A 56545-nucleotide genomic window follows, 5' to 3' on the forward strand; every position below is an offset into this window, starting at 1 on the left:
GCAGAATTTGCTGCCGGCCTTGGCCGCCCGGCGCGGACGCAGCGTCGTTCGCGCTCTGGTAAGCGGAGGACTCCTTGAGCCGAAGCCGCAAGTACAAGGCGACCAGGCCAAAAGGCAAGCCCAGCAACAGGGGAATCCGCCAGCCGTAGGTCAGCATGTCGTCGTCCGGCAGCCAGGTCTGCAATCCCGTTACCAGCAGCCCGGCAAGGACGAATCCGACCAGGTTGCCCATCGGCAAAAACCCGACCATCATGCCGCGTTTGTGGTCTGGGGCCTGCTCGACGAGATAGGTCATCGCGCCGACGTACTCGCCTCCGGTCGACAGGCCTTGAAAAATCCGTGCGACGACGAGCAGGATCGGCGCCCAGATGCCGATGGTGCTGTAGGTGGGCAGCAGGCCGGTCATGGTGGTGCTCACGGTCATCATGAGGATGGTGACCACCAGCACCCGGTGACGTCCGATCCGGTCGCCCAGCGGGCCGAAAATGAATCCGCCGAGCGGGCGCACTACGAATGCCGCCGCCAGCGTGCCGAAGGTCGCGATGAGGTGAACGCCGCTGACGCTCTTGCCGGGATAAAACACCTGGGCGATCGTGGTGGCGATATAGCCGTAGACACCGAAGTCGTACCACTCCATGAAGTTGCCGATTGCGGTGCCCATGATGGTTTGGCGCATCTGGGGATCGGCGACCCTGATGTCTTTACGTGCCCATTTCCTCCGGCGGCGTCGAGTACCCATCGACTGATGGCTTACCCGAAACATTCCCGGGACCAACCAGCGGGGTGGGGTAATCACGCGTATCGACGGGTCGACCGCGGGCCGCCGCGATGATGCGGCACGGCCGTGTGCGGATGTGGTTGCATCCGGAAAATGCCAGCCAGGCGCCCGTCGCTGGCGCCGCCGACGACGGCGGCACGCCGCCGCCCGAGCCGGATTGGTTATCCGCGTCGGTCAGCTCGTTCGCGGGCGTGGCTCATTGGCCTTTCAGACTCCCGATGCGCAGCGAAAAATCGGCGGGTTTGGCCTGCGTCGGCTCCTCGACCTGGTCGACATAGCGCCGCGGGTCACGATCCGTGATCGACAGCCCTTCGGTGGTGGGGTGCTCGGCCATGAACTCGCTGTATTGACGCCCCAGGGCTTCTCGAAGGCCGACAGGCGCGTTGCGGCGAAAGTCCGACAGCCCTTCGCGCTCCTCCTCGCCCATGTGATCGTCGTTTGCCACCCGGGTGCGCCCGACGGCTGCCCACCACTGTTCACTGCCGGGTGGGGCGGCGTCGGCGTCGCGCACGCCGTCGCGGATGTCATTGTGATCGCCGATCGCGTCGAGGGTCTCGCCTTCGGCGTTGTCACCCCCACGTTTGAGCAGCTGAGGGTAGAAGATCTTTTCTTCGATGTAGGCGTGCACGTCCAGCTTGTCGGCGAGCGGACGCCATACTCGTTCGAGCGCGGCCTGGTCCTCGGGGCGCTGCGCCTGCAGATCGTCCAGTCGCGCGAACTGTTCCCGAAACCACTCATGGTCGGCAAGGATCAACATGGTGATGTCTGCCATCGGACAGTCCCGCCTCCCTGAATGCCGGCCAGCCGGCCTTACCCGGTTTACCAGCTGAGGTAACAACTCGGCGCGCGATCCGTCAACCGGGCGCGCCCCCTCGCTTACTGCCGTTGCTCGCATTGTTCTGCGCCGCAGACGATTTACCGGTTTGACGCTCACGTAAGTCGTCTGGTGGCGGTGCGGTGTCAACCGCACCGTCGGCTCCGCGTTCGTCGGCACTGTGGCCCTGAACAGGAACTCGCGGGGAGGGCGCCGTTAGCCGGGCGGATACACTGGGGCATCAGTCAGGCGATCAGCTTCGATCGCACCGAATCAAATAAGAATCAGTCAGAGGTTGTGCCTTGTCCGAAAAACCCGGCGATGCCGTCAGCTTGGAACCGCATTTCGAGGACGTACAAGCGCACTACGACCTGTCCGATGAGTTCTTCGCGCTCTTCCTAGACCCGACGCGGACCTATAGCTGCGCCTATTTCGAGCGCGAGGACATGTCCCTGGAAGAGGCGCAATACGCCAAGGTCGACCTTTCACTCGGCAAGCTCGGCCTGCAGCCCGGCATGACTCTGCTCGACATCGGGTGTGGCTGGGGCACCACCATCGTCCGCGGCCTGGAGAACTACGACGTCAACGTCGTCGGCCTCACGCTCAGCCGCAACCAGCACGCACACGTGCAGCGCCGTCTTGACAGCCATCCTTCGACGCGGTCCAAGCGGGTGCTGCTGCAGGGCTGGGAGCAGTTCGACGAGAAGGTCGACCGGATCGTGTCCATCGGCGCCTTCGAGCACTTCGGCCGCGACCGGTACGACGAATTCTTCAAGAGGGCCTATGAGGCGCTACCGGCCGACGGCGTGATGATGTTGCACACCATCATCAGGCCCAGCGACGAGGAGTTCGCCGAGCGTAGGCTGCCCATCACCATGAGCAAGCTGCGCTTCATGAAGTTCATCATGGACGAGATCTTCCCGGGCGGAGACCTGCCGCAGGCCAAGGGCGTCGTGGCGCCTGCCGAGCGCGCGGGGTTCGGTGTGAAGCTGATCCAGCCGCTGCGCCCGCACTACGCTCGCACCCTCGACACCTGGTCGGCCACGCTCGAGGCGCGCCGGGACGAGGCCATCGCAATTCAGTCCGAAGAGGTCTACGACCGGTACATGAAGTACCTGACGGGATGCGCCGATCTGTTCCGTGAGGGCTACACCGACGTCGCGCAGTTCACCCTGACCAAGGGCTGACGGCGACTCCACGCCCCGGCCGATCGGGCTTTCCGATTGGCCGCAGTGCGGTTTGCGGGTCCACTTCCGCGGGTAATTTCACGGCAACAACCTGATCGGTGGGCGCCGGTGTTCTTTCGGTGTACCGCCGCTGGAAGGACTGACCGTGAACGCCAAACACCGCATGCCCCACTCACTGAAGCACAGACCTACGGCGACCCCCCATGGTCATCGGCCTGGGCTGTCCGGAGCTGCGAAGGTATGCGACATCGTCTCCGCTTCGCTGTTGTGTGCCGCCTGCTTGACGGCGCTGGTGCTCAACGGAGCCCAGCCCGAGAAGCGCGCTGTTGCCGCCAATCTCGAGCCGCCGGCGATCTCGCAGCCGGTGAGTCAGGAAGGGACCGTGGTGGCCGCCTCGGCAGACTCGGTGACCATGCGCGGCGCCGACGGGCATATCCAGACCTACCGCTTCACTCCGAACACCACCGTTGTCACCCGTGATGCGCGTCAACCCATCACCGCCGCACCGCATTTCACGGTCAATGACAAGGTCGTCGTGGTCGGGACGATTGAGGGTGGAACGGCGCTGGCTACGGCGGTGGCCTACCGCGGTGCAGGGCATGGCGAGGCTCCACCGATGGATTACCTTGGCGGCCAAGCAGTTCCGTCAGGCGCCGCCTGAGTTCAACCTCGGAATTCGCGTTTCGTCGCGGTCATTTGTGTCAACCGGACGTGCTCGCCTGCCGCGATGTTGTCGCGGCCTAGTCTGGTAGCGATCCGGACGTAGGAGGCGCCATGAGCGAGCACGAAGCGAAGATGATCATCTTGTCGACCGACGACCTGGATGAGTCGATCCGGTTCTACAGCGAGACCTTAAGCATGCCACTGAAGTTTCGCGATGGCGCGCACTTCGCGGCCCTCGATGCGGGCCCGGTCACGCTGGCGCTGGCGACTGCGGTCGACCATCCCATCCCCGGGCAGGTCGTGGTTGGCATCAAGACCAGCGACGTCGATGCCGCGGCGAGGGCTGTCGAGGCCAGCGGCGGCGGAATCGTGAAGGCGCCTTATGACGACGCCCACGAAAGGCGCGCCGTGGTCTATGACAATAAGGGCAACGGCTTGGTGTTCTACAAGCCGTTGGTCCGATAGCAGCCCGCTTTCCGAGAGAGCCCGTGCGCGTTTACTTTCCGGTGCGCTCCCGGTGTTTGCAGCCCGGCCAGCAGCAAGGCCGGCGCTTGCCCTCTTCCAACTCCTCCTGGGTCCGGCGAATGCGGCGCTCTCGGGTCGCCTGCTGCTTGGCATCCTCGACCCAACAGATGAACTCGTTTCGGGCCAGCGGCGTGATGTCCTTCCAGGCGGCAAGCGCGGTGGCATTGCCGATGAGCGACCCGCGCAGATCCGCCGGCAACTTGTGCACGACGCCGCCGGGCACGCGCTGGTCGCTCATCGGCCCACCAAATGCGCGCTGTCATCGTGTAATTCGTCGCGGCGCAAAGTCATCGGGGTGAGAGCCGGAACATCGCCTCCCGCCACCACGGCGCGGGTGATCGGTGTGAGTGCCTGGAATAGCGTCTCCACCTCGTCGTCGGTGAGCGCGTCGAGCGCGGACAGGGCCAGCGTGTCGGTCGTCAATTCGATGTGGTCCTTCAATGCCCGTCCAGCCGCGGTCAGTGTTCCGTCGTCGTCGAGCAACCCCCGCTCGGCAAGCGTTTGTTCGTGTTGACGCCAGGATGTCTCGTCGTAGTCACGGGTGCGGGCGATGTAGTCGCGAGAGACGTTGCCCGTGGCGGCGTGTAAGACGTTGGATTCTCGGCCGGAGATGCCGGCCGCGGCCAGCACCGCCACGTGCGCGTCGCCACGCTGTTCGCGCAGCAGCGTGGTGGCGTGCCACAGGGCGGACAGCGGATCGTCCGGCCAGGGCAGCGCCAAATTCGCGGCGAACAGCGGACGTGCATCGAGCGGCGCGTGGCGGGCTGCCCTGCCCGCCAGTTCGGCTGCAACACGGATGTTTTCGTCTGAGCCCAGGCCATAGCGGCGTAGCGCCGCCACCGCGGACTCCTGCCGAGCCCGCAGCGCGGCCTGCGGACCCGCGATCTCCCATGCCGCCGGCAGTGCCTTGGCGACCCGTTCGGGTGCGAAGTTGTAGAAGACCGCGGTGACCATCTCCCGGGGCGCCGCACCCAACGGTGCCGAGCGCGCCGCGAAATAGCCCATCCAGAAACCCCGGTAGCCCAGTGCGTCCAACGCGGCCCGTGCCTCCGGTGCGAAATACGTCACCGCGTGCACCGGTTCGTAGCGATCGAAAAAACGTCGGGCAAGCACCGGTTGTCGTCGCATGTTCGCAGTTAACCACTGGCGCTAGCCACGACCAAGCACGGACCCGCGGCAGGAAAGCAGCGCCTCAGCTTAGGCTCGAGTAGTGACCATCCCCTATGACCAGCCATTGCGTGAGCGGATTCGGAACAATCTGGCGGGCCACAACCGCCGCGTGGTAACCGATCCGACGAAGCGGCACGCGGCTGTCGCGGTGGTGCTGGTCGATTCGGAGGTGGGGGAGGACCGGGTCGATCCGGTATCGGTGGACGAGTGGAATGCCGGACGTCCGATGCCCGCGGCCCATTTGGACGGCCGCATGGTCGACGTGTCCGGCGGCGCTGCATTTTTGCTGTGCCGCAGGGCATCTCGTCTCAGCTCGCACGCGGCACAGTGGGCACTACCGGGCGGCCGCCTCGATCCCGGCGAGACAGCTGTCGACGCGGCGCTGCGGGAACTGCGTGAGGAGGTCGGCATCGAGCTGTCCGATTCGACCGTGCTGGGTTTGCTCGACGACTACCCCACCCGATCCGGATACGTGATCACCCCGGTAGTGGTGTGGGGAGGAGGACGGCTGGAGCTTCGCCCCACGCCCGACGAGGTCGTGGCCGTTTACCGCGTGGGACTACACCAACTCCAACGTGACGACTCGCCACGGTTCATCACCATCCCGGAAAGCCCACGACCGGTCGTGCAGATCCCGCTGGGAAACGACCTCATCCACGCGCCGACCGGCGCCGTACTGCTGCAGCTGCGTTGGCTGTGTCTGGACGGGCGAGCCGACCCGGTCGACCAGTTGGAACAGCCGGTTTTTGCGTGGAAGTAGCTCGCGCACAACGCCTCCTGCCGGGGAAGCCCGTCGGGTTTCATCGCTGATCTCAGCTTCGACCCGGCGCACCGAACAGCACGTTCGCCAATTCGACCAGCGATGTGCCCGAGACGTCGAAGGCTCCGGTGGGTTCGAGATACGGTTCCCGGCCGGGTCCGTACTCCTGCGGGCGCGCGACGAAACCGGTGGCCAGGCCGCTATTCTGGGCCGCATCGAGGTCGGTGGGGTGTGCCGCCACCAGCATTACTTCACCGGGTTCCAGACCCAGCAGACGTGCGGGAGTATGGTACGCGCGCGGATCGGGCTTGTAAGCCTTGCCGACATCGGAACCGAGCACCACATCCCACGGGAGGCCGGCGTGCTTCGCCATATCGACCAGTAGTCCGGTATTGCCGTTGGACAGCGGCCCGACAATAACGTGCCGCTTCATGGCCGCGATGCCGTCGACGCTATCGGGCCACGGCGGCAGCCAGCGCCACGACCGGGCGAGTGCCTCCACCTCGTCGCTGGGCAGCACGTCGGCAGCGATACCGAACTTCTCGAACGATGCGGACAGGTTTTCTTTATGCAGAACGTCCAGCGACACGAATTCGCGACGGCCCGAAAGAACCTCGGACATCGACGGCAGGTACCGGCTGCGCCATTCCAGCGCGAACGCCCCGGGGTCGACGCTGAGGCGGTGGTGCTGCGCGAAATCACGCACCGAGGCGGCGATCCCGGAACGCCAGTCGACGACCGTTCCAAAGGTATCGAACAAAACGGCACGTACTGCCCGGCCGGTCGAGGGCGAGCGGTATTCGGTCATTCCTCAGGCTAACGTCGCGCTCGGCCTTCGATCGGCTGATGCGCACCACATTCTTCACCGCGGTCCGCGAATGTTGAACCGTTTCCGGCGCTCACCGGCGGGTAGCAGCCCCGCGTCGTGAACGCTCGGTGCGCGCAGCGCCGTCCGACAGCCGACGTTCGACGATGCTCAGCGCGCGTTCGGCCCATCGAATGTTCTCCTCTTCGAACGAGATTCCGCGCATCAACGTCAGGTAGGGGCCAACTCGTTCGGACTTGACCAGGTATTCGTCTTCGCTGCGCCCGTCCAGCATTCGCGTCCGCAGCCGTTCGTAGCGTTGCACTTTGGCGCTCGCCCAATCCAGTCGTTCTCGAATCAATCGGCGGACCGCCTCGATGTCTCCGGCGTCGGAGGCTTGGACCTTGACCAGCAATTCGTCGCGGATGACCGACGGCTTCGGCGCCTGTGCCGTGAATTGCCGGATCGCGTCACGGCCGGCCTCGGTCAGCGAGAACATGCGCTTGTTGGGCCGGCGTTCTTGCTGGACGATTCGGGCCTGGATGAGGCGTTGCTCAGCCAGCCGGTCGAGTTCGCGATACAGCTGCTGCGGGCTGGCCGGCCAGAAGTTGGCGACCGAGGCGTCGAAGTCCTTGGCCAGGTCGTATCCGGACGATTCGCCCTCGAGGAGAGCGGCCAAGACCGCGTCACGCAGCGACATCGGTCGATGCTACAACAATGCGATTATGCAATAAAGTGATCAGTCACACTCTAGACAACCGGCTGCAGGCGCCCTAGCGTCAAACCCACCTACTCAACTAGTTGACTACGTGAGGTCGCGATGCACCCGTTCCGTAAAGCCGTCGAAGAGCGCGACGACAAGGGCATCCAGGCGATGTTGGCCGACAGCGTGGTCTTCACCAGCCCGGTGGCGTTCAAGCCCTATGTCGGCAAGCCGATCACCGCCGCCATCCTGCGCGGTGTGTTGCGAATCTTCGAAGACTTCCGCTACATCCGCGAGATCCACGACCCCGGCGGTCGAGATCACGCCTTCGTGTTCGAGACCGGGATAGCCGGGGTGCCGGGGGTGAAGATCACCGGCTGCGACTTCCTGCACTTCGACGACGCGGGTCTCGTCGACGACTTCATGGTGATGGTGCGTCCCCTGTCCGGCGCGACGGCACTGTCCGAGGCGATGGGCGCCCAGTTCGATCGCATAAAACAGGAGGCGCTCGAATTGGCCAATCAATCCGGTACCGCGTAGAAGTAATGACCATGCGGATTGGACTGAGCATCAATTATGCGGGCGGCTTCAAGGACGTGGCCGCCGAGGTGGCCGACCTGGAACGCGCCGGGTTGGACATTGTCTTTGTCCCCGAGGCGTATTCGTTCGATGCGGTGAGCGCGCTGGGCTATCTGGCCGCGAGCACCGAACGAGTCGAGCTGGCCTCCGGCATTCTGCAGCTCTACACCCGAACGCCCACCCTGACCGCGATGACCGCGGCCGGCCTGGACTACGTCTCCGACGGCCGGTTCACCCTCGGCCTGGGCGCCTCCGGCCCACAGGTCATCGAGGGCTTCCATGGTGTTCCCTACGATGCCCCGATCGGCCGCACCCGCGAGGTCATCGACATCTGCCGCCAGGTGTGGCGGCGCGAGACCGTGCAACACCAGGGCAAGCACTACACGATCCCGCTACCCGCCGATCAGGGCACCGGCCTCGGTAAGCCGCTCAAGCTGATCAATACTCCTGTCCGCGAGCGCATTCCGATACTGGTGGCCGCGCTGGGGCCCAAGAATGTCGAACTGGCGGCGGAGATCGCCGAGGGCTGGCAACCGATCTTCTATCTGCCCGAAAAGGCGCACGACGTGTGGGGGGATGCACTGGCCGCGGGCCGGGCCAAGCGCGATCCCGACTTGGGTGAGCTCGACATATATGCCGGACCCGTGCTGGCCATCGGCGAAAACGTCGAGCCGCTAAGGGAATTCGTCAAGCCGCACCTGGCGCTCTACATCGGCGGGATGGGCGCCAAGGGTAAGAACTTCTACCACACCCTGGCCACCAAATACGGCTACGGCCCCCAGGCCGACCGGATTCAAGAGCTCTACCTTGCCGGTGACAAAGACGGCGCCGCCAAGGTCGTGCCCGACGATCTGGTGCGAGACGTCAACCTGATCGGTACCCGCGAGTTCGTCAAGGAACGTTTGGCGGCGTTCGGTGAGGCAGGGGTGACCACGCTCAACGTGGCACCCATCGCATCCACGACGGGTGAGCGGATCAAACTGATCGAGACGCTGCGCGAACTCGTTTGATCGCCAACGCGGCCCCGCACGAATCAATCTTGCCGGTGACTATCCCGTCGTAACCGCACCGCTCTGGTGACCGCGGCTGCTGAGGCCAGCACCGCCATTACAGAAAGAATCACCACTGAGGCCGCGGACCCGACGGTGGTCAGGACCAGCGGAAGCGCAAAGCCGACGTATGTGATGACATAGAACACTCCGGTCAGAGCGCCGCGCAGGTGCGGCGGCGCGGCGGCCTCCACGTCGATCAATCCTTCGCGCAGGCACAGGCCCGACGCGCAGCCGAGGACAACCAAGAGCGGTAAGCCCAACGCCGGCGTCAGCGTGGGCGGCGCGATCGCGGCTATCGCGTAGCCGAGCGCGGCCAGCACCGCACCGGCGGTACCGGCCTGCGGCCCCCACCGGAGCGCACGGGCCAGTACCTGAACGACGCCGCTGACACCGTTGACGATCAGGGTGGCCGTGCCCGCCGCCATCGGAGCCGCGAGCGCGGTGTGTAGCCGGGTGGGGATGGTGACGAATCCCAATGTCGCCGAGGCATATACCCACGGTGCAAGCGGCACGGCCCAGCTCAAGGCCCGGCTGAATCCCGGCGCCGCCGGTGCGGCCGGTGCCGCCTGTCCCGAGTCGTAGTCCGTCGCCGATTCGGTCACTTCGGTGTGTCGGGCCGCGCCGACGACGGCGAACGTTGCCAGCACGACAATGGCGGCGGCGACACCGAACGACACCCGGATGCCCGATCGTCCGGACCACACAATGAACCCCCCGACGAATGGGCCGAGGGCGAAACCCGCCGTCAGTACCACTCCGGCGGTCGCGGCACCGACGGGGCCCCTCAGGTCTGATGCCCATGCGGTGCACGAGCTGATGGCAAGGCCCACACCGATCCCGACGATCAGGCGACCCAGCAGCAGTGCGCCCGTGTGCTGGGACAGCAGCATCACGGCCGTACCCGCCAGTGCGGCCACCGAACCCGTCAGCGCCACTGGCCGGCGCCCGAGCGCGTCCGACGCGCGTCCGCCGACGAGCAACCCGGGCAGCAGCCCCAACGCGTAGATGCCGAAGATCCCGTCGAGCGTGGCCGTGCTGAGGTGCTCACTGTCACTGATCACCGGCATCAACCCGACGAAGTGATTAGCGACCCATCCCGTGGCCAGCAGCAGCGCCAACACGCTGACAAACAGCGCCCGGGTCCCCGCCGGCTCGCACCCCGACCGGGCCCTGCCGTCGTGGCCGGTGCGCACATTCGACGAGGTCACGGAGCTCCTCCCCTCCCAAATCCAAGGTGCGTGCGCGGCCGACAGACGATGGTAGAACGCGATGTCACCCGGGCAGTTATTCCCGCCGGGGGCGATCGCACCGCTGCGTCGCCGCGACATCATTGATTCGGCGCCCGCCTGCAAACACGGCAATCACCGGTTCGGAGCTTCTTCGGGGTTTGAAATCAGGCGATTTGGTGTACTGATACCACTACTCGCACCCAGGAAGGCAAATGATGAAGTACATTGCGGCAGCCACGATCGCGATCTCCGTCTTGCTGTCCAGCGCGTGTTCGGCCTCACAGGTCATCAACACCGGCGGCGACACGAAGTGCAAAGATTTCACCTCACAGGACGAGAAGAAGCAGAACGACGAAGTCAGCAAAATGCTCAAAGACAAGAGCGGAGCCGAGCCGAGCAATGTGGAGATCTCCGCAACGCGGCTCTCGGCGATGACGTACTGCCAGACACTCGGTAAGCCCGACACCAAGATCTCTGAGGCGCCGCACGGCTGACGGCGGCTGCCGGCGGCGCGCAGCCGGTTCCCGATCGGGACCGGCGGTACGCAATCACGAACTGCATAGCGGAATTTCACACCGGCGTAACGGTCGCCACTACGGCGCGACTGCGAGCGTGAATCGGCAGCCGGTCTGAGGTCATCCGAGCGAGCCAGGAGACCCGGATCATGCGGAGGCGCGGGTAGTGCGTGTCAGCAGACACGCGGCGGTCAGCAACTGCCAGGCGGTGATCGAGTACACGCTTCCGCGTTCCCATGCGCCGTCGGGCAGCAGGACCGTCTTCGCCGTCGCCGAATTGACCATCAGCATAGTAATGGATGAAAAACCAAGGGCTGCAACAACTGTGGAAATAAAGCGATACCAGCGCCAGTCGGCAAGTGCCCCGATGGCATCGGGTCCGGTCAAGATGGCGGCGTTGCCCCCGACAATCGCCAGCACAGCGCCGGCGACGTGCACCCTGCCGCTGTGCACCGTCCCGATCACGATGTTGCCGACCGCATTCCCCGCGACGATGCCCAAAAACACGCGGGCCCTTCGGTTGTCGGGCACACCCACAATCAGCGACGCTCCGAGCAGGAACAGGATGCCCTGCAGGTAGAACGCCGCATGCATCAAGTAGGCCCGTGGTGAGTAGACCGCCCGTCCGCGAACAAGCCTGCCGCTGGGTAGGCCGAGATCGCTGATGTAGTTGCGCGCATAGTTGTAAGCGGGCTCGAAGCCGGCGGCGGCGACCGCCTCGAGGACCAGGTAACTAATGGCCGCCACGCCCAAGAGGGCTGCTCCACGTGTGCTGGCCACGTTGGCCGCTCCTCCCTGGCGGGGCCGGAAGACGGACCGGTTGCTCCGTCTTTGCCGCCATGCTTCCACGTGGGGCCGGCTTACCCGCACAATAACGCGATGCGTGCAGTGCGGGAGATCCGGAAAATCGCGGCGTACCCGTCGCGCGCCGCTGCGGGCGTGCGTCGATGTCTGTTGACTGCCGCGCTGTTGGTCGCGCTCGCGGGATGCGGCGGAGCGGCGCACAACCGCGGCGCATCGTCGGCGGGCGGCGAGTTCGCGGGTCCGATCGACATCGGCAACGGCCGGCACCTGTATCTCGAATGCCACGGAAAGGGCGGTCCCACGGTCATTTTGGAGTCCGGCTATCACAACTCGTCGGATCCGTGGATTCAGGCCGACGCCACTGCGCCGGCAACGGGTCCGGCCGTGCTGCCGTCCCTCGCCGCAGACCAGCGCGTCTGCGCCTACGACCGGCCCGGCACCCTGCGCTATCCCGATCCACCCAGCATCACCGACCGCAGTTCGCCGGTGGCGATGCCACGGAGCGCGCAAGACGTTGTCCAGGATCTGCATGCGCTACTCACCGCCGCCCGGCTTCCGGGCCCGTACGTCCTGGTCGGGCACTCGCTGGGCGGACTGTTCATTCGGCTGTATGCCCAGACCTATCCCGATCAGGTGCGGGCGCTGGCGTTCGTCGATGCCTTCCCGGTCGAAATACCGGGCCTGATGGGATCGGCCTGGCCGACCTATCGCCAGGCGTTGGACCAGCCGTTGCCCCAGTTCGCGGATTCGCCGTCGTTTGAGGAAATCGACATCGACACGAGCGTCGCCCAGGTTGGCGCGGCGCCCGCTTTGCCGCCCATTCCCACCGTCGTGCTGACCAGGACCGAACCGTTTGCGGTCCCCGGCGCCGTCTCGCCCGAGCAGAGTGAAAAACTCGAGCAGGCGTGGCGAGAGGCCTCGGCGGATCTGATTGCGCTGCGACCGCAGACACCGCACCTGATCGCGACCGGCAGCGACCACTTCATTCAGATCCACCAGCCCGACTTGGTCGTGGCCGGCGTACGTCTTGCGATGCATAGGTCGGAACCGAACCGCTGACCCGCCGGTCACCGTCTCCGACGGACCGCGTGCCAGCTCCCTTTAGAAGAACGTCCCGGCATGCGGTGCTTCAGGCACCGCGAACAGTTCATCGGCCACGTCCAGCGCCGCCGGATCGTCAGCCCGGGCCAGCCGGGCCGCGGCAAGATTGCGCCAGCTGGTGCCGCCGAGCAGCGCGGCACCAAGCCCCTCGATCCCGACCAGGATTTCGGCGCGCCGGGTTGTCGGTTCGGCGCCGGCAGCGGTGATCGTGAAGCGCGCTGTATTCCTGGGCAGCAGTGGGTCATTCACTGCGATCGTGACGGCCCCGCCGCCAAGGTAGGTTCGCGCCGTCAGCGCACGCTCCGCATCGATGACCCGCAGCCACGTTTCGTCGTACACCGCGGTGACCTTCGCCGCCCGGCGATCGACGAACAGCCAGGGTAGCGCGTCGTCGATGGGTAACATCCAAAATATCACCCGGTGAACAAGATCCAGGCCGAGCAGGAAACGCAGCAGCCCAAGATAGGCGTCGGCGGTCGGGGCGAAGAAATCCTCGACCACGACGCTGCGCTGGTCGCTGACGAACCAATTCTCGGTGTCGATTGGCCGGTAGCGGGCGAAACCCGACTCGGCGCCCGGTTCGCCATGCGCGGCGACATACCAAGCTCCCGACGAAGATTCGGTACGACGCCGTGCGCTCTCCCACCACACCCCGGGGCGGCCGATCGTCCCGGGACGGGATGGGCGATTGACGTCATAGACGCGGGGCAAAATCTCCCAGACTTCGGCGGCGCCGAGCAACCGCACCGGACCACCCAAGCCGACCTCGGGGCGAAACGCCGCGCGCGCGCTCGTAATCTCCACGCTTTGGGCATAACTCGCCACCCCGTAGCCGTACCGCTCATAGATGGTCGCCTCCGACGCCCGCAGCGATGCGACCACCTCACCACGCGCCGCGATGTCGTGGAGCTGATGACGGATCAATTCGGTGGCGACGCCCCGTCGGGTGAACGACGGCAACACTCCGATATGGGTCACGGCGGCGTGGCTCACGGCGGCTCCGCCGGGGAGGGTCAGCGTGCTCGTCGCGGCATCCGCGGTGCCGACGAGCTGTCCGTCGATGAAAGCGCCGGCGGTGCGCCCCGGGTCGAGCAGCTTGGTGATCTGGCCGGGCGGCAGGTTCGGCATGGGCGGCAGGCCCACCATCGCGGTGCGAAACAATCGAGCCGCGGCGACGAGGTCGTCCTCGGTGTCGAGAGTCCGGATCTCAGTGGTCATTCGGCCATCATGTCCTGCTCGGCCACGGGGTAACCCGATGGGTGTGATCCCCGTGTTGGAGATGGTCCGCGATCGCCCCGGGCGCCCCCACGCAGCACCCAACAACGACGACTCCTAGTGCGGCGATGACCGCACGCAACACATCAGCCCCTGACCGTTGGTGTGCCGCAGCAGCTATCGCACTCAAATTGTTGCCTGCTAACGGATGGGCAAGCCGGTCACCGCCCGCGAAATCACCAACCGCTGGATCTCGCTGGTGCCCTCGAAGATGGTGAATATCTTTGCGTCGCGGTGCATGCGCTCGACCGGGTAGTCGCGGGTATAGCCGTTGCCGCCCAAGATCTGGATGGCCTCGTCGGTGACGTAGACCGCGGCCTCGCTCGCGACCAGCTTGGCCATCGAGCCCTCCGCCGAGTCGAAGTTCTGGTTGTTGCGCGCCATCCAGCCGGCCCGCCACACCAGCAGGCGGGCCGCGTCGATGCGGCTCTTCATGTCCGCCAGCTTGAATGCCACCGCCTGGAATTCGCCGATCTTGCGGCCGAATTGCTCACGCTGGCAGGCATAGTCGAGCGCGTACTCGTAAGCGGCCCGCGCCACGCCGACGGCCATCGCCCCGACCGTGGGCCGGGTGCGCTCGAAGGTCTTCATCGCCGCCTGCCCGCCCGTGGAGGCGCCGGACTTGACCCGCGCAATCCGCGCCTCGAACTTCTCCCGGCCGCCGAGGATGGCGTCCTCGGGCAGGCGGACGTTGTCGAGCACCACCTCGGCGGTGTGCGACGCACGGATCCCGTGCTTCTTGAACTTCTGGCCCTGCGCCAGACCATTGGTGTCCGGCCCGATGACGAAGCTGGCCTGGCCGCGGGTGCCGAGTTCGGGATGGACCGAGGCCACCACGATGTGCACGTTGGCGATGCCGCCGTTGGTGGCCCAGGTCTTGGTACCGTTGAGCACCCACTCGTTGGTCGCCTCGTCGTAACGCGCACGGGTGCGGATGCCGCCGACGTCAGAGCCCGCGTCGGGCTCCGACGAGCAGAAGGCGCCGAGCTTGGGTTCGTCTGCGGTGCCGAACATTTCGGGCAGCCAGCGCCCCAGTTGTTCGGGAGTCCCGTTGCCCGCCAATGCCGCTGCGGCCAGGCCGGTGCCCATGATGGACAGGGCGATGCCGGCGTCGCCCCAGAACATCTCCTCGAACGCGGTCAGCATCCCCAGCCCGGTCTCTTCGGCGGCCTGCTGTGCGAAGAAGTCGGGGGAGTACAAACCGATCTTTGCGGCCTCCTGGATCACCGGCCACGGGGTTTCCTCCCGTTCGTCCCATTCGGCCGCGGCCGGACGGATGACGTCGGCCGCGAACTTGTGCACCCAATCGCGCACCTCGATCACGTCGTCGCTGAGTTGCATAGAGAATGTCACAGCTGTGCTCCTGAAATAGATTGCTAATTAACGGTTTCTGTACTGAGCGAGGACGCTGACCGTTTGATTGACCCATGCCTCGAAGTACCGGTCTTCATCGGCGTTGCCGGGCAGGCGACCGGTCAGCGCTTGCAGCGTCGCCGCGTAGGACAGCGACCCGATCGCGACGGCCGCCGCCGCCTCGGGATCGGGAATGCTGGTGCGGCCGGACCGATTAGATGCCGCCAGTTCGTCGGCGAAGCGTTGGTAGGCGTTGTCGGTGATCACCTGCCAGGTCTTTTCGTCGAGATCACCGAGCTCGGCGGGTTCACGCAGCATGACTTTGAGCAGATCCTCGCTCTGTTTGAGGTTGCTCCAGATCAGCTGGCCGGCGATGCGCACCGCCCGCTCAACGCTGCCTGGTTGCCCCGCGTCGTATTCCTCTCGCGCGGCCACGATGCTGTCGATCCGGTGTGCAACCGCCGCCTCGAGAAGCTCGCGCTTGGAGCCGAAGTGCTTGTAGAGCGCGCCCGAGCCGGGCGCCAGGCCCGACTCCCGCTGGATGTCGGCCACCGACGTCGCCGCGTAGCCCTTGGCGGCAAAGAGCCGCAGCGCTGCCGACAGCAGCCGGTCACGTCCCGAGGCGAGCATGGTGAGAGAGTACTCACTCACCCTGGTCACGGCCAAATCGGTCCGGTTTCGGCACGTGACCGAGGAGAAGGCGCCGCGGCTAGCGTTAAATTCTTGCGAAACGCCACCGCGTTTGATCGCGCCGGACCGGTACTGCTGTGAGGGTTGTACTCAGGTTGGTTGACAAAAGGATTAGCGATCCACTGAAGGAGCCCGACATCCGCGTCCTACCTCGTGTACAGCTGCCGATGCGGGTGCTGTCGCTGCGCACCATCGTCATCGTCGCCGCCATATCGGTGATGACCCTCGTTGTCCTGCTGGGCACCTGGGTATGGGTGGGCGTGACCAACGATCAGTACAGCCAGCTCGATCGGCGGCTCGATTCGGTCAGCAGCCTCGGCGACATCAGCAGCCTGCTCAACAATGCGGAGCGAACGAGTCCGGACCGGCCCGCGCCGGATGGCAACCTGGTGCGCACCGCCCGCATCGGCGGGGTGACCGTGTCGGTGCCCAACAGCATCGTGTTGCCCCGACTTCCCGACGGCTATGCCAACACCACCATCAACGGGGTGCAGTACCGCGTTCGAACCTTCACTGCGGGCCCCGCATCCATCGCGCTGGCCGCTCCGCTGGCCGAAGCTCAGCATCGGATCAACGAATTGCACCTGCGGGTATTGCTGATCTGCGCCAGCGTGATCGGCGGCACCGTCGTCGTCGGCTGGGTGATCTCGTTGATCATGGTCAATCCGTTCCTGCTGCTGGCCCAACAGGCCCGGGCGATCAACGCCCAGTCAAGTCCCGACGAGGTCCAGGTTCGCGGCGTGCGCGAGGCCGTGGAGATCGCAGAAGCGGTCGAGGGAATGTTGGCCCGCATCGGCAAGGAGCAGCAGCGCACCAGGGCCGCGCTCGAGTCGGCCCGCGACTTTGCCGCGGTCGCCTCCCACGAGCTGCGCACGCCGTTGACCGCCATGCGCACCAACCTGGAGGTGCTGTCCACCCTGGATCTGCCGCTCGACCAGCGTCACGAGGTCATCGGCGACGTCATCCGCACCCAGAGTCGCATCGAGGGGACACTGACCGCTCTCGAGCGGCTGGCCCAGGGCGAGCTGACCACCGTCGACGACTTCGTCCCGTTCGACATCACGGAGCTGTTGGACCGTGCCGCCCACGACGCGCTGCGCATCTACCCCGAGGTGGACGTGTCGCTGGTGCCCTCGCCGACGGTGCTGATGATCGGATTGCCCACCGGGTTGCGGCTGGTGATCGACAACGCGATCGCCAATGCCGTCAAGCATGGCAATGCCCGCAAAATCCTGCTGGCGGTTGGCAGTTCCGGTGAGGGCGTAGAGATCGCGATCGACGACGACGGCACCGGGGTGCCGGAATCCGAACGCGCCGCCGTCTTCGAACGCTTCGCCCGAGGCTCGACGGCCTCACGGTCGGGCTCGGGGCTAGGCTTGGCGCTGGTGGCCCAACAGGCCGAATTACACTGCGGCACAGCAGCATTGCAGACCAGCCCGCTGGGTGGCACCCGGTTGTTGTTGCGGCTGGCCGGCGATGGGCGCGGTCCGGCGTAGCGGCGGATCGCTTGTGCCGCCGCCCGCCCGTGCGCACGGCGCTTTCGATATCGGACAATGAGGCATGCTCGGCCACCTTGGCATCAACGTGCCCGACTTGTCAGCCGCGAAGCGGTACTACGACGCGCTGATGCCCCTTGTCGGCTTTGAGCCGTTCTCTTATGCCGAGGACGAGTTTTCCTACCGGCCTGCCGAAAACAAACCGGGGACTTTCGTGTTCTTCTATCCGGCGGTTGAGCCGCATGAGTACTCGTCGAATCAAGTCGGGCTGCAACACGTGGCATTCATTGTGCGGCGCCGATCGTCGGTGCACGCCGTGCATGATCACGTCATTCGAATCGGCGGCACGGTCATTCACCCGCCCGGCCATTTCCCGCAATATCCCGGCCATTACTACGCGACGTTTTGGTATGACCCGTTCGGCATCAAACTCGAAGCTGTATGCCATCACGACCGCGACTAAATCAAAGGGCTATGACCCGATCGACACGAGTTGACTGAGGTGCTGTTGTGACTGCCGAGCCTTGAGTGGCAACTGAGGTGTATCAACGGCTCCTTTTGGTAATCCAGTACTTTCACGTTGGGGACCGGCGTTGCGTAACGAAATCCCGTGCCCTGAGTCCGGCTCAAACGGACTGAATACACGATCAACAAAATCCCATTACACTAAGCCCCCAAGCACGTCGATCCGGGTTGAGCGTTTCGGAGGGAAATCATGGGTCCTGTTACGTCGGTGCAGTCAGAGGCGGTTCTGGCGTCGGCGGGCGCCGAGTCGGCGATCAGCGCGGAGACCGAGGCAGCGGCTTCGGCGGCAGCGCCGGTTCTGCTGGGAGTGCTGCCGATGGGCGGCGACCCCGACTCGGCCATGTTCGCGGCGGCACTTAACGCCTGCGGCGGCAGCTACCTGGGCGTAGTGTCTGAGCACGCCGCCCAGCGCGGCTTGTTCGCCGGCACTCAAAGCATCGCCTCGAACACGTACGTCGTCACGGAGCTCATGCGCAGCTTGACGATGGCAATCGGGGCTTAGAACCCAGCGAGGTTAAAGGGGGGAAGTACGCATGGCCGATCCCGGATGGGCTGCGCGTACGCCTGAGGAAAACGACCTGCTACTCAAGGCGGGGGCCGGCGTCATCACTCACCTGGCGAACCAGGCCGCCTGGACCGTCTTGGCGGCCACCCATCACGGCTCCAGCATCGCGTCAACAATCAATACCGTCGCGACGTCGGCGAGCTGGACGGGCTCGGGTTCGTTGGCCTCGGCGGCGAACGCGACCGCGCTCAACGCGTCACTGCATGGGCTGGCCGGCTGGGTCGACGTCAAGCCGGCGGTTTTGTCGACCGCGGTCTCCGCGTACCAGATGGCGTACGGCTCGATGCGTCCCGCTCCCGAATGCATCGGGAACCGCACCGAAACCGCCGCCGATTACGGGATCAACCCGTTGGTGCTCGGCGCATTGACCCCCCGCATCACCTCGCTGGAGCTCGAGTACTTCGGGTCGATGTGGCCGACCAACTCCGCGGTCGGGGCCAGCTACGGAACGATCCTGACGGCTTTGTCGCAGAGTCTCACCATCCCTCCGCCGATCGCATCCATGGGTGCGTCACCGGCCGCGCCCGCGCAAGCAGCAGCGGCGATTGGCGAGTCGGCGGCGGAACAAGGGGCCGGCGACGGCATGCGCGCCGCCATGCAGGGCGCTCAGACGGGGACGCAGGGGGCCGGTCGCGCCGCCTCGGGTGGGCAGGACTTCATGAGTCAGGCCAGCACGTTGATGCAGCCGGCGCAGCAACTGATGGGAGCGGTCCCGCAGGTGATGCAGGCTCCGATGCAGATGATGCAGGCTCCGATGCAGATGATGCAGCCGCTGATGGGCATGTTCGCCAATCCCGGCGCCATGGGCATGGGCGGAGCGACGCCGGCCGTCTCGGCAGTCTCGGCCACCAGCGGACTCTCCGCGGCAGAGGGCGGGGCCGGCGGCGGTGCATCCCTGGGTGGCGCGGGGATGCCGGCGACCAGTTTCACCCGGCCGGTCAGCGCGTTCGAGCCCGCCACCAGTGGCCGGCCGGTAGGGCTGCGGTCGGCCGGGGCCTTAGGCGCCGAGGCCCTGCGACCGCAGACCACGACGATGGGTGGTGCCCCGATGGGCGGTATGCCCGTGGGGCACGGGGCGGGAGGCGACCGCGGCTCCCGTGACAAAGCGGACGAGCCCGCGACCGTACGGGTCGTCGACGCTCGCGTGTGAACCCACTGGTGAAAGGTGAATCGACAGGTCCAATCAGCCGCCATACACTTCGCTTCATGCCCTCACGGGGGGCGGCCCACCGGAGAAGGAGAATTTCGTGACAATCAAAGTAACACCGGAAATGCTTCGCGATGCGTCGAACGCTATTCAACAGAACATGGAGCACGCGATCCACATTGGTCAGGGGTACGTCGGAAACCACGAAAACGTGATGAACCCGTCCACCTGGTCTGGTTCGGCCGTGACCGCGTCGTACTCGACGGCCACCCAGGTGCAAGCCGACCTGAACAAAGTCTTGACCGGCGGGACGCGACTGGCCGAAGGCCTCGCGAAGGCGGCGGCATTGATGGAAGGCCACGAGGCGGATTCCTCGCACGCCTTCAGCGCGCTGTTCGGCGCCCAGAGCGCCTGATCGACCCACGCATTCGCAAATTCATTAACAGTCTTTGGAAAGGAAGTTCACAATGTCCAACCCGATCACCTATAACCCTGGAGCCGTAGCGGATTTCGCCACCGACGTCGCCTCTCGCGCGGGCCAATTGCAGTCGATTTTCGACGACACCTCCAATCGCACGCACACGCTGCAGGAATTCTTCGCCGGCCACGGTGCCGCCGGTTTCTTCGAGGCGCAGGCGCAGATGCTGTCCGGGCTACAGGGTCTCATCGACACCATCCGCCAGCACGGGGTGACGACCACCCACGTGCTGGACAATGCGCTCAGCACCGACCAGCACATCTCCGGTCTGTTCTGAGTTCGCTCAACCACACCAGGACCGCCGAGGGTGGGGCAGATGCGCCGAGCGCGTATGTGCCCCACCTTTGGTCTCCTGCCCACCGGTCGGCGGACTCACTCAGTGGGGGCGAGGCGGCATGCTGACAACGACGGTCGACGGCTTATGGGTGTTGCAGACGGTCACCGGGGTGGAGCAAACCTGCCCTGAATTGGGACTGCGGCCGATGTTGCCGCGCCTGGACACCCCGGAACGCGCGAGGAACCACCCGGCGGCCGCCGAGTTGGCAACCGCCGGGGCGCTCGATGAGGCCGGCAACGTCGACCCGATGATTCGTGAGTGGCTGACGGTTCTGTTGCGGCGAGACCTCGGGCTGCTGGTGATGATCGGGGTTCCGGGTCGCGAGCCGACACGTGCATCGATTTGCCGCTTCGCAACGTGGTGGGTGGTGTTGGAACGCCATGGTGACATGGTGCGTTTGTATCCCGCCGGCACGGCCGGCAATGAAGCGTCGGCCAGCGATCTCCTGGTTGGTCAGATCGAGAGGCTGTGCGGCGTGGCGGAGGCGGCACCGCTGAAGCCGGTCACACTCGATACGGAGCAGTTACTGAACTCGGTGCGCGACACCGCCAGCCTGCGATCGTTCCTGCTCGAACAGCGCCTCGACCCCGACCAGTTGCAGATGGTCCTGACGGCCGCCGATTCCGCACGGTCCGCACACGCGAATATCGTTGGGTTGCAGGCAGGTGTCGGGCCGGACGAATTGGCGCGAATAGCCGTCGGCAATTCGACGGTATCCATCGTCGACACCCCCGCGGGACGGATCTGCATCGAAAGCGTCACCTCGGGGCAGCGTCAATACCAGATCCTCTCGCCCGGCTCGCGCACGGACATCGGTGGCGCGATTCAACGGCTCATCCGCCGATTGCCCGCCGGCGACGAGTGGCACTCGTATCGGCGAGTGGTGTGACGCTGCGCTTTGCTATCGGAAGCCAAACGCAAGGGGCGCGCGGAAGCGAACTGATGAAAGTCACGTAGATAACCAAAGTCTTGGAATAACAATGTCTGTCGGACTTGGAAGGTTTCTGAACGGGGTAAACGCGGTATCGCCAAGCGTGTTAACATCGCGTCGTGACGAGCCCCTGGAATGACCCGAATATGTCGGACGAAGGAGCGCTCAGACGGGGGGATCCGTCAGGGGCCAGCAACTTCCCGGATTCGGTATCCGACACGATGCGTATTACCGATCTGGCCGCGCCGCGGAAAATTCCACCAGGGTCGGGCTGGCGGAAATTCATTTACTCCATATCTTTTCACAAAATAAATCCCGGTGAGTCACCCCGTGAACGGCACTACCGGGATTTGCAAAATCGCATCCGGCGGCATATTCGGCGGCAATACGTCATCACGGTCGTCTCCGGCAAGGGCGGCGTGGGCGTCACTACGCTCGTCGCCTGCCTCGGGGGTGTGTTCCGGGAATGCCGCCCGCAGAACGTGATTGCGATCGATGCCGTCCCCGGCTTCGGGACACTGGCCGACCGCATCGACGAGTCCCCGCCCGGGGACTACACCGCCATCATCAACGACACCGATGTCCAGGGTTACGCGGATATTCGAGAACATCTGGGGCAGAACGTCATTGGCCTTGACGTCCTGGCTGGCAACCGGACTTCCGACCAGCCCAGGCCGTTGGTGCCCGCGATGTTCTCCGGGGTGCTGTCGCGCCTGCGGCGCACCCACACGGTGATGATCGTCGACACCTCTCCGGACCTCGAACACGAGGTGATGAAGCCGGTATTGGAAAACACCGACACCCTCGTGTTCGTCTCCGGCATCACCGCGGACCGGTCACGTCCGGTGCTGCGCGCGGTGGATTACCTGCGTTCACAGGGTTACCACGAGTTGGTCTCGCGCAGCACCGTGATTGTGAACCACACCGACCAGATCACCGATAAGGATGCGTTGGCTTACTTGACCGAGCGGTTCACCAAGGTCGGGGCGACGGTCGAAGTGCTGCCGTTTGATCCCCACCTCGCCAAAGGCGGCATCATCGATACGGTTCACGAATTGAAAAAGAAGTCGCGATTGCGCCTCTTCGAAATCACCGCCGGGGTGGCGGACAAATATATTCCTGACGCCGAGCGGTCGGTGCCGTGACAGCGCCGCATAAGGTCGCTTTCCCAGCGCGTTGTGCGGTCAATATTTCCTACGAGAAGCATCTGTGTTCCCAGGTATTCCCCGCCGGAATCCCGATGGAGGGATTCTTCGAGGGAATGGTCGAGCTGTTCGATGCCGACCTGAAGCGCAAAGGATTCGACGGCATCGCGTTGCCCCCGGGCAGCTACGAACTCCACAAGATCAACGGGGTTCGTCTCGATATCAATAAAAGCCTCGACGAGCTGGGCGTCCAGGACGGCGACACCCTGGTGCTGGTGCCCCGCGTCGACGGTGAGTCGTTCGAACCGCAATACGAGTCTCTGTCAACGGGGTTGGCGGCCATGGGCAAATGGCTGGGCCGCGACGGTGGCGATCGAATGTTCGCGCCGGTGACGCCGCTGACGGCCGCGCACACCGCGGTCGCCGTGATCGCGATGGCCGTTGGGGTCGCGGTGGCCCTGACCCTTCGGGCACGGACGTTCACCGACGGCCCGGTCCCGGCCGCGGTGGTGGGCGCCGTCGGCGCCCTGCTGGTGGTCGCCACGCTGGTGGTGCGAAGCGGGTGGCGGGGGCGGCGGGACCTGTTCAGTGGATTCGCGTGGCTGGCGGTGTTGTCGCTTGCTACCGCCGGCGCATGCGCGCCACCGGGTGTGCTCGGCGCCGCCCACGGGCTGATTGGCGCCGTCGTGGTGATCCTGGGCGCCGTCGCCATCGGGGTGACCGCGCGAAACCGTTGGCAGACAGCGGTGGTCACCGCGGTGGTGACGGTTTGCGGGATCCTGGCTGCCGTCGCCGCCGTCCGCATGTTCCGGCCGGCCTCGGCCCAGGTGCTGGCGGTCTGCGTGTTGGTCGGATCGCTTGTCCTGGTTCGGATGGCCCCACTGATCGCGTTGTGGGTGGCACGGGTCCGACCGCCCCATTTCGGATCGATCACCGGTCGGGACTTGTTCGCGCGGCGCGAGGGGATGCCCGTCGACACGGTGGCTCCGGTCAGTGAGGACGAATCCGAGGACGAGGACAACGAATTGACCGACATCACGGCGCGCGGCGCCGCGATCGCCGCCTCGGCGCGGTTGGTCAATGCGGTCCAGGTGGGCCTGTGCGTGGGGGTGTCGATAGTGCTGCCCGCCGCGGTGTGGGGCGTGTTGACGCCGGGACGCCAATGGGCGTGGTTGGCGCTGGTGGTCGCCGGTCTGGTGGTGGGCATCTTCCTCACTCAGGGGCGCGGATTCGCCGCCAAATATCAGGCGATAGCGCTGGTGTGCGGGGCGTCGGCAGCGGTGTGCGCGGGGGTGGTCAAATACGCCGTCGCCGCGCCGAAAGATGCCATGACCGGGCTGATGTGGCCGGTGGTGACCGTGACGATCTTCGCCGCGTTGGGTTTGGCCGCAGCGCTTTTGGTGCCGACTATGAGGTTTCGACCGTTCATCCGGTTGACGGTGGAATGGGTGGAAGTGCTCGCGTTCATCGTCTTGCTACCTGCCGCGGCGGCCTTGGGAGGGCTCTTCACGTGGATTCGCCACTGAAAAGGGCCGCGGCGGTGACCGCCGCCTTCGCCCTGGTCGCGATGTCAGCCAATATCCCCGCCGCACTTGCCATTACACCGCCCTCGGTGGATCCGGGGATGGTCCCGCCGGACGGGCCGCCACGACCCGACCAGCCGATGCGCCGCGCCAACAGCTGCTCGACCCCGATCACGGTGAGAAACCCCGATGTGGCGCAAATGGCCCCGGGCTTTAACTTGCTGAACATCACGAAGGCTTGGCAATACAGCACCGGCAACGGTGTGCCCGTGGCGGTCATCGACACCGGGGTGTCGCCGAACGCGCGGCTACCGGTGGTACCCGGTGGCGACTACATCATGGGCGAGGACGGCCTGTCGGATTGCGACGCCCACGGCACGATCGTCAGCTCGATCATCGGGGCTGCGCCGCAAGGGATTCTGCCGATGCCGCGGCCGATGCCCGCCACTCCGGCATTCCCTCCGCCGGCCGGTCTGCCGCCGGTCGCCGGCGGACCGCCCCCACCGGTCGAGGTTCCACCCCCGGTGGCACCCCCGCCCCCGCCGCCGCCGGTGACGATCACCCAGGTCCTTCCGCCGCCCCCACCACCGCCGCCGCCCCCGCCGCCGGAGGGAGGCGGCGCTACCGCCGCGTCGAACGGCCCGGCCGATCCACAGACCGAGGACGAACCCGCGGTGCCGCCGCTGCCCCCGGGAGCGCCCGACGGGGTGGTGGGGGTGGCCCCGCACGCGACCATCATCTCGATCCGGCAATCGTCACGCGCCTTCGAACCGGTCAACCCGCCGCCGGGAGATCCCTACTCCGACGAGAAGGTCAAAGCCGGAACGCTGAATTCGGTTGCGCGCGCGGTGGTTCACGCCGCGAACATGGGGGCCAAGGTGATCAACGTGTCCGTCACCGCGTGCCTGCCCGCCGCCTCCCCCGCGGATCAGCGAGCGCTGGGTGCCGCGCTGTGGTACGCGTCCACCGCGAAGGACGCGGTGATCGTCGCGGCAGCAGGCAACGATGGGGAAGCCGGTTGCAACAACAACCCGACGTACGACCCGTTGGACCCGTCGGATCCCCGGGACTGGCATCAGGTCAAAATCGTCTCGGCGCCCTCGTGGTTTTCCGATTACGTCCTGTCGGTGGGTGCCGTCGACGCCACGGGCGCCCCGCTCGACAAGAGCATGTCGGGTCCCTGGGTCGGTGTGGCCGCGCCGGGAACCCACATCATGGGCCTCTCGCCACAAGGCGGCGGCCCGGTCAATGCCTACCCGCCGTCGCGGCCGGGCGAGAAGAACATGCCGTTCTGGGGGACCAGTTTCTCGGCGGCCTACGTCAGCGGCGTCGCGGCATTGGTGCGGGCGAAATTCCCGGACCTCAGCGCGCATCAGGTGATCAACCGAATCGTGCAGTCGGCGCACAATCCGCCTGCGGGCGTTGACAATAAGGTCGGGTACGGGTTGGTGGACCCGGTCGCCGCGTTGACCTTCAACATCCCGCCGGGCGAGCGGCTGGCGCCGGGCGCCCAAAGCCGGGTCATCACGCCGCCCCCGCCGCTCCCGCCGCCGGACCACCGGGCACGCAACATCGCCATCGGATTCCTGGGGATGGTGGCCGCCGGTGTGCTGGTGTTCGCGATCGCGGCGCGACTGCGGAGGGCTCGGTGAGGCCCGCCCTCACCGGGTTCACCCGGGGCAGCAACCGGCGGGTCGTCGGCGTGTGGGTGGTGTTCGTTCTCGCATTCGCGAGCTGGCTTGTGGGCGGTTACATCGGCGCGGCTGTCGCCGTGGTGGTGGGGATTGCACTGGTCTTCGTGCGCTGGTGGGGTCAGCCGGCGTGGGCGTGGGCCGTCTTGTGGCGGCGAGGCCGGCGTCCGATCGATTGGACTGTCCCGATCACCGTGGCCAACAACCGATCCGGTGGCGGTGTCCGCGTGCAAGACGGTGTCGCCGTGGTTGCGGTGCAGCTACTCGGCAGGGGTCACCGAGCGACCATGGTAACCGGCTCGGTGACAGTCGAGACCGAAAACGAGCTCGACATCGTCGAATTGGTACCGATGCTGCACCAGGCCTTGGGCCTGCAGCTCGAATCGATCAGCGTCGTCACCATCGGTTCTCGGCACGGCACCACCGGTGACTTTCCGCGGGTGTACGACTCGGAGATCGGAACGCCACCCTACGCGGGCCGCCGCGAGACGTGGCTGATCATGCGGCTGGCGGTGATCGACAACGCTCAAGCCCTCTTCTGGCGCACGACGGTTGGCGCGGCGGCCATTTCCGTCGCACAACGCATCGCGGGGTTGTTGCGCTGCCAAGGATTGCGGGCAAAGGTGGCCACCGCCACCGACCTTGTCGAGCTCGATCGCCGGCTCGGGCGGGACGCGGTGTCGGGAAACGTGCAGAGATGGAAAGCCATACGCGGAGAAGCGGGTTGGATGACCACCTACGCATACCCGGCCGAGGCGATCACGTCGCGCAACCTGTCGCAGGCGTGGACACTGCGCGCCGACGAGGTCATCCAGAACGTCACGCTGTTTCCGAACTCCGAATGCACCGCGACGATCACCGTGCGCACGCCGACGCCCGCACCTACGCCACCCAGCGTGATCCTGCGCCGGCTCAACGGCGAGCAGGCAGCTGCCGCGGCCGCGAACATGTGCGGTCCCCTTCCGCATCTGCGCGGCATTCGGCGCAGCCCGCTGCCTACACAACTGGTTACCGAGATCGGACCGTCGGGCGTTCTGATCGGCAAATTGAGCAACGGTGATCGGCTGCTGATGCCGGTTACCGACGCCGGTGAGTTGTCGCGTGTATTCGTCGCGGCGGACGACCCAATCGCCAAGCGGCTCGTGATCCGCACCGCCGGCGCCGGCGAGCGGGTCTGCGTGCACACCCGTGACATGTCGCGCTGGGTCAGCGTGCGCATGCCGGAGATCAGCGTCGTGAGCAGCTCGCGTCCCGCACCACGGACCACCGTGAGCGTGGTCGAGTACGCTGCGAAACGGGGTAACGGCTTCGGTGCGGCCGAAGGCGGAGGTATCGAGGCTGCGATCTCGCCCACTCCGCGACCGGCGACCGTGATCACCGTCGCACCCGCGGGGGCCAAGCTGTCCGAGGGACAACGGCACGGCTTCGAGCTGATCATCGAGCAGATTAGCCCGGCGGTGGTGAACGTCAGTGCAGCAGGACACGATTGGCTTGTCGAGATGGACATGTTCCGTGCCGAGAACCGCTACGTCAGTCTCGAGCCGGTAAGCATGTCGGTCGGCACATAGCGGGTCGGTAAGGCGAGTTTGAGGCACAGTGTGATGAGCGCACGTACCGGTTGCGGCGACAGCTCGAATAGGCGGAGGGTGGCTGCACGTAACCTCGACGACCATACCCACGGCGCTCGGGATGGGGGACGCGATGGGTGACTTACAAACAGCCCGAAGGCATTTCGACCGTGCCATGGCGATCAAGAGCCAACAGGGCCGAGCGGCGGCGTTACCCGAATTCGTCGCTGCCACCGACGCCGACAAGTCGATGGCCGATGCGTGGCTGGGACGCATCGCTTGCGGTGACAACGACTTGGCCTCGTTGCGACAGCTCTACGTCACCAGCGAATGGCTACACCGCGAGACCACGCGCATCGGCCAGACACTGGCCGCGGAGATTCAGCTGGGTCCCTACATCGGCATCACCGTCACCGACGCATCACAGGTCGGGCTGGCGTTGGCGTCCGCGTTGACGATCGCCGGGGAATACGCCGAGGCGGACAAGCTGTTGGCCAACCGTGACCTGCTGGACTCATGGACCAACTACCAGTGGCACCAGCTGGCCCGGACGTTTTTGATGTACCGCTCGCAACGCTGGCCGGACGTACTGCTTGCCGCCGCCGAGGAGCTGCCCGCGCATGCCATCGTGATGTCGGCTGTGACGGCGTCGATTTGCGCGCTGGCCGCTCACGCAGCCGCCCACCTCGGGCAGGGCCGGGTCGCCCTCGACTGGCTGGACCGCGTCGACGTGATCGGGCACACCCAGTCGTCGTCACGCTTCGACTCCGATGTGTTGACCGCCTCGATCGGCCCGGCCGACATACCGCTGCTCGTTGCCGATCTGGCCTATGTGCGGGGGATGGTGCACCGGCAGCTGCGCGAGGAGGACAAGGCCCAGATCTGGCTTTCCAAGGCCACCATCAACGGGGTCCTGACCGAAGCGGCCAAAGAAGCGCTGGCCGACCCGAACCTGCACCTGGTCGTGACCGACGAACAAACCATCGACCGCCGCACCGACCGATGGGACCCCTCGTCGGCGAAGAGCCGCGACGAACTCGACGACGACGCCGCCAACGATCGGCGCGCCGAGCTGTTGGCCGAGGGGCGCAAGCTGTTGGCCAAACAGGTGGGACTGGCCGCGGTCAAGGCAGCGGTCGCTGCGCTGGAAGACCAACTCGAAGTGCGAACAATGCGGCTCGAGCATGGCCTGCCGGTGGAGGGCCAGACCAACCACATGCTGCTGGTCGGCCCGCCCGGTACCGGTAAAACGACCACCGCCGAAGCCCTGGGCAAGATCTATGCCGGCATGGGAATCGTGCGGCACCCCGAGATCCGGGAGGTGCGCCGCTCGGATTTCTGCGGCCACTTCATCGGCGAGTCGGGGCCCAAGACCAACGAACTGATCGAAAAGTCGCTCGGGCGAATCATTTTCATGGATGAGTTCTATTCCCTGATCGAGCGCCATCAGGACGGCACACCCGACATGATCGGTATGGAGGCCGTCACCCAGCTCCTGGTTGCGTTGGAAGTACACCGATTCGACTTCTGTTTCATCGGCGCGGGTTACGAAGACCAGGTGGATGCGTTCCTAACCGTGAACCCGGGATTGGCCGGCCGGTTCAACCGCAAGCTGCGCTTCGAGTCGTACTCGCCGGCAGAGATCGTCGAGATCGCCCACCGCTACGCCACGCCGCGCGCCAGCCTGCTCGACAAGGGCGCACGCGAATCGTTCTTGGACGCGGCCACGACCATCCGCAGCTACACCACTCCCGGCGGGCGCCACGGCATCGACGCGATGCAGAACGGAAGGTTCGCCCGCAACGTCGTCGAACGTGCCGAGGGCTTTCGTGACACCCGAGTGGTCGCACAAAAGCGCGCGGGCCAGCCGGTGACGGTGGAGGATCTGCAAATCATTACCGCGGCCGACCTGCAGGCCGCGGTGCGCAGCGTATGTTCGGACAACCGCGACATGGCGGCCATCGTCTGGTGATGGTTAGGCCGGCTCGAAGCGGAAAACGGCGAGCCGGCCCGCCAGTGCTTCGAATTCGTCGGCCGTTCCGTCGCGCACCGTGCCCGACCGTTTCGCAAAGGCCACACCGACCGGAACTTCGGTGGGGAACGCCCGCAGCACCGGCCGGGCCTCGCTGGCGGACAGTTCGACGATCCGGACGGAGCGCGAGCGTCGGCCACGGCTGAGGGTGCCGATGCCCGCGGCGCGGGCATTCGCCGCCCAGTCGGCGCCGGGATAACCGGCCACCACGTAGAGGCCGCCCTGGAAATGGAACGGCGTCATCGGGGTGCTGCGTGGTTGACCCGACTTGCGCCCGGGCACGGTGAGCACCATTGCGGGCCCGGTCGGAATCCCGAGCCGTTGCACCGCCATCATGAACTTATTCATCGGCTTGAGGTAGCGCGGGGGACGTGGATCGGTCATCTCAGATTCCTACTTTCTCGTTGTCGAATACACCGCGGTGCTCGGACACCCAGTGCGCGAACGGAACTGGCGGGCGGCCGAGGATCTTCTCCACATCGTGGGTGACCAGGGCGGGCCGGCCGACCGTCTCGCCGAGCATGGCGATGTAGGCGTCGGCGAATCCGGCGCCGAACCCCAACCCGATAAACCCTTGGCGCACCGCGTCAGCGGGGATCTCGCGATACTGCAGCGCCCGGCCCAGGACACCGCCGATGACCTCGACCAGCTCCGAGTTGGTGAACGCCCTGGGACCAGTCAGCGGGATCCGCTGTCCGACAAGTTCGTCGGTGAGCAACGCGCGCGCCGCGACGCCCGAGATGTCCGTCTCGACGATCGGGGCGATCGATGCGGCGGCGTACGGCCCGGCGACCACGTCGCCGGCGCGGATCTGCGCAGACCACATGCCGGCGAAGTTCGTCGCGAACACCGTGGGCCGCAGGCTCACCCAGGCCAGGCCGGAGTCGACCGCCAGACGCTCGACCTCCCTGTTGCGGTCGCCGCGAAACCGGGACGGCTGCCGGGTGACGTCGTCGTCGGCATTGATCGCCGACAGCGCGACAAGCTTGGTGACTCCGGCCCGCCCGCATTGCGCCACCACGTCTTCCAACTGTCCGCCCAGCGCCCGCGAGTTCAGGAACACCGCGGAGGCACCCGCCAGCGCGTCGGCAGCCGAACCGAACACCTCCACGTTCGGGGGAAAGGCGGCCGGCGCCGGTTGTCGGGTGACCGCCCGAACTTGGGCTCCCGCGGCGAGCAGTTCGGTGACGAGTGGGCGTCCAACGTTGCCGGTCGCACCGGTGACGACGATGGTCATGAGAGGGCTCCTTTCCGTGAACTTCTTGCACTGCTGAAACGACGGGGCAGAAGGTGGGAAAGTTACATCGCAAACCCGTAACTTTTTGCCCCAGCAGATCGTCGAAGAGTCATGAACCAGTCGTCGTCAGCCAGCGACCAGGTCAGCGAGGCCTGGCGTCGCCACCGCCCGTATCTGGTCAACCTCGCCTACCAGATGCTCGGTGATATCGGCGAGGCGGAAGACATTGCGCAAGAGGCCTTTCTGCGGCTTTCGCGCGCCGACGTAAACGAGATCGAGGACGCCCGCGGCTGGCTGACCGTGGTGGCCAGCCGCCTCTGTCTCGACCAGGTGCGCTCGGCACGCGCCCGCTACGAGCGCCCCGGCGAAGTCGCGGAACAACCGGCGCCGCGCCGCTTCGACCCGGCCGACCGGGTCACCCTCGATGATGAGATCCGCACCGCGCTGCTCGAAGTATTGCGCAGGCTCAGTCCCGGTGAACGGGTCGCCTTCGTGCTGCACGACGTATTCGGTGTCCCCTTCGATTCGATCTCGCAAACCGTGGGCCGCCCGGTCGGCACCTGCCGGCAGCTGGCACGGCGTGCGCGGTCTAAATTCCATGCCGCACAACCGAATTTGACCGAAGTCGCGCCGGTAGAGCACCAGCTGGTCACCGAAAAGTTCATCACCGCCTGCGCCAACGGTGACCTTCAGGCGTTGGCCGCCGTCCTGGATCCGACGGTGTGGGGCGTGGGCACGATCCTCGCGGACCCGGTGCCGCCACCACAGATCAACCACGGGCCAGATGCCGTGGCCACCAACCTGTTGCGCTACCTGTGGCCGGACGTGACCCTGGTCAGCGGTCCGGCGGGGGGACCGGTGCTGCTGGCCTTCAGCGAACGCCGCCTGTTCGCCGTCATCGTGCTGACGATCCGCGAATCCCGGGTGCGCAAGATCGAGGCGATCGCCGACCCCGCGGCCCGGGCTTAGTTCTGCTTGTCGGTCGGCCGCTGGTCTTTCGCGCCGTCGGGACGGGCGGCGAAGTAGCCGGCGATGGTCGCGGTGACCTCGAGGAACTTGCGGCGCGTGGCCGGGGCCAGCTCGTGGCCCACGTCGATGACGCCGCCGGGCCGCAGGTGGGGGTCGAAAGGCACTTCGATGACCGGGCGGCCGTGATCGGTGAACTCGCGAGCGAGCAATGCCCGGGTGCGTTTGTCGGCGTGCCCGTCGGAATCGTTGAGCACCACGATGCTGTGCCGCAACAACGTGGTTAAGCCGTGATCGGTCAGCCACTCCATGGTCCGCGCCGCCGCGGATGCGCCGTCGGCCCAGGGCGAAGACACGACGATCAGCGCATCCAGGTCGCGCAGGACTTCCTGGGTGAGCGGCGAGTCCATCGTCGAGCCGCAGTCGATGACCGAGATCGTGAAATGGCGGTCCAGCCGAAGCGCGGCTTCCCGGTAGATCGCCGGATCGAGCACCCGGCGCGGGCCCGACGCCGGTTCGCCGGCGAGCACATGAAGGCCCGCGGAATTGCGGCCCAGCCGCGCCACTACATCGTCGAAGGACCGGAGGTTCTTGTCGGCGGTGAGCTCCCAGAACGAGCCCGTCGACGCCGGATCGATTCGGCTGCTGAGCCGGCCGAACGCGGTGTCGGCGTCGATAGCCACGACGTGGTCCTGCCGGCGGAGTGTGGCGAACAGTGAGCCCACGCTCGCGGCCACCGACGTCTTTCCCACGCCGCCCTTGCCCAGCACGCCGACCTTGTAGTTGCCGTACAGGCGGGTCCGGATGGCCGCTTCGAACTGTGCCTCCTGCTGCTGGGCGGGAGACGGGCCCAGGTTGATCAGGCCGAAGGTGGCCAGCCGCAAGACGCGTCGCCAACCGCGGTCGGGTAGCTCCCCGCCCTGCTGAAGATGCGGTTGGGGGCCCGTGTGGGGAGCCTGCTGCGGTGTGGGATGGGTCGGCTGCCGGGGTGGCGGCCGGAACGATGGCGGGGCGGCCGGAGCCGACTGTGTGGGCGACCAGCCCTGCGGCGGCGCCGACGGCCGAGCCGGTGGGGGCCGGGAGGGGGCTGACGGCGGACGCGGGGGAGCGGGCCGCTGGGCGACGGGAGGCGTGGCGGTCTGAGGCCGCTGCGGGGTGGGCTGGGGCTGCTGTGGGGAGGGACCGGACGGGCGTGCCGCCGGGGTGTTCGCCCGCTCGGGCTGCAGACGGTCCCGCAGGAATTCGTCGCGCTCGTTCATGGGCTCCTCGCGTGCCGGGTGGTCGATCGTCGCCCCAAAGGGGCGGCGGCGACGAACGTATTACGTGATAAGCGCCACCGCCCAACCTGCGACGGCCGGGTGTGACCAATCCCGTCCAGTATCTCCTGCCGCGCCCTATGCGTGAACCTGCAAACTCGGCCGCGCGCGGCTCCGCGCCGCCAAGACGCACCCGGTTGCGCGCTGAGCACGCTCATACCCGCGCATAGCAACATCGCCAACCCACCCAGCGTGCTCGTCAGCAAACTCGTCGGGCGGGACTGCCCGGGCCAAGACCTCCTGGAATACGCGCAGCTATCGAAAGAATTCGTGGCCCCGGACTGGGGGTGGGCATAATTGCATATCAACACCCAGCAGCGAAATTTACGACGCTGCCAGCCGGCGGTTAGACTTGACGAAGTTGGCATGTCAGGCGGGTATTGTCATATCGTTTTACGACTTGTCGAGACCGGTTCCAGGCCACCGTTCAAAGCTGCACGGACGTCCCTACAGGATCATCTCCGCCGGGGGCACAGCCCATCGAGACAAGACCGAAGGGGTTCTAGCCCGCAACTTCCGGGTGCGACCTCGTCGGGGCCGCTGCTAACGGCCGCGCAGAACGTTCAGGTGAAGGGTCAGGTGCATATGACGCCCAAGCGCGTCGGGTTATACAACCCCGCGTTCGAGCACGACTCGTGCGGGGTTGCCATGGTCGTCGATATGCACGGCCGTCGTAGCCGCGACATCGTGGAGAAGGCAATCACCGCGTTGCTGAACCTCGAGCACCGGGGTGCCCAGGGCGCCGAGCCTCGCAGTGGTGACGGCGCCGGCATCATGCTTCAGGTCCCGGACGCCTTTCTGCGCGAGGTCGTCGACTTCGAATTGCCCCCCGAGGGCAGCTACGCCACCGGCATCGCGTTCCTGCCGCAGTCGTCCAAGGACGCCGCCACGGCGTGTGCCGCGGTGGAGAAGATCGCCGAAGCCGAGGGCCTGACGGTGCTGGGCTGGCGCAACGTGCCCATCGACGACTCGTCGCTGGGCGCCTTGTCCCGCGACGCGATGCCCACCTTCCGGCAGGTATTCATGGCGGGCGCATCCGGGATGACGCTGGAGCGCCGCGCCTATGTGGTGCGTAAGCGCGCCGAGCACGAATTGGGCACCAAGGGTCCCGGCCAAGACGGGCCCGGCCGTGAAACCGTCTATTTCCCAAGCCTTTCCGGTCAGACACTCGTCTACAAGGGCATGCTGACCACGCCTCAACTCAAGGCGTTTTACCTTGACCTGCAAGACGATCGGTTGACCAGCGCGCTGGGTATCGTGCACTCCCGGTTCTCCACCAACACTTTCCCGTCCTGGCCGCTGGCGCACCCGTTCCGCCGCGTCGCGCACAACGGTGAGATCAACACCGTCACCGGTAACGAGAACTGGATGCGGGCCCGCGAGGCGCTGATCAAGACCGACGTTTTCGGAGCCGAAGCCGACGTCGAGAAGTTGTACCCGATCTGTACGCCGGGGGCGTCCGACACCGCACGTTTCGATGAGGTGCTCGAACTTCTCCACCTGGGCGGGCGCAGCCTGGCCCACGCGGTGTTGATGATGATCCCCGAGGCCTGGGAACGCAACGAGTCGATGGATCCCGCGCGGCGGGCTTTCTACCAGTACCACGCCTCGTTGATGGAGCCGTGGGACGGCCCCGCGTCGATCACGTTCACCGACGGAACCATCATCGGTGCCGTGCTCGACCGTAATGGCTTGCGCCCCTCGCGAATCTGGGTCACCGAAGACGGCTTGGTGGTCATGGCGTCCGAGGCCGGCGTGCTGGACCTGGACCCGGCCAAGGTGGTCCGCCGGATGCGTTTGCAGCCCGGCCGCATGTTCCTGGTGGACACCGCGCAGGGCCGCATCGTCTCCGACGAGGAGATCAAGGCGGAGCTGGCTGCCGAGCACCCGTACCAGGAGTGGCTGGACAAGAACCTGGTCCCGCTCGACGACCTGCCGCAGGGTAACTACAAGCGGATGCCCCATGACCGGCTGGTCAAGCGTCAGCAGATCTTTGGCTACAACTACGAGGAACTCAACCTCCTGGTCGCGCCGATGGTCCGCAGCGGCGCCGAGCCGATCGGGTCGATGGGCACCGACACCCCGGTCGCGGTGCTCTCGCAGCGGCCCCGGATGCTCTACGACTACTTCCAGCAGCTCTTCGCGCAGGTGACCAACCCGCCGCTGGACGCCATCCGCGAGGAGGTGGTGACCAGTCTTCAGGGCACCACCGGCGGCGAGCGCGACCTGCTCACGCCGACCGAGCGCTCGTGTCATCAGATCGCGCTGGCGCAGCCGATTCTGCGTAACCGGGAGCTGGCGAAGCTGATCAATCTCGACCCGGATGCCGAGGTCAATGGTCGCCCGCATGGCATGCGCTCCAAGGTGATTCGTTGTTTGTACCCGGTCGCCGAGGGCGGCGCCGGGCTGGCTTCCGCGCTCGAGGAGGTGCGCGCGCAGGCGTCGGCGGCGATCGCTGACGGCGCGCGAGTGATCATCCTGTCCGACCGCGAATCCGACGAACAGCTGGCGCCCATCCCGTCGCTGCTCGCGGTGGCGGGGGTGCACCACCACCTGGTGCGCGACCGGACCCGGACCCACGTCGGGCTGGTGGTGGAAACCGGTGACGCCCGCGAGGTCCACCACATGGCTGCGCTTGTCGGCTTCGGCGCCGCGGCGATCAATCCGTACATGGCATTCGAGTCCATCGAGGACATGCTCGATCGCGGCGTGATCGAAGGCATTGACCGCAAGACGGCGCTGAGCAACTACATCAAGGCCGCCGGCAAGGGCGTGCTGAAAGTCATGTCCAAGATGGGCATTTCGACGGTGGCCTCCTACACCGGTGCCCAGTTGTTCCAGGCGGTCGGCATTTCCGAGGACGTGCTCAGCGAGTACTTCGCCGGCTTGAGCTGTCCCATCGGCGGCATCACCCTGGACGACATCGCCGCCGACGTCGCCGTCCGGCACGCGCTGGCCTACCTGGACCGCCCGGACGAGCGGGCCCACCGCGAGCTCGAGGTGGGCGGGGAATACCAGTGGCGCCGCGAGGGCGAGTACCACCTGTTCAACCCTGAGACCGTCTTCAAGCTGCAGCACGCGACGCGCACCGGTCACTACAAGGTGTTCAAGGACTACACCCGTCTGGTCGACGACCAGAGCGAGCGGATGGCATCGCTGCGCGGCCTGCTCAAGTTCCGGGCCGGGATCAATCCCCCGATTCCCGTGGACGAGGTCGAGCCCGCCAGTGAAATCGTCAAGCGCTTCTCGACCGGGGCGATGAGCTACGGCTCGATCTCCGCCGAGGCGCACGAGACGCTGGCCATCGCGATGAACCGGCTGGGCGGCCGGTCCAACTGCGGTGAAGGCGGCGAAGACGTCAAACGGTTCGACCGCGATCCCAACGGCGATTGGCGGCGCAGTTCGATCAAACAGGTCGCCTCCGGGCGGTTCGGCGTCACGTCGCACTACCTGACGAACTGCACCGACATCCAGATCAAGATGGCGCAGGGTGCGAAACCCGGTGAGGGCGGCCAGCTTCCGGGACACAAGGTGTACCCCTGGGTTGCCGAGGTACGCCATTCCACCCCAGGCGTCGGCCTGATTTCGCCGCCGCCCCACCACGACATCTACTCCATCGAGGATCTGGCGCAGCTGATCCACGACCTGAAGAACGCCAACCCGTCCGCGCGGGTGCATGTCAAGCTGGTCTCCGAAAACGGGGTCGGCACGGTTGCCGCGGGCGTGTCCAAGGCCCACGCCGACGTGGTGCTGATCTCCGGGCACGACGGCGGTACCGGCGCGACTCCGCTGACTTCGATGAAGCACGCCGGGGCACCCTGGGAGCTGGGGCTGGCCGAGACGCAGCAGACGTTGCTGCTGAACGGATTACGTGACCGGATCGTGGTTCAGGTGGACGGCCAGCTCAAGACGGGCCGCGACGTGATGATCGCGGCGCTGCTCGGTGCCGAGGAATTCGGCTTCGCCACCGCGCCGCTGGTGGTCTCCGGCTGCATCATGATGCGGGTCTGCCACCTGGACACCTGCCCCGTCGGGGTAGCCACCCAGAACCCGGTGCTGCGCGAACGCTTCACCGGCAAGCCTGAATTCGTCGAGAACTTCTTCATGTTCATCGCCGAAGAGGTGCGCGAATACATGGCGCAGTTGGGATTCCGCACGCTCAACGAGGCCGTCGGTCAGGTGAACTCCTTGGACATGACGTTGGCGCGGGCCCACTGGAAGGCGCACCGGCTGGATCTGGGCCCGGTGCTGCACGAGCCGGAATCGGCGTTCATGAACCAGGACCTGTACTGCAGCTCGCGCCAAGACCACGGTCTGGATAAGGCACTGGACCAGCAGTTGATCGTGATGAGCCGCGAGGCGCTGGACTCCGGAAAGCCGGTGCGGTTCTCCACGACCATCGGCAACGTCAACCGCACGGTGGGCACCATGCTCGGCCATGAGGTCACCAAAGCTTATGGCGGACAAGGGTTGCCGGACGGGACCATCGACATCACCTTCGACGGCTCGGCGGGCAACAGCTTCGGTGCGTTTGTGCCGCGGGGCATCACGCTGCGCGTCTACGGCGACGCCAACGATTACGTCGGCAAGGGCCTGTCCGGTGGCCGGATCGTGGTTCGGCCCTCGGACGACGCACCCCAGGACTACGTTGCCGAGGACAACATCATCGGCGGCAACGTGATCCTGTTCGGCGCGACCAGCGGCGAGGCGTACCTGCGCGGCGTCGTCGGCGAGCGGTTCGCCGTCCGTAACTCCGGGGCGCACACCGTCGTCGAGGGTGTCGGCGACCACGGTTGCGAATACATGACCGGCGGCAAGGTCGTCGTGCTCGGTCGCACCGGCCGCAACTTCGCGGCAGGCATGTCCGGCGGCGTGGCCTACATTTACGATCCGCAGGGCGAATTCCCAGGCAATCTCAACGCGGAGATGGTCGAGCTCGAGAGCTTGGATGAAGATGATTACGGATGGTTGCACGGCATGATTGAGGCACACGTTGATGCCACCGATTCCGCTGTCGGCCAGCGCATTCTGGGTGACTGGTCGCAACACCAGCGGCACTTCGCCAAGGTGATGCCGCGGGACTACAAGCGGGTGCTACAGGCCATAGCCGAAGCCGAACGCGACGGCGCGGATGTTGACAAGGCGATCATGGCGGCCGCGCATGGCTGATCCGAGCGGCTTCCTGAAGTACACGCATCGGGAACTGCCGAAGCGTCGGCCTGTCCCGCTGCGGTTGCGCGACTGGCGCGAGGTCTACGAAGAATTCGATAACGAGACGTTGCGCGAGCAGGCGACCCGCTGCATGGACTGCGGTATCCCGTTCTGCCACAACGGTTGCCCGCTGGGCAACCTGATTCCGGAATGGAACGACCTGGTGCGCAGGGACCGGTGGCGCGATGCCATCGAACGGCTACACGCGACCAACAACTTTCCGGACTTCACCGGGCGGCTGTGCCCGGCTCCCTGTGAACCGGCCTGTGTGCTCGGCATCAACCAGGATCCGGTGACGATCAAGCAGATCGAGCTGGAGATCATCGACAAGGCCTTCGACGAGGGCTGGGTGCGGCCGTTGCCACCGGAGGAGAAGACCGGGAAAAAGGTCGCCGTGGTCGGTTCCGGGCCGGCGGGTTTGGCCGCCGCCCAGCAGCTGACCCGCGCCGGCCACACGGTCACCGTGTTCGAGCGGGCCGATCGCATCGGTGGACTGCTGCGCTACGGCATCCCGGAATTCAAGATGGAAAAGCGCGTGCTGGACCGCCGGCTGGATCAAATGCGAGCCGAGGGAACCGAATTCCGGGCCGGGGTCAATGTCGGCGTCGACATCACCGCCGAGCAACTGCGTGCCGACTTCGACGCCGTGGTGCTGGCCGGCGGTGCCACCGCCGGGCGTGATCTGCCGATCCCCGGCCGTGAACTGGACGGCATCCACCAGGCGATGGAATACCTGCCGTGGGGTAACCGCGTGCAGGAGGGCGACGACGTGCTGGGCCCCGACGGGGAGCCGCCGATCACTGCCAAAGACAAGAAGGTCGTCATCATCGGTGGCGGGGACACCGGCGCCGACTGCCTGGGCACCGTGCACCGGCAGGGTGCGGCAGTGATCCACCAGTTCGAGATCATGCCGCGCCCGCCGGAGACGCGCGCGCCGTCCACCCCGTGGCCGACCTACCCACTGATGTACCGGGTGTCCTCGGCGCACGAAGAGGGCGGCGAGCGGGTGTTCTCGGTCAACACCGAGGAATTCGCCGGCGAGGACGGTCACGTGACGGCGCTCAAGGCGCACGAGGTGACCATGCAAGACGGCAAGTTCGTCAAGGTGGAGGGGTCCGAGTTCGAACTCGAGGCCGACCTGGTGTTGCTGGCGATGGGATTTGTCGGCCCCGAGAAAGAGGGCCTGCTCACCGACCTCGAGGTAAAACTCACCGAGCGCGGCAACGTCGCCCGCGGCGCCGATTTCGACACGTCGGTTCCGGGCGTCTTCGTTGCCGGCGACATGGGCCGCGGCCAGTCGCTGATCGTCTGGGCGATAGCTGAGGGCAGGGCTGCTGCGGCCGCGGCGGACCGATTCCTGATGGGGTCGACCGCGCTGCCGGCGCCGGTCAAGTCCACCGCGGTGCCGCTTCAGTAGTAACACCAGTCACACAAGAAACATGACCGAGTTCGCTCGGCGAGTCTCCCACTGTTTGCCAGACGTCAGGTGTCTAATAACCCGTTGTGAGCCCGCTCACATGGGGGTCACACCGGTTTTCCGGTTGAACGGCCGATCGCAGGAGAGATTCTTGTGCATATCCACCCATTACCCCGGACACGGATGGGGCGAATCGCCTGGTCATGGTTGCGTCACCCGGTGAAAAGTCGTGAATTCCCCGCCAAGCATGAGCGTCTGGTGACTGCTCAGGACTTGCTGCTCTTGGGTGCGTGATCGCCCGGTCGACGCCCCGACTGGTGCGCGGCGGGTTTGCTCAGAGTGTGCCTGGCGGGATTTTCCCCGGGCGGTTCGAAGATGCGCCGTGAAACGGCGTCACCGATCCCATAAGCCCGAGCCGCGGATCGCCTCGGCGAGTGGCTCCAGCACGGCCGGGTCGTGCGGCGGGGGAAGGTAGACGATGCCCAGATCCAAGCCTTCGGCGGCCAGCCCGGCCGCGTCCTCGATGACTTTCCCGTAGTTCAGGTCCGGCTCCAGGCGCAGGTGTGCCGACAGCGTGATCTCCTTGGGATCGCGGCCGATGTCCGCGCAGTGCGAGGCCAGGACGTCACGCTTGTGGGCGAAAACGTCGGGCGGACCGCCCACGAAATTCCAGTGCTGGGCGTAGCGAGCGGTGATCCGTAGCGTGCGCTTCTCCCCACTGCCGCCGATGCAGATCGGCGGGTGTGGCCGCTGCGGACCCTTGGGCTCGTTGCGGGCACCCTTGAGCTGGTAGAACTTGCCGTCGAAGTCGGTGGTCTCCTGGCTGAGCAGGCTGGTCAGCACCTCGCACGCCTCTTCGAAGCGGTCGAAGCGTTCCTTGATGCTGCCCAGTTCGATGCCGTAGGCGCCGGACTCCTCTTCGTTCCAGCCCGCGCCGATTCCCAGCTCGAGCCGTCCGTTCGAAATGATGTCCAGCGCCGCCGCCATGTTGGCCAGCACCGCGGGGTGGCGGTAGTGGATCCCGGTTACCAGGGTCCCCACCCTCAGTCGCTTGGTGGCCTGCGCGAGTGCGGTCAGCGTCGTCCAGCCCTCCAGGCACGGCCCAGCGCTGTCGGAGAAGATCGGGTAGAAGTGGTCGAACGTCCACCCGGACTCGTAGACCTCGATGTCATCGGCCGCTTGCCAGACGGTGAGCATCTGTGCCCAGGTGGTGTTCTGCGGAGAAGTCTTGAAAGCGAATCGCATGCCATCGACGTTAGACGGTGTTTATGAAGGGCAACTAAACTCAAGCGGCGATGACTGCTGTGTGTGGCTCCCTCGGAATAGACACCAAGATCACCCTGTTGGCGGCGGGCCTGATCTTCCTACTTGCGCTGGTTCTGGGCGTGTGGAAATACCGCGAGATGATGACGTCCGAGAACCACCTTGCGCATCCCTACGTCGACATCGCGCATCGGGCCGCGTTGCTGTACTCGTTCGCGACGCTGCTGCTCGCGGTCTTCGTTCAGCTGAGCGCCTGGCCGGTGTGGGTGAACCTGACGGCCGCGGGAGTGGTCGTCTTCTTTTTCGTGGCGGCCATCCTGGCCTACATCAACCACGGAGCGCGGCGCGACACCGTCAACCAGTTCGAAAACGCCGACGGGCGCATCGCGCTGGCGATGGCGTTGCTGATCGCCGGGGAGATCGGCGGGTTCAGCGTGCTGCTCGCCGGATTCGTCGCCGGCCAGCTCCTGTGATGCGCGGAGGTCTGGTGGGCACACTGGAGTCATGGATCCGGTAGCGGCGTTACGGCAGATCGCCTACTTCAAGGACCGGAGCCGCCACGATTCCAGACGCGTGATGGCCTATCGCAATGCGGCCGACATCATCGAGGCCCTCGACGACGCGACCCGGGAACGTCACGGCCAGGCCAACAGCTGGCAGACGCTGCCGGGGATCGGCCCCAAGACCGCCAAGGTCATCGACCAGGCGTGGTCCGGCCGCGAGCCCGACCTGCTGGTCGAACTCCGTTCCACCGCAGAGGATCTCGGTGGAGGCGACATCCGTTCCGCGCTGCGCGGCGATCTGCATCTGCACTCCAACTGGTCGGACGGTTCGGCGCCGATCGAGGAGATGATGGCCAGCGCGGCGGCGCTGGGCCACGAGTACTGCGCACTGACTGACCACTCGCCGCGGCTGACCATCGCCAACGGCCTCTCGCCGGAGCGGTTACGCAAGCAGCTCGACGTGATCGAGGGCTTGCGGGAGAAGTTCGTGCCGATGCGCCTCCTGACCGGGATCGAGGTCGACATCCTCGACGACGGCAGCCTAGACCAGGAACCCGAGCTGCTGGAGCGCCTCGACGTGGTGGTGGCCAGCGTGCATTCCAAGCTGTCGATGGATGCGGCCGCGATGACCCGGCGCATGCTGCGCGCGGTGGCCAACCCGCACGCCGATGTGCTCGGTCATTGCACCGGCCGGCTGGTATCCGGGAACCGTGGCATCCGGCCGGAATCCAAATTCGACGCCGAGGCGGTGTTCACCGCATGCCACGATCATGGCACCGCCGTGGAGATCAACTCCCGGCCCGAGCGCCGCGATCCGCCGTCCCGGCTGCTGAACCTGGCGCTGGAGATCGGGTGTGTGTTCACCATCGACACCGACGCCCACGCGCCGGGCCAGCTGGACTTCCTGGGTTATGGCGCCCAGCGCGCGCTGGACGCGGGTGTTCCCGTCGATCGGATCGTGAACACCTGGTCCGCCGAGCGGCTGCTTGAGTGGACCGGCTCCAATTAGTCCGGCAAATGCGGCATCTCGAAGCCCGGATCGCGGCCCAGCAGCACCGCGGGCGTGAGCGCCGACTTGCCATAGCGCCGGCGCACCCGGTCGATGGCCGCGTCGATGTCGTCGCCGGACACGCGGTGCTTCGGCTCGCCGAACGGCAGCATCAGCTGCTGGGAGCCGCTGCGGTCGATGCCCGCCACCGCGAACCCGACCAACGTCAGGCCGCGCTGGGCGATGAGCGGCGCAGCATGCGCGACCAGTTGGCGTGCGGCGGCCAGCAGGGGCGCCGTGGACGAGGTGGCCCACGGCAACGTATGCGATCGGGTCGCCCGCGTGAAGTCGTCGAAGCGCAGCCGCAGCACCACCGTGCGACCGGTACGCCCCGCTGCCCGCATGCGGCCGGTGATGCGGTCGATAAGATTCACCACCACGGCGTCGATTTCATTGTCCGACATGGTGTTTCCGGCGCGTCCCAGCGCCCGCTGAGCGCCGACGGACCGGCGACGCACGCCGGTGGTCACCCGACGGCGGTCGATATTGCGGGACAACGCGTACAGCTGGCGGCCCATCGCACCGCCCACCATCGAGCCCAGTGCGGACTCGCTGAGCTCGGCGACGTCGGCGACGGTCACGATGCCGTGCGTCCGCAGCTTCTCGGCGGTCACCGCGCCCACACCCCAGAGCCGTCGCACCGGAAGCGGCCGCAGGAACGTCAGCTCCTGATCGGGCGGCACCAGCAGCAGCCCGTCGGGCTTGGCTTCCTGGCTGGCGACCTTGGCGAGGAATTTCGTGCGCGCGACGCCGACGGTGATCGGCAGTCCGACGCGGTCGCGCACGTCCGCCCGCAGCCGCGCGGCGATCGCGACCGGCGTGCCGCTGACCCGGCGCAGCCCGCCGACATCGAGGAAGGCTTCGTCCACCGATAGCGCCTCGACGATCGGGGAGCAATCGCGGAACACCTCGAAGACGGCGTCACTGGCGCGCGAATACGCGCTCATCCGCGGGGGCACCACGACGGCGTGTGGACACAGCCTTCGCGCCTGCGACCCGCCCATGGCCGTACGCACGCCGTAGGCCTTGGCCTCGTAACTCGCGGCCAGCACCACGCCGCCGCCCACGATCACCGGGCGGCCGCGCAAGGTGGGGTCGTCGCGCTGTTCGACGGACGCGTAGAACGAATCGAGGTCCGCGTGCAGGATGGAAGCATCGCACCGCACGAACATATGTTCGCATACGGCTCCGACAAGACCTTGTCAGCAGGCTTTGCCGTAGACGCTGCTGACCCAGACGTGCACCAGCGTGTCAAGCAGTTGCTCGTCGGGCACCGACGGTCGCCCGTCGGCGAACGAGCTGAGCATGACCTTTTCGTTGAGCAGGTTCAGTGCCGCGGAGAGGTTGTGGGCCGGCAGTGTCACCGGCGCCGCGCCGCGGGCGCGTTCGGCTTCGATCACGGTGGTGGTGTGCTCGACCCATTTCTGCATGAAGCGCGACCACAGCTCGCCGACATCCTTATTGGTGCGCGCAGCGTCGGCGGCCAGCGACACCGCCCGATGCGCCCCGAAGGTCTCGACGAACACATTGATCCCGATGCGCCACAACGCTTTCAGATCGGCGGGCGGGTTGGCGACCATGGTCTCCAGCGCGGAGTCGGCTTCCATGATCACGCGCTCGAACAGGGTGAACAACACCGCGTCCTTGGACGGGAAATAGAAGTAGAACGTCGGCCGGGACAGTCCGGCCCCTTTGGCCAGGTCGTCGACCGAGATGTCGGCGAGCGGGCGCTCCAGCAGCAGCCGCTCGGCGGTGGACAGAATGGCCAGTTCACGGTCGTCGCCGGACGGGCGCGCCGAACGCCTGCCTCGGTGGGTGCGGGCGGAACCGACGGTAGTCACGGCCGCTACCTTACACCGTGTTGAAAGTTTCAACACGATGTTGACTGACTCAACACCGTGTTGATAGCGTTGGCTTCATGACTGAGCATCTTGACGTCCTCATCGTGGGCGCCGGCATCTCCGGCGTGAGCGCGGCCTGGCACCTGCAGGAACGCTGCCCGACGAAGAGCTACGCCATCCTCGAACGCCGCGCCGACCTGGGCGGAACGTGGGACCTGTTCAAATACCCAGGCATCCGGTCGGACTCCGACATGTTCACCCTGGGTTTCCGGTTCAAGCCCTGGCGTTCGGCGAAGTCGATCGCCGACGGCGCGTCGATCAAGGCCTACATCAAAGAGACCGCGGTCGAGAACCGGATCGAGCCGAACATCCGCTACCGTCACCGGGTGGTGGCCGCCGACTGGTCCGACGCCGACAACCGCTGGACCGTGACCGTCGAGAACGACGGTGGCCAGAGCGAGATCACGTGCTCGTTCCTGTTCGCCTGCACCGGCTACTACAACTACGACGAGGGATACTCGCCCACCTTCCCCGGCTCGGACGACTTCGGCGGCACCATCGTTCATCCGCAGCACTGGCCAGAGGACCTCGACTATGCGGGCAAGCGCATCGTCGTCATCGGATCCGGTGCCACCGCGATCACCCTGATTCCCGCCCTGGTCAATTCGGGGGCGGGGCACGTGACGATGCTGCAGCGTTCGCCGACCTACATCGGCTCGCTTCCCGGGGTCGATCCCTTCGCCGAGCAGGCCAACCGGCTGCTGCCCGACCACCTCGCGCACATGGCAAACCGTTGGAAAGCCATCGCATTCAGCACCTTTCAGTACCAGCTGTCCCGCAAGGCCCCGGGCTACATGCGCAAGACGTTGATGACCATGGCGCAGCGGCGCCTACCGGAGGGCTACGACGTCGAAAAGCACTTCGGCCCGCGCTACAACGTCTGGGACGAGCGGCTGTGCCTGGCACCCGACGGCGACTTCTTCCGGACCATCCGGCACGGCAAGGCCGACGTCGTCACCGACTCCATCGACCGGTTTACCAAGACCGGTATCAAGCTCACCTCGGGTGAGGAGCTGGCGGCCGACATCATCGTCACCGCAACGGGATTGAACATGCAGTTGCTGGGCGGGGTGAAGCCGACCCGCAACGGTGAGGACATCGACCTGACCTCGCTGATGACCTACAAGGGCCTGATGTTCTCCGGTGTGCCGAACTTCGCCATCACCTTCGGGTACACAAACGCGTCCTGGACGCTGAAGGCCGACCTGGTCTCCGAATTCGTCTGCCGACTGCTGAATTACATGGACGCCAAGGGACTTGACTTCGTGGAGCCCCAGCATCCGGGCAACGCCGTTGACGAGTTGCCGTTCATGGACTTCACTCCCGGCTACTTCCGGCGTTCGATGCATCTGTTGCCCAAGTCGGGCTCGCGGGCACCGTGGCGACTCAAGCAGAACTACTTCATCGACATGCGCACGATCCGGCGCGGCAAGGTCGACGACGAAGGCCTGAAGTTCGCGAAAAAGCCTGCCCCGGTAGCGGTTTAGCGGGTCACTCTCCTAGGGCGACGACGACGATCCCGTCGTCGTCGCTGTAGGCGACCTCGCCCGGCACGAACGTCACCCCACCCAGTGTGACCTCGACGTCGCGCTCACCGGCACCGGTCTTGGTGCTCTTGCGGGGATTGGTGCCCAACGCCTTGATGCCGATGTCCATGCCACGCAACGTGGCCGAGTCGCGCACCGCGCCGTTGACGATGAGCCCGGCCCAGCCGTTGGAGCGGGCCAGCTCGGCGATGACGTCGCCGACCAGCGCGGTATGCAGGGAGCCGTCGCCGTCGATGACCAAGACGCCACCGTCGCCCGGCGCCGAGAGCACCGATTTGAGCAGCGCGTTGTCCTGAAAACACCGCACGGTGCTGATCGGCCCGGCGAATTCGGCCCGACCGCCCAACTGGCGGAATTGCACATCACAACTGCGTACGTCGGGTCCGATGCTGTCTACGAGGTCGGCCGTCGGCCGGAAGGACACCGTCACTTCTGACACGTTAGATGCTTGCCGCTCAGCGGCGACGCAACTGGCGGATGAGCAGAATGGCCAGCAAGCTGACGGCCAGGGCAACGATGAGCGGCACCGGAGATTGACCCGCCGCCGGGCCCGCGACCGCGGGAGAGACCGGGTTGTTTGCGGCCTCCACCGTGGACTTCGCCTGTGCGGCAGCATCTTTGGCGGCAGCAGTGAGGTCGCCATTGCTTTCGGCGCGCTGCTGCACGTCGACTGGCTGCTCGGGTGGTTTCGGCGGCGCGGGTTCGGTGTTCTTTGCCGGCACCTTCTTGGGGGGTGCCTTCTTGGCCGGCACCTTCTTGGCGGGTGCCTTTTTCGCAGGTGCTTTTTTGGCGGGCGCTTTGGCGGCCTTTTTCGCCGCCTTGGCGGGCGGTTTCTTCTCCGGCGGGATGCCGGCGCCGTCGGGTGCGCTGTCGGTTGGGTCCTGCGGGTCTGCCATGCGGCCGCTCCTTGAGCTTCCTCTGTCGTCGTTCCCCCACTGGGTTCAAGGTCCCATCATGCCAGGACGCGTCGCCGCACCTCGGTCGCCGGTCGCCGGCCGCCGCTCTCACCGCCGGCCCCGCGCCGCCCACCACGCGCCGCCGGCGACGAGCGCCACCGCAACCGCCACGAACGGCCAGACCGGGAGCGCGCCGCCGCCGTCCGGGCGCGCCGCGGGGGGTCCGGGCGTGCCGGTGCCGGGCACGGTGAGCCGAAACGACCACGACCCGGACACCGCGTGGCCATCGGCGGACGTGACGCGATAGTTCACCGTGTACGTCCCGGCCGGTCCGAGTGTGCGCAGGGCGATGCCGACCACCGCACCCTGCACGGCGGGCTCTCCCGCGGACCACACGTTGCCGTCGGGCCCGACCACCGTCATGGCGGCGAACGTGGTTTGCAACTGCTCGTTGAAAGTGGCGCTCACCCGCTGCGGACCGGTCGCCAGCGCCGCATCGGCCGCGGGATCGGTGGAGATGCGGGTGGCGTGTGCGGACGCGGCCGGCGCGGTCAGCGCGGCGATCACGAACATGATGCCGACGCACGCGCCCACCGCCAGGCGCCTCATGCCCGCCGGCGGATCAGTGCGATCGCGATGCCTGCGGCCGCGACCACCAGAGCCGCGCCTCCCAGCAGCCGGGCGGTGTTGTCGGCCGCAGTCGATCGCGCCGCGGCCGGCGCGGGGGTGGGTGACCCGTGGTGTTGGTGCGGGCCCGCCGGGGCGGTGGCGAGGGTGAGCATGGGCACCGGGTGCTCCGGCTCGCTCCCGTCGGGCAGCGGCCGCTGATCCCAGTTCACGATGGTCCCGTCGGCATAGGTCTGCGCGGCGGGGAAGCTGACGGTATCGGTGTCGGGCAACTTCACCGACAACCGGAACAGCCCGAATTGATCCGGTCCGATTCCGCCGTTGGGGGCGGCCGTCCACGTCACTGAGCGCACGGTCCCGGACGCGGCGTCACGGTCGAGCTTGGCCGTCCAGCCCGGCAGACTTTCAGTGCGAGCCGCTGCGACGTTGGGAAGCATGATGGTCAACGCCGTGGTGAACGCCCCGGTGTTCGACTCGTTGGGCACCTGGAACGTGACGATCGCCATGGCCCCGCGTACAGCGTTGTCGCTGCTGGCGTGCACGTGTGCCCAGGCGGCGGGGGTTTGCGCCGCCGCTCCGAAATAGAGGGCGACGGCCGCCGAGATCGCGATCAGGCTGCGCGGGATCGACCTGCTGCGGATTGACATGCCGGGTGCTGCGTTCCGTGCGGGTATCAGCTCAGCCCGAGGCGGGCCATCAGGTCCGCCTCGATCCCGTCGAGCTGCGACGAGATGGCGGCGTGGGCCGCTCGGCGCCGCGCGGCCGGCATGTTTTCCGCGGCGGTGATCGCCGCTGACAGATCGGTGAGCCGCTCGGCGATCGCGGACACGAACTGCTTGGTCTCGGCATCCTTGGGCTTCTTGTCCTGCACCATCCGCAGCGACTTTTCCGCCCCGGCGATGCGGGCCGACAGCTGGGCGCCGTGACCGGAGAACTGGCCGATCTGAGCCAACGGAATGCCGAGCTGATCCGCGCGACGCTGATCGATCAGCGCGCGGGCCGCCACGGCCGCCCGGTAGATGACGGGGGTGAGGATCGGCGCGAGTAGCCGAGACACCGTCAGCACCCGCCGGATTCGTGTCGGTGCGAAGATCTTGCCCTCCCGCGCGGCTTTGAGTTCTGCCTCAGCGACTTTCAATGCATTGCGGTCGCTGTCTCGTTGCGCCTTGATCCGCGCACGCAACGCCTTGCCCTCCGCCCGTTGAGCGGATTTGACGCGGCGAACCTCGTGTTTTGCGGCCAGCTTGGCCTCGAGCTTCGCGCGGGCCTTGATCGCGCGGGCTTCAGCGCGACGCATCGCGCGACTCTTTCGCTTGCGGAACAGGCCCATTCCCGGCCGCCTCCCGGTTATCTCGTGGATTCGCTCTCGCGGTTGCGCGATCCGCTGAGCCAACCCTAATCGGAATGGGCGGGCGGCAGCCCTCCAGGGCGGCCCCTACGGCCGGTGCCGGGCGTGGACGTCAGGCGTCTAAGTGTTCGGCCCGACGCAACTCGTTGACCCGCTCCATGACCTCGCGCTGCGCCTCGGAGGACAGCTCCGCCGTGCGCACCGCGATGCGGCGCACATTGTCGTCGCGCGTCGTGGCCAACCACGACAACTCCCTGTCGAGCCTCTCGTAGTACTCGTCGTCGGTGAAGTAGGCCGACTTGATCCGGAAGAAGTTGGCCAGAGCGGCCATGGTCGCCGTCGACGGGTTGGTGCGGTTACCGGAACGCAGCTGGGAGAGGTAGGGAGCCGACATCGTTATGCCCTCCGCCTTGAGCGCCGCGATCACTTCCGCGGAGGTGTGCGGCCCGCGTCCGGGCGGATACACCGTGTCGAACAGGCGGTTCAGGCGAGCAGCGAACGTCGTGCTCATTGATATGACCTCCACTTGGCTGTAGAAGTGAACTATTACCTAGGTGTATTTGCTGATCATGGTAGCGAGGCTTGGTGACCGTAACCAGGTGCAAACCCGGAGGGAACGCCGACCGGCATAGCTGACGCCTACCAACTCCTCACTTGACGAGCGTCTAACTGATTCGCTGGGGTGTCCACTAATTCGATGAAACTCACAGGTTATCCGCAGAATTCGACACTCGTTCCGAAGTGGCGGGCGAAAGGCCTGCTTACGGATTCGAAAATATGTTGCGCAGTGCTGGGCGATCGCACCGCAACGGATCAGCAACCTGGGATGATTTAGCACGCCATTTGCTGCCGGGTGCGAAACCCGCCCCGTGGACTGCCGCGCTGCCCGGCAGACGGCAGCCGGAGTCCGGCGACCGAGGCGGCGTTAACTTAGCCGGTGTGCGGTCGTCCCGCGCCGATTGCCGCGACGGTTCGGCGGCGCCGCAGCGTCTGCGCGACGGCGAATACGGCAGCGGACAGTCGCCACCGCGATGGTCGCGGCGACGGCCACCCAGCGCCAGCCCAAAGCGCTGTCGAACAGCATCCACAGCCCGAGAGCGAGGAACAGCAGGCTGGCCGCCACGTGCAGCAGTTTTTCCGGAAGGCGCCGATGCAGCAGCCGTCCCGCGGCGATCGCCAGGCCATCGGCCAGCACCATGCCAGCCGTCGAGCCGATCCACACCCCGACCCAGTCGTGATCGCCGGCCAACGTCACCGTCGCCAGGGCGGTCTTGTCGCTCATCTCCGCGAGCGCGAACGACGACACCACGGTCAGGAAGGCGAATCGCGGTTCGCGCGGCTGCGACACCGCCTCGTCAGTCGCCGCGGCCTCACGCCAAGCCCATACCGCGAACGCGAGGAACGCGAGGGCCGACGCGAAGGCCAGCGGCCGCGCCGGCAGGGCGGCGCCCAGGAAGTGGCCGACGGTCACCGAAACGCCGTGCACTGTGAACGCGGCGAGCGCCACCCCGGTCAGCACCACCCACCACCGGTAGCGCAGGGCGTAGGTCATGGTGATCAGCTGGGACCTGTCGCCGAGTTCTGCGACGAACACCACTCCCAGGGTCAACAGCGTGGCGGCGAGCATGTCGGACGACCTTTCGACACGTCGTCGACGACCGGGCAAGTCATCGAACTCCGGTCGAAGGTCTCGCCCACCGGGTGACCCGGTTCGCCGGTCGGGCTGTGCGCCAGTATGTCGACTCGACGATTAGGGGCTACTCCCCTTCGCTAACGGTCCCAGGTTAATGGGCTCATTCGGCGTCCGCCAGCGGGGCAGTGGAGTTCGGTCAGCCGTATTTCTGGCATTCGAGTCCCGAACTGCTAACGGGCATTTCGTTATGCAGCGAGCAGCATTGCCAGTATCGCCGTATCGGGGTGCGTGATCGGGTCGACACCGACCCGGCTCACCATCGAGGTGATGGTGCCGTCGGCTTCCGCTTCCACCCACGCCGCCCGATGCTCGAGTCCCAGATATGGCAATCCGGGCAGCAGTACGCATCCCGAGGCCGCCCCGGTGCATTCGGGCAGTGACGGCGTGGTTTCCGACGGCGGGTGCAACATCAGCAGGGCCGGGGGCTGATGATCGGCGAAATAACCTGGCTGGATAGCGGATTCACCAAATACCGTTCCCTCGGCCAGCACCAGGCCGACCGTGCCCGGCTCGGGCTCGTCCGGCAGTTCCTCACGGGCTCCGAAGACCGTTGTGGTGGAAAGCAATCCGGGCAAAGACGCGATCCTGACCGCGACCATGAGCAGCTGGGCCCATTCTTTAGTCGAATCGGGCCACCGCCCGGAGATCACGAACCCTTTCAAGGCACCACGAGAATGGAACGGAGAAACCCCGATAGGCTTATCCGACCCAGTTTCCATTTCGACCTCCGCGCGACGCCTCCGCTTGGAATAACCACACTGGTAAGCCCGAATAATTAAGCATGCCTGCGGTTTAGGCGCGGTGCAACACGACACGGTCAGCAACGCTGACGCACGCTTTCACGGAGTCGATTTTATGGTCAAACAAACGACTGGGGCGCCGCGCAAACCGCGCGACGCCCCCGCCGATCGAAATGAAAGTCAGCCGAAAATCAGACCCTGGGTTTTCGAGGTCGCAGCCGCGTACCGCTTCTGCACGTCCGCCCAGTTGACGACGTTCCAGAACGCCTTCACGTAATCCGCCTTGACGTTCTTGTACTGCAGGTAGAAGGCGTGCTCCCACATGTCGACCTGCAGCAGGGGGATGATGCCGAGCGGAACGTTGGCCTGCTGGTCGTACAGCTGGAAGGTCAGCAGCCGGCTGCCGAGGGTGTCGTAACCCAGGACCGCCCAGCCCGACCCCTGCAGGCCGTTAGCGGCCGCGCTGAACTGCGCGCGGAATCGGTCGAAGGATCCGAACGCGTCATCGATCGCGGCGGCCAATTCGCCGGTCGGCTTGTCGCCGCCGTCCGGCGACAGGTTCTTCCACCAAATCGAGTGGTTGACGTGACCGCCCAAGTGGAAGGCGAGGTTCTTTTCGTTCAGGAAGATCGCAGCGTGGTCCTCGTTGGCGCGGGACTCTTCGAGCTTGGACAGAGCGTCGTTCACGCCTTTGACGTACGTGGCGTGGTGCTTACTGTGGTGGATCTCGTTGATCTGCCCCGAGATGTGCGGTTCCAACGCTGCATAGTCCCAGTCCAAGTCGGGCAGGGTGTATTCAGCCACGGCATTCCTTTCTTCGGTTATCGTCTTGACGCTCAGTCGCGCGGGACCGCCTCACGGCGGCCAGCCGTTGTCAACCCTGCTCCATGACCGCGCGCTCCGCAAGAACGACCCCTGTGAGCCGGAACGCGGATACCCCCTCAGCGGCAATTCAAGACAAGACGATGACCGCGAGCACCGCGAGCAACGCCAGAGCGATCAACCCCGCGCGCAGTGCGGCGATGCTGTAGCTGTGATTCCACGCCGGCGAGCCGCAGTACGACTTCGACGGGCCCGGTGAACCCGGACCGAACGAATGCGTGGTCATCACTCGCCTTCCACCCAAGTCACCTCGCGCCAGTGAGGTGAGTCACAAACACATCGCGCGAACGCGATCATAGCGCTTCGTGGCGAGCTTGCGAAATAATGCGCTGACCTGTGGGTTGGCGATAACCGCAGAACATTCGGGGGAAACGGGTCGTCGGCTGGCACGGCCGTACCATTGCTTAGCAAGGCAATCCATTTCGCTCAACGGCCGGTGCGGGGCTGTCTTGGCGTGGTTACAACCCCCGGGGCGTTATCCACAGAGACACCACGGTCTGCCACCAGAGGCTGTAGTGATGCGTTCCTTACCCACTACAGGGGTGTGGATAAACCTGTGGAAACTGTGGATAGCCTCAGGCGGCTCAATCGGTTGCCGAGCCCGCTCGAAACGGTCTCGGTCACGGGTCCCGCACGGCCCGCTGCCCGTGTCCCTCGGCCCGCGTCGGGACGGCGTTAGTCTGGTCCGGTGATCCAGGTGTGCTCCCAGTGCGGCACGCGCTGGAACGTGCGCGATCGACAGCGCGAATGGTGTCCCCGCTGCCGCGGAGCACTGATGGCGCCAGCGCCGGGTGCCCCGCCGGCCGACCCGCGGTGGAGTGCGCCCGGTGCACCGACGCAGGCTCGCCCCTCGGCGACGCCGAGGTGGCAGCGCACACCGCCGCGGCTGCCGCCCGGCTACCGCTGGATAGCGGTGCGGCCCGGTGCCGCGCCGCCCAGTCGGCGCGGCCGCCGTCCGCTCGGGCCCACGCCGCGCTACGCGGTCATACCGCGCTGGGGTTTGGCCGACCGCGTCGAGCAGACGCCGGCAGCTGCACCAGCACCTGCCCAGGCGGGGCCGCCGGCGCAGATCGTCCGCACCACGTCCTTCGTCAGCGTGCTGGTGCTCAGCATCGCCGCCCTGGTCTACGTGGTGCGCTATGTGCTGCTGGTGATCAACCGGAACACCTTGTTGAACTCGTGGGTGGCCATCGGAGCCGACTGGCTCGGCGTGCTCGCCAGCGTGGGCGCGGGTGCGGCGGTGATTGCCTCCGGCGTGGTGCTGATCCGATGGATGATCGCCCGCCGCGCCGCCGTGTTCGCCCATCATGGATTGCCTGAGCAGCGCTCGACGCGGGCGCTGTGGGCGGGCTGCGCCGTGCCGCTGGCCAACCTGCTGTGGGCACCGGTGTACGTGATCGAGCTGGCACTACTCGAAGAGCACTACGCCCGCCTGCGCCGCACCATCCTTCAGTGGTGGGGCGCGTGGTTGTGCAGCTACGCCGTGTCCATCGCGGCCATCGCGACCAGCTTCGCCACCGACGCCCAGGGCATCGCCAACAACACCGTTCTGATGGTCTTCGCGTACCTGTTCGCGGCCGCCACGCTGGCCGCCGCCACCCGCGTCTTCGAGGGATTCCAGCGCAAACCCGTCGCACGTCCCGCGCATCGCTGGGTCGCGGTTCCCGATGACCGGCCCGCCGCGCCGGCGTCGGCCGACCCAGTTGAGTTGAAGGGGCAGGAACCGGCAGCATAGGGGTATGACGTGGGCCGACGAGGTGCTCGCCGGGCACCCCTATGTCGTCGCACACCGCGGCGCCTCGGCCGCGCGGCCCGAACACACACTGGCCGCCTACGACCTCGCGCTCAAACAAGGCGCCGACGGCGTCGAATGCGATGTTCGACTGACCCGCGACGGCCATCTGGTGTGCGTGCACGACCGTCGGCTGGACCGGACCTCGACCGGGGCGGGTTTGGTCAGCACCATGACGCTTGCCGAGCTGCGCGAGCTCGAGTACGGGGCGTGGCACAACAGCTGGCGAGACGACGGCACGCACGGTGACACCAGTTTGTTGACGCTGGACGCGCTGGTTTCACTGGTGCTGGATTGGCATCGGCCGGTGAAGCTGTTCATCGAAACCAAACACCCCGTCCGGTACGGCTCGTTGGTGGAAACCAAGCTGCTCGCGTCGCTGCATCGTTTCGGCATCGCCGCGCCCGCGTCGGCGGACCGGTCCCGCGCGGTGGTGATGTCATTCTCGGCGTCCGCGGTCTGGCGGATCCGGCGAGCCGCGCCGCTGCTGCCCACGGTGCTGCTCGGCAAGACCGCGCGCTACCTGACCAGTGGTGCGCCCACCGCCATCGGCGCCACCGCCGTCGGGCCCTCGCTGACAACGCTGAAGGACTATCCCCAGCTCGCCGACCGCGCCATCGCCCAGGGCAGGGCGGTCTACTGCTGGAACGTCGACGACTACGAAGACATCGATTTCTGCCGCGACGTAGGGGTGGCGTGGCTCGCCACGCACCACCCGGGTCGCACCAAGGCATGGTTGCAGGGCAACCGTGCGGGCGAGGGTAGCGGTTAGACCGGCCGCTATTGCTGGTCGCCCGACGCGTCCCGAGGCACTGGCGCGTCGGACGCCAACGACTGGAACAACCTGGCGGCCTCGTCGTGATTCCAAACCACGACCGAACCGGCGTCGCCGCTGGTGAACTGGCCGATCGGGACGGTCATGGTGGTGGCCGCCCCGTGCAGTGCCCAGCCGAGCCGGGCCAGATCCCAGACGTGGTCGAACCGGTCGACGGTCAGTGCGTCGGCGGCTGCGCGCGGCACCGAATACCAGCGCCACGGATTGAGCCATACAGCGGGACTGGTAGCCCGATGCAGCAGCGCCGTAACGAACTGCCGTTGATTGACCATCCGGTCCAGGTCGGCCCGTGGGGTGTCGCGTGACCTGACGTACCCGAGCGCGCTGCGGCCGGTCATCGTCTGGCAGCCGGCCGGCAGGTCGATACCGGCCAACGGGTCGTTGAACGCCGCCTTCGGGCAGACGGTCACCCCGCCGAGCGCGTCCACCAGCGCGGCGAACCCGCCGAACCCGATCTCGGCGTAATGACCGAGGCGCAAGCCGGTGGCCTGCTCCACCGTCCGAACCAGCAATTCGGCACCACCCATCGCGAACGCGGCGTTGATCTTGTCCTTGCCATGACCCGCGATGGGCACGTAGGAGTCGCGCGGTATCGACACCATGGTCGTCGGCGCTCCGGATCCGATGCCTGGCACGTGAACCAGCAGGATCGTGTCGGTACGACCGTTACCGATGTCGCCGCCGGTAGCCAGATCCTGTTGTTGCTCGGCGCTGAGCCCCTGGCGGCTGTCCGACCCGACGATCAGCCAGTTGGTGCCCCGGCCGGCTGCGGGGCGGTTTGGGTAGTCGGCGAGCACCTGCTCGCGGTGCAGTTTGTAGTCGAACCAGACGGCTCCGGCGATGATGCCCGCGCCGATCAGCAGTACGCCCACCAGCAGGACCGACACCACCGTGCGGACCCAACGGAGCTTGCCTCGCTCCCGGGAGGTGCTCGGCGCCTGCGGTCGGAGTGGCCGTCCCCGCGCCGCCGGCGCAGCGGCGGCAGGTGGGGGTGGTGTCGCTTGTCGGTGCAGCGGCTGGGTCTCCGCGGTCGGTGACGGCCCAGCGGCGGCCTGACGGCGGATAACCTGCCCCGGTTCGAGGCCCGGTTGCCCGGCACGCGGACGCGCCGGCGGGCTCGACCCCGGAGGTCGTCGGCGCTGCGGTGATCGGTCGCCGTTCACCTGGTTAACGTACGTGCCCCGGGCGCCGCCGCGCTGGTACGCCGCGACTTTGGCTAGCCGCGCGCGCGAAGCCCGTTGATGAACGGGCATCCCATCAGCACCCGGATGGCCTGGCTCAGGCCGGTCATGTCGTCGACCGCTTTGTGGAACGGCAGCCGGACGTCGTGATCGCGGTCGTCGCCCTCGACGCGGAACCGGACGCCGTAGCGGTCCAGGCCCAGGGGTCGCACGTGCCCGCGCCGCAGGGGCGCCGGGAGCCTGGACACCAGTCGCGCCAGGACATCACTGTGGGCGGTGTCCAAATGCCACAGCAGGTTCGACTCGAGCGCGCAGAACGGGTCGGGCCGGGCTTCCAGCAGGTCGGCCACGCTCACCGGCTCCGCGCCGGAGGCATCGGTGACGACCACCGAAGCGATCTCGAGCCGCAACAGCGTGTAGCGCGGCTCCCCGCTTTCGGTTGGGGCGCATCGCGGGGTGTCGACGCCCAGCAGGGCCGGATTAGGGCACTCGGCGGCGATCAGGTCGAGCGTGTCAAGGACCTCGGTCGGGTGCACCTCGTGGAGGTGCCCGCGCACCCAGACCAGCGAACGAACCGGTTCGCGCAGCGGAAGCGGCGCGTAGTCGGTGAGCTCCAGCAGCGCCGGGGATCCCGAGATGGGTCGCGTGAGCTCGCGTTCCCGTTCGACGGGAACTGCCAGCGCAACCGATCCGTCATCCAT

57 protein-coding genes (1 of these 57 cut by a window edge) are annotated in these 56545 nt (G+C 66.4%); 28 read left to right on the top strand and 29 right to left on the bottom strand.

Going from position 1 to position 56545, the window contains the following annotated elements:
* Both VFW69_RS21675 and VFW69_RS21680 read right to left on the bottom strand, forming a co-directional pair.
* The coding region (locus tag VFW69_RS21675) for an MFS transporter (protein WP_526504579.1) at nucleotides 1–676 on the bottom strand (676 nt) is incomplete at its 3' end.
* A 298-nt stretch (nucleotides 677–974) separates the two neighbouring features.
* Nucleotides 975–1550: a hemerythrin domain-containing protein gene (locus tag VFW69_RS21680; protein WP_526504436.1), complete on the bottom strand. Its 576-nt coding sequence runs from the start codon at nucleotides 1548–1550 to the stop codon at nucleotides 975–977.
* A 344-nt stretch (nucleotides 1551–1894) separates the two neighbouring features.
* Here VFW69_RS21680 and VFW69_RS21685 point away from each other — a divergent pair, with 344 nt between their 5' ends.
* From VFW69_RS21685 to VFW69_RS21695, 3 genes are all read left to right on the top strand, one after another.
* On the top strand, nucleotides 1895–2779 hold the full coding sequence (locus VFW69_RS21685) for a cyclopropane mycolic acid synthase family methyltransferase (protein WP_526504438.1): 885 nt from the start codon (nucleotides 1895–1897) through the stop codon (nucleotides 2777–2779).
* A gap of 145 nt (nucleotides 2780–2924) precedes the next feature.
* Nucleotides 2925–3440, top strand: a complete 516-nt coding sequence (locus VFW69_RS21690; protein ID WP_526504440.1) for a hypothetical protein — start codon at nucleotides 2925–2927, stop codon at nucleotides 3438–3440.
* A gap of 113 nt (nucleotides 3441–3553) precedes the next feature.
* Nucleotides 3554–3907, top strand: a complete 354-nt coding sequence (locus VFW69_RS21695) for a VOC family protein (protein WP_526504442.1) — start codon at nucleotides 3554–3556, stop codon at nucleotides 3905–3907.
* Between the two features lie 31 nt (nucleotides 3908–3938).
* On the opposite strand, the gene VFW69_RS21700 is transcribed toward VFW69_RS21695, so the two are convergent.
* Both VFW69_RS21700 and VFW69_RS21705 read right to left on the bottom strand, forming a co-directional pair.
* Entirely contained in the window at nucleotides 3939–4205 is a 267-nt protein-coding gene (locus tag VFW69_RS21700; protein ID WP_526504444.1) for a YdeI/OmpD-associated family protein, read from the bottom strand.
* Nucleotides 4202–5095 (bottom strand): SCO6745 family protein, encoded by an 894-nt coding sequence (locus VFW69_RS21705; protein WP_526504446.1) that lies wholly within the window; start codon nucleotides 5093–5095, stop codon nucleotides 4202–4204. The genes VFW69_RS21700 and VFW69_RS21705 overlap by 4 nt, the downstream gene beginning before the upstream one ends.
* Before the next feature lie 82 nt (nucleotides 5096–5177).
* On the opposite strand from VFW69_RS21705, the gene VFW69_RS21710 reads away from it, so the two are divergent.
* Nucleotides 5178–5897, top strand: a complete 720-nt coding sequence (locus VFW69_RS21710; RefSeq protein ID WP_526504448.1) for an NUDIX hydrolase — start codon at nucleotides 5178–5180, stop codon at nucleotides 5895–5897.
* 52 nt (nucleotides 5898–5949) lie between these two features.
* Here the strand turns inward: VFW69_RS21710 and VFW69_RS21715 are convergent, their stop codons facing one another.
* Nucleotides 5950–6705: a haloacid dehalogenase type II gene (locus VFW69_RS21715; protein ID WP_526504450.1), complete on the bottom strand. Its 756-nt coding sequence runs from the start codon at nucleotides 6703–6705 to the stop codon at nucleotides 5950–5952.
* A 91-nt stretch (nucleotides 6706–6796) separates the two neighbouring features.
* Entirely contained in the window at nucleotides 6797–7402 is a 606-nt protein-coding gene (locus VFW69_RS21720) for a PadR family transcriptional regulator (protein ID WP_526504452.1), read from the bottom strand.
* A 120-nt stretch (nucleotides 7403–7522) separates the two neighbouring features.
* On the opposite strand from VFW69_RS21720, the gene VFW69_RS21725 reads away from it, so the two are divergent.
* Both VFW69_RS21725 and VFW69_RS21730 read left to right on the top strand, forming a co-directional pair.
* Nucleotides 7523–7945: a nuclear transport factor 2 family protein gene (locus VFW69_RS21725; protein WP_526504454.1), complete on the top strand. Its 423-nt coding sequence runs from the start codon at nucleotides 7523–7525 to the stop codon at nucleotides 7943–7945.
* An 11-nt stretch (nucleotides 7946–7956) separates the two neighbouring features.
* Nucleotides 7957–8994 (top strand): LLM class F420-dependent oxidoreductase, encoded by a 1038-nt coding sequence (locus tag VFW69_RS21730; RefSeq protein ID WP_526504456.1) that lies wholly within the window; start codon nucleotides 7957–7959, stop codon nucleotides 8992–8994.
* Nucleotides 8995–9017: 23 nt separating this feature from the next.
* Here the strand turns inward: VFW69_RS21730 and VFW69_RS21735 are convergent, their stop codons facing one another.
* Nucleotides 9018–10244, bottom strand: a complete 1227-nt coding sequence (locus tag VFW69_RS21735; protein ID WP_526504458.1) for an MFS transporter — start codon at nucleotides 10242–10244, stop codon at nucleotides 9018–9020.
* A 233-nt stretch (nucleotides 10245–10477) separates the two neighbouring features.
* Between VFW69_RS21735 and VFW69_RS21740 the strand changes: the two genes are divergently transcribed.
* On the top strand, nucleotides 10478–10759 hold the full coding sequence (locus VFW69_RS21740) for a hypothetical protein (RefSeq protein WP_526504460.1): 282 nt from the start codon (nucleotides 10478–10480) through the stop codon (nucleotides 10757–10759).
* Between the two features lie 168 nt (nucleotides 10760–10927).
* On the opposite strand, the gene VFW69_RS21745 is transcribed toward VFW69_RS21740, so the two are convergent.
* Nucleotides 10928–11527, bottom strand: a complete 600-nt coding sequence (locus VFW69_RS21745; RefSeq protein WP_526504581.1) for a DUF998 domain-containing protein — start codon at nucleotides 11525–11527, stop codon at nucleotides 10928–10930.
* 132 nt (nucleotides 11528–11659) lie between these two features.
* Here VFW69_RS21745 and VFW69_RS21750 point away from each other — a divergent pair, with 132 nt between their 5' ends.
* Nucleotides 11660–12643, top strand: coding sequence for an alpha/beta fold hydrolase (locus VFW69_RS21750; RefSeq protein ID WP_526504462.1), 984 nt, complete (start codon nucleotides 11660–11662; stop codon nucleotides 12641–12643).
* A gap of 42 nt (nucleotides 12644–12685) precedes the next feature.
* Here the strand turns inward: VFW69_RS21750 and VFW69_RS21755 are convergent, their stop codons facing one another.
* The 3 genes from VFW69_RS21755 to VFW69_RS21765 form a co-directional block, all read right to left on the bottom strand.
* Nucleotides 12686–13903 (bottom strand): GNAT family N-acetyltransferase, encoded by a 1218-nt coding sequence (locus tag VFW69_RS21755; RefSeq protein ID WP_526504464.1) that lies wholly within the window; start codon nucleotides 13901–13903, stop codon nucleotides 12686–12688.
* Nucleotides 13904–14101: 198 nt separating this feature from the next.
* Complete coding sequence (locus tag VFW69_RS21760; RefSeq protein ID WP_526504466.1) at nucleotides 14102–15313, bottom strand: acyl-CoA dehydrogenase family protein; 1212 nt, start codon at nucleotides 15311–15313, stop codon at nucleotides 14102–14104.
* A gap of 27 nt (nucleotides 15314–15340) precedes the next feature.
* Nucleotides 15341–15943, bottom strand: coding sequence for a TetR/AcrR family transcriptional regulator (locus tag VFW69_RS21765; protein ID WP_526504468.1), 603 nt, complete (start codon nucleotides 15941–15943; stop codon nucleotides 15341–15343).
* 227 nt (nucleotides 15944–16170) lie between these two features.
* Between VFW69_RS21765 and VFW69_RS21770 the strand changes: the two genes are divergently transcribed.
* The 12 genes from VFW69_RS21770 to eccA all read left to right on the top strand — a co-directional run bounded on the left by VFW69_RS21770 (nucleotide 16171) and on the right by eccA (nucleotide 29381).
* Complete coding sequence (locus VFW69_RS21770) at nucleotides 16171–17499, top strand: sensor histidine kinase (protein ID WP_526504470.1); 1329 nt, start codon at nucleotides 16171–16173, stop codon at nucleotides 17497–17499.
* A gap of 64 nt (nucleotides 17500–17563) precedes the next feature.
* Nucleotides 17564–17962: a VOC family protein gene (locus VFW69_RS21775; RefSeq protein ID WP_526504473.1), complete on the top strand. Its 399-nt coding sequence runs from the start codon at nucleotides 17564–17566 to the stop codon at nucleotides 17960–17962.
* 252 nt (nucleotides 17963–18214) lie between these two features.
* The gene (locus VFW69_RS21780) at nucleotides 18215–18526 is read left to right on the top strand and encodes a PE domain-containing protein (protein WP_526504474.1); all 312 of its coding nucleotides are present in this window, start codon (nucleotides 18215–18217) and stop codon (nucleotides 18524–18526) included.
* Nucleotides 18527–18557: 31 nt separating this feature from the next.
* A complete protein-coding gene (locus tag VFW69_RS21785; protein ID WP_526504476.1) occupies nucleotides 18558–19739 on the top strand; it encodes a PPE domain-containing protein in 1182 nt (393 codons plus the stop codon).
* A gap of 97 nt (nucleotides 19740–19836) precedes the next feature.
* Nucleotides 19837–20151, top strand: a complete 315-nt coding sequence (locus tag VFW69_RS21790) for a WXG100 family type VII secretion target (RefSeq protein WP_526504478.1) — start codon at nucleotides 19837–19839, stop codon at nucleotides 20149–20151.
* Between the two features lie 52 nt (nucleotides 20152–20203).
* Complete coding sequence (locus tag VFW69_RS21795) at nucleotides 20204–20491, top strand: WXG100 family type VII secretion target (RefSeq protein WP_526504480.1); 288 nt, start codon at nucleotides 20204–20206, stop codon at nucleotides 20489–20491.
* A 118-nt stretch (nucleotides 20492–20609) separates the two neighbouring features.
* Nucleotides 20610–21440 (top strand): ESX secretion-associated protein EspG, encoded by an 831-nt coding sequence (locus tag VFW69_RS21800; RefSeq protein WP_526504482.1) that lies wholly within the window; start codon nucleotides 20610–20612, stop codon nucleotides 21438–21440.
* A gap of 161 nt (nucleotides 21441–21601) precedes the next feature.
* On the top strand, nucleotides 21602–22627 hold the full coding sequence (locus tag VFW69_RS21805) for a MinD/ParA family ATP-binding protein (protein ID WP_526504484.1): 1026 nt from the start codon (nucleotides 21602–21604) through the stop codon (nucleotides 22625–22627).
* Nucleotides 22624–24153, top strand: coding sequence for a type VII secretion integral membrane protein EccD (eccD, locus tag VFW69_RS21810; protein ID WP_526504487.1), 1530 nt, complete (start codon nucleotides 22624–22626; stop codon nucleotides 24151–24153). Before VFW69_RS21805 ends, eccD begins: the two co-directional genes overlap by 4 nt.
* A 41-nt stretch (nucleotides 24154–24194) precedes the next feature.
* Nucleotides 24195–25802, top strand: coding sequence for a type VII secretion-associated serine protease mycosin (mycP, locus tag VFW69_RS21815; RefSeq protein ID WP_526504583.1), 1608 nt, complete (start codon nucleotides 24195–24197; stop codon nucleotides 25800–25802).
* Nucleotides 25799–27409 (top strand): type VII secretion protein EccE, encoded by a 1611-nt coding sequence (eccE, locus tag VFW69_RS21820; RefSeq protein ID WP_526504489.1) that lies wholly within the window; start codon nucleotides 25799–25801, stop codon nucleotides 27407–27409. Before mycP ends, eccE begins: the two co-directional genes overlap by 4 nt.
* 121 nt (nucleotides 27410–27530) lie before the next feature.
* Nucleotides 27531–29381: a type VII secretion AAA-ATPase EccA gene (gene eccA, locus VFW69_RS21825; RefSeq protein WP_526504491.1), complete on the top strand. Its 1851-nt coding sequence runs from the start codon at nucleotides 27531–27533 to the stop codon at nucleotides 29379–29381.
* 3 nt (nucleotides 29382–29384) lie between these two features.
* On the opposite strand, the gene VFW69_RS21830 is transcribed toward eccA, so the two are convergent.
* A complete protein-coding gene (locus tag VFW69_RS21830; RefSeq protein ID WP_526504493.1) occupies nucleotides 29385–29825 on the bottom strand; it encodes a nitroreductase family deazaflavin-dependent oxidoreductase in 441 nt (146 codons plus the stop codon).
* Nucleotide 29826: 1 nt separating this feature from the next.
* Nucleotides 29827–30678 carry an NAD(P)H-binding protein gene (locus VFW69_RS21835; protein ID WP_526504495.1) on the bottom strand — a complete coding sequence of 284 codons (852 nt, stop codon included), beginning with the start codon at nucleotides 30676–30678 and terminating at the stop codon, nucleotides 29827–29829.
* Between the two features lie 111 nt (nucleotides 30679–30789).
* Between VFW69_RS21835 and sigI the strand changes: the two genes are divergently transcribed.
* Nucleotides 30790–31647, top strand: a complete 858-nt coding sequence (gene sigI / locus VFW69_RS21840; RefSeq protein ID WP_526504497.1) for an RNA polymerase sigma factor SigI — start codon at nucleotides 30790–30792, stop codon at nucleotides 31645–31647.
* On the opposite strand, the gene VFW69_RS21845 is transcribed toward sigI, so the two are convergent.
* Nucleotides 31644–32903 (bottom strand): MinD/ParA family ATP-binding protein, encoded by a 1260-nt coding sequence (locus VFW69_RS21845; protein WP_526504499.1) that lies wholly within the window; start codon nucleotides 32901–32903, stop codon nucleotides 31644–31646. The two genes, sigI and VFW69_RS21845, sit on opposite strands and share 4 nt — an antisense overlap.
* A gap of 642 nt (nucleotides 32904–33545) precedes the next feature.
* Here VFW69_RS21845 and gltB point away from each other — a divergent pair.
* Nucleotides 33546–38129, top strand: coding sequence for a glutamate synthase large subunit (gene gltB, locus VFW69_RS21850; protein ID WP_526504501.1), 4584 nt, complete (start codon nucleotides 33546–33548; stop codon nucleotides 38127–38129).
* Nucleotides 38122–39588 carry a glutamate synthase small subunit gene (gene gltD / locus VFW69_RS21855; RefSeq protein WP_526504503.1) on the top strand — a complete coding sequence of 489 codons (1467 nt, stop codon included), beginning with the start codon at nucleotides 38122–38124 and terminating at the stop codon, nucleotides 39586–39588. The genes gltB and gltD overlap by 8 nt, the downstream gene beginning before the upstream one ends.
* A gap of 393 nt (nucleotides 39589–39981) precedes the next feature.
* On the opposite strand, the gene VFW69_RS21860 is transcribed toward gltD, so the two are convergent.
* Nucleotides 39982–40833 (bottom strand): LLM class F420-dependent oxidoreductase, encoded by an 852-nt coding sequence (locus tag VFW69_RS21860; protein WP_526504505.1) that lies wholly within the window; start codon nucleotides 40831–40833, stop codon nucleotides 39982–39984.
* A gap of 50 nt (nucleotides 40834–40883) precedes the next feature.
* On the opposite strand from VFW69_RS21860, the gene VFW69_RS21865 reads away from it, so the two are divergent.
* Both VFW69_RS21865 and VFW69_RS21870 read left to right on the top strand, forming a co-directional pair.
* Complete coding sequence (locus VFW69_RS21865) at nucleotides 40884–41324, top strand: hypothetical protein (RefSeq protein ID WP_526504507.1); 441 nt, start codon at nucleotides 40884–40886, stop codon at nucleotides 41322–41324.
* A gap of 31 nt (nucleotides 41325–41355) precedes the next feature.
* Complete coding sequence (locus VFW69_RS21870) at nucleotides 41356–42363, top strand: PHP domain-containing protein (RefSeq protein ID WP_526504509.1); 1008 nt, start codon at nucleotides 41356–41358, stop codon at nucleotides 42361–42363.
* Here the strand turns inward: VFW69_RS21870 and dinB are convergent.
* Together dinB and VFW69_RS21880 are read right to left on the bottom strand one after the other, a co-directional pair.
* Nucleotides 42360–43574, bottom strand: a complete 1215-nt coding sequence (gene dinB, locus VFW69_RS21875; RefSeq protein WP_526504511.1) for a DNA polymerase IV — start codon at nucleotides 43572–43574, stop codon at nucleotides 42360–42362. The genes VFW69_RS21870 and dinB overlap by 4 nt on opposite strands.
* Before the next feature lie 30 nt (nucleotides 43575–43604).
* On the bottom strand, nucleotides 43605–44243 hold the full coding sequence (locus VFW69_RS21880; protein WP_526504513.1) for a TetR/AcrR family transcriptional regulator: 639 nt from the start codon (nucleotides 44241–44243) through the stop codon (nucleotides 43605–43607).
* A gap of 77 nt (nucleotides 44244–44320) precedes the next feature.
* Here VFW69_RS21880 and VFW69_RS21885 point away from each other — a divergent pair, with 77 nt between their 5' ends.
* Entirely contained in the window at nucleotides 44321–45790 is a 1470-nt protein-coding gene (locus tag VFW69_RS21885; protein ID WP_526504515.1) for a flavin-containing monooxygenase, read from the top strand.
* 4 nt (nucleotides 45791–45794) lie between these two features.
* On the opposite strand, the gene rraA is transcribed toward VFW69_RS21885, so the two are convergent.
* The 10 genes from rraA to VFW69_RS21935 form a co-directional block, all read right to left on the bottom strand.
* A complete protein-coding gene (rraA, locus tag VFW69_RS21890) occupies nucleotides 45795–46280 on the bottom strand; it encodes a ribonuclease E activity regulator RraA (protein ID WP_526504517.1) in 486 nt (161 codons plus the stop codon).
* A gap of 25 nt (nucleotides 46281–46305) precedes the next feature.
* Nucleotides 46306–46746 (bottom strand): Rv3852 family protein, encoded by a 441-nt coding sequence (locus VFW69_RS21895; RefSeq protein WP_526504519.1) that lies wholly within the window; start codon nucleotides 46744–46746, stop codon nucleotides 46306–46308.
* Nucleotides 46747–46854: 108 nt separating this feature from the next.
* Nucleotides 46855–47355, bottom strand: coding sequence for a copper resistance CopC family protein (locus tag VFW69_RS21900; protein WP_526504521.1), 501 nt, complete (start codon nucleotides 47353–47355; stop codon nucleotides 46855–46857).
* A complete protein-coding gene (locus VFW69_RS21905; RefSeq protein WP_526504523.1) occupies nucleotides 47352–48020 on the bottom strand; it encodes a YcnI family protein in 669 nt (222 codons plus the stop codon). Before VFW69_RS21905 ends, VFW69_RS21900 begins: the two co-directional genes overlap by 4 nt.
* A 26-nt stretch (nucleotides 48021–48046) precedes the next feature.
* Entirely contained in the window at nucleotides 48047–48703 is a 657-nt protein-coding gene (locus VFW69_RS21910; protein ID WP_526504525.1) for a DUF6474 family protein, read from the bottom strand.
* 130 nt (nucleotides 48704–48833) lie between these two features.
* A complete protein-coding gene (locus tag VFW69_RS21915; RefSeq protein ID WP_526504527.1) occupies nucleotides 48834–49232 on the bottom strand; it encodes a transcriptional regulator in 399 nt (132 codons plus the stop codon).
* Nucleotides 49233–49646: 414 nt separating this feature from the next.
* Nucleotides 49647–50348 (bottom strand): TMEM165/GDT1 family protein, encoded by a 702-nt coding sequence (locus VFW69_RS21920; protein WP_526504529.1) that lies wholly within the window; start codon nucleotides 50346–50348, stop codon nucleotides 49647–49649.
* Between the two features lie 251 nt (nucleotides 50349–50599).
* Nucleotides 50600–51133, bottom strand: a complete 534-nt coding sequence (locus VFW69_RS21925) for a peptidase (protein WP_526504531.1) — start codon at nucleotides 51131–51133, stop codon at nucleotides 50600–50602.
* Nucleotides 51134–51334: 201 nt separating this feature from the next.
* The gene (locus VFW69_RS21930; protein WP_526504533.1) at nucleotides 51335–51958 is read right to left on the bottom strand and encodes a superoxide dismutase; all 624 of its coding nucleotides are present in this window, start codon (nucleotides 51956–51958) and stop codon (nucleotides 51335–51337) included.
* A 148-nt stretch (nucleotides 51959–52106) separates the two neighbouring features.
* A complete protein-coding gene (locus VFW69_RS21935) occupies nucleotides 52107–52262 on the bottom strand; it encodes a hypothetical protein (RefSeq protein ID WP_197694341.1) in 156 nt (51 codons plus the stop codon).
* Between the two features lie 462 nt (nucleotides 52263–52724).
* On the opposite strand from VFW69_RS21935, the gene VFW69_RS21940 reads away from it, so the two are divergent.
* Both VFW69_RS21940 and VFW69_RS21945 read left to right on the top strand, forming a co-directional pair.
* Nucleotides 52725–53771 carry a DUF4328 domain-containing protein gene (locus VFW69_RS21940; RefSeq protein WP_526504536.1) on the top strand — a complete coding sequence of 349 codons (1047 nt, stop codon included), beginning with the start codon at nucleotides 52725–52727 and terminating at the stop codon, nucleotides 53769–53771.
* 4 nt (nucleotides 53772–53775) lie between these two features.
* Nucleotides 53776–54600 (top strand): glycerophosphodiester phosphodiesterase, encoded by an 825-nt coding sequence (locus tag VFW69_RS21945; protein WP_526504538.1) that lies wholly within the window; start codon nucleotides 53776–53778, stop codon nucleotides 54598–54600.
* Nucleotides 54601–54608: 8 nt separating this feature from the next.
* Here the strand turns inward: VFW69_RS21945 and VFW69_RS21950 are convergent, their stop codons facing one another.
* Together VFW69_RS21950 and VFW69_RS21955 are read right to left on the bottom strand one after the other, a co-directional pair.
* Nucleotides 54609–55826, bottom strand: a complete 1218-nt coding sequence (locus VFW69_RS21950; RefSeq protein ID WP_526504540.1) for an LCP family protein — start codon at nucleotides 55824–55826, stop codon at nucleotides 54609–54611.
* Nucleotides 55827–55879: 53 nt separating this feature from the next.
* Nucleotides 55880–56545, bottom strand: partial view of a DUF2470 domain-containing protein gene (locus VFW69_RS21955; protein ID WP_526504542.1) — the 3' portion only. Its footprint extends 129 nt past the window's final position; 666 of the gene's 795 nt are visible here — the last part of the coding sequence; the start codon falls outside the window, past its right edge; it ends in the stop codon at nucleotides 55880–55882.

Origin of the sequence: Mycobacterium sp. (assembly GCF_036273375.1) — a bacterium.
Lineage (GTDB): Bacteria > Actinomycetota > Actinomycetes > Mycobacteriales > Mycobacteriaceae > Mycobacterium.

Coding starts and splice junctions, on each gene's coding strand:
- VFW69_RS21945 (WP_526504538.1), top strand. CDS start 53,776: ATGACGTGGGCCGACGAGGTGCTCGCCGGGCACCCCTATGTCGTCGCA.
- VFW69_RS21780 (WP_526504474.1), top strand. CDS start 18,215: ATGGGTCCTGTTACGTCGGTGCAGTCAGAGGCGGTTCTGGCGTCGGCG.
- VFW69_RS21830 (WP_526504493.1), bottom strand. CDS start 29,825: ATGACCGATCCACGTCCCCCGCGCTACCTCAAGCCGATGAATAAGTTC.
- VFW69_RS21925 (WP_526504531.1), bottom strand. CDS start 51,133: ATGGAAACTGGGTCGGATAAGCCTATCGGGGTTTCTCCGTTCCATTCT.
- VFW69_RS21700 (WP_526504444.1), bottom strand. CDS start 4,205: ATGAGCGACCAGCGCGTGCCCGGCGGCGTCGTGCACAAGTTGCCGGCG.
- VFW69_RS21765 (WP_526504468.1), bottom strand. CDS start 15,943: ATGCTCGCCTCGGGACGTGACCGGCTGCTGTCGGCAGCGCTGCGGCTC.
- VFW69_RS21740 (WP_526504460.1), top strand. CDS start 10,478: ATGATGAAGTACATTGCGGCAGCCACGATCGCGATCTCCGTCTTGCTG.
- VFW69_RS21905 (WP_526504523.1), bottom strand. CDS start 48,020: ATGTCAATCCGCAGCAGGTCGATCCCGCGCAGCCTGATCGCGATCTCG.
- VFW69_RS21885 (WP_526504515.1), top strand. CDS start 44,321: ATGACTGAGCATCTTGACGTCCTCATCGTGGGCGCCGGCATCTCCGGC.
- gltD (WP_526504503.1), top strand. CDS start 38,122: ATGGCTGATCCGAGCGGCTTCCTGAAGTACACGCATCGGGAACTGCCG.
- VFW69_RS21870 (WP_526504509.1), top strand. CDS start 41,356: ATGGATCCGGTAGCGGCGTTACGGCAGATCGCCTACTTCAAGGACCGG.
- VFW69_RS21845 (WP_526504499.1), bottom strand. CDS start 32,903: ATGAACGAGCGCGACGAATTCCTGCGGGACCGTCTGCAGCCCGAGCGG.
- VFW69_RS21750 (WP_526504462.1), top strand. CDS start 11,660: ATGCGTGCAGTGCGGGAGATCCGGAAAATCGCGGCGTACCCGTCGCGC.
- VFW69_RS21935 (WP_197694341.1), bottom strand. CDS start 52,262: ATGACCACGCATTCGTTCGGTCCGGGTTCACCGGGCCCGTCGAAGTCG.
- VFW69_RS21795 (WP_526504480.1), top strand. CDS start 20,204: ATGTCCAACCCGATCACCTATAACCCTGGAGCCGTAGCGGATTTCGCC.
- VFW69_RS21865 (WP_526504507.1), top strand. CDS start 40,884: ATGACTGCTGTGTGTGGCTCCCTCGGAATAGACACCAAGATCACCCTG.
- VFW69_RS21755 (WP_526504464.1), bottom strand. CDS start 13,903: ATGACCACTGAGATCCGGACTCTCGACACCGAGGACGACCTCGTCGCC.
- VFW69_RS21915 (WP_526504527.1), bottom strand. CDS start 49,232: ATGAGCACGACGTTCGCTGCTCGCCTGAACCGCCTGTTCGACACGGTG.
- VFW69_RS21680 (WP_526504436.1), bottom strand. CDS start 1,550: ATGGCAGACATCACCATGTTGATCCTTGCCGACCATGAGTGGTTTCGG.
- VFW69_RS21770 (WP_526504470.1), top strand. CDS start 16,171: ATGCGGGTGCTGTCGCTGCGCACCATCGTCATCGTCGCCGCCATATCG.
- gltB (WP_526504501.1), top strand. CDS start 33,546: ATGACGCCCAAGCGCGTCGGGTTATACAACCCCGCGTTCGAGCACGAC.
- sigI (WP_526504497.1), top strand. CDS start 30,790: ATGAACCAGTCGTCGTCAGCCAGCGACCAGGTCAGCGAGGCCTGGCGT.
- dinB (WP_526504511.1), bottom strand. CDS start 43,574: ATGTTCGTGCGGTGCGATGCTTCCATCCTGCACGCGGACCTCGATTCG.
- VFW69_RS21835 (WP_526504495.1), bottom strand. CDS start 30,678: ATGACCATCGTCGTCACCGGTGCGACCGGCAACGTTGGACGCCCACTC.
- VFW69_RS21910 (WP_526504525.1), bottom strand. CDS start 48,703: ATGGGCCTGTTCCGCAAGCGAAAGAGTCGCGCGATGCGTCGCGCTGAA.
- VFW69_RS21705 (WP_526504446.1), bottom strand. CDS start 5,095: ATGCGACGACAACCGGTGCTTGCCCGACGTTTTTTCGATCGCTACGAA.
- VFW69_RS21895 (WP_526504519.1), bottom strand. CDS start 46,746: ATGGCAGACCCGCAGGACCCAACCGACAGCGCACCCGACGGCGCCGGC.
- VFW69_RS21720 (WP_526504452.1), bottom strand. CDS start 7,402: ATGTCGCTGCGTGACGCGGTCTTGGCCGCTCTCCTCGAGGGCGAATCG.
- VFW69_RS21715 (WP_526504450.1), bottom strand. CDS start 6,705: ATGACCGAATACCGCTCGCCCTCGACCGGCCGGGCAGTACGTGCCGTT.
- VFW69_RS21730 (WP_526504456.1), top strand. CDS start 7,957: ATGCGGATTGGACTGAGCATCAATTATGCGGGCGGCTTCAAGGACGTG.
- VFW69_RS21725 (WP_526504454.1), top strand. CDS start 7,523: ATGCACCCGTTCCGTAAAGCCGTCGAAGAGCGCGACGACAAGGGCATC.
- VFW69_RS21800 (WP_526504482.1), top strand. CDS start 20,610: ATGCTGACAACGACGGTCGACGGCTTATGGGTGTTGCAGACGGTCACC.
- VFW69_RS21775 (WP_526504473.1), top strand. CDS start 17,564: ATGCTCGGCCACCTTGGCATCAACGTGCCCGACTTGTCAGCCGCGAAG.
- mycP (WP_526504583.1), top strand. CDS start 24,195: ATGTCAGCCAATATCCCCGCCGCACTTGCCATTACACCGCCCTCGGTG.
- VFW69_RS21785 (WP_526504476.1), top strand. CDS start 18,558: ATGGCCGATCCCGGATGGGCTGCGCGTACGCCTGAGGAAAACGACCTG.
- eccA (WP_526504491.1), top strand. CDS start 27,531: ATGGGGGACGCGATGGGTGACTTACAAACAGCCCGAAGGCATTTCGAC.
- VFW69_RS21900 (WP_526504521.1), bottom strand. CDS start 47,355: ATGAGGCGCCTGGCGGTGGGCGCGTGCGTCGGCATCATGTTCGTGATC.
- VFW69_RS21695 (WP_526504442.1), top strand. CDS start 3,554: ATGAGCGAGCACGAAGCGAAGATGATCATCTTGTCGACCGACGACCTG.
- VFW69_RS21920 (WP_526504529.1), bottom strand. CDS start 50,348: ATGCTCGCCGCCACGCTGTTGACCCTGGGAGTGGTGTTCGTCGCAGAA.
- VFW69_RS21860 (WP_526504505.1), bottom strand. CDS start 40,833: ATGCGATTCGCTTTCAAGACTTCTCCGCAGAACACCACCTGGGCACAG.